The sequence below is a fragment of the Actinokineospora sp. PR83 genome (genome assembly GCF_021056305.1).
Classification (GTDB): Bacteria; Actinomycetota; Actinomycetes; order Mycobacteriales; family Pseudonocardiaceae; genus Actinokineospora; species Actinokineospora spheciospongiae.
In genome coordinates this window covers 1-55,448 of record NZ_JAJCXD010000078.1, presented here as the reverse complement: position 1 = coordinate 55,448, position 55,448 = coordinate 1, and the positions used below count along the sequence as shown (strand labels likewise).

Sequence of the window (55,448 nt, the reverse complement as noted above, 5' to 3'; positions counted from 1 at the left end):
AACGCCGTGTTCCCCACCGCCACCATCGTCGCCGCCAGCTCCAGCACCCCACCGTCGGTGTCCACCACCAACCGGCTCGGCCGCAGCGCCGCCAACTCCGCCACGATCGCCACGTCGTAGCGCCTGCGCCCGTGCGGCCACCGCATCCGGTTCACCCGCTCGTTCACCGCCGAGTCGAACCCCGCGCACAGCACGCTGGCGAACCACGCACCACCGGCCACCCGCCCCAGGTCGATCCGCCGCCGCGCCCCCACCCGCAACGCCGCCACCACCGCGTCCACCGCCGCGACCGGATCGGCGGGCATCCCCAGCGCCCGGGCCAGGTCGTTGCCGGTACCGGCGGGCACCACACCCAGCGGCACCCCGTGCCCGGCGCAGAACTGCACCGCCTGGTGCGCGGAACCATCCCCACCCAGCACCACCAACGCGTCGAGCCCCTCGTCCCGGGCGCGCACCATCAACGCCCGCGACCGCTCCACCGTGTCGGCCTCCACCACGGTCAACCGCGACGACACCGCGCGCAACCGCTCCGCCACCACCGGCGCCACCCGACCCGCCGCACCGTGCCCCGACGCCGGGTGCACCGCCAACGCCACCCGCAGACCCGCCACCGAACCCCCTCCGAGGACCCCGATGTCCACACCCGACCGGAACCCGGTCAGGTCACGTCGTCGAAGCCCCCACCTGGCTTGCCCGTCGGCTTCCCGCCCCGCAGCGGCGGCTTCGGCGGAACCTGCTGCCGCGTCGCCGGGTGCTGCTGCACCGGCTCCACCGGGTCCACCTCCAGCGGCGCCAACGCCTCCGCGGGCGTCGCCTCGTCGTCGGCCAGGTTCGCGTTCGGGTCCTCCGCGGCCTCCCGTCGCGCCTTGCGCCGGTCGTGCACCCGCGACAACTGCACCGCCACCTCGAACAACACCGTCATCGCCACACCCAGCGCGACCATCGAGATCGGGTCCGTGCCCGGCGTCGCGATCGCGGCGAAGACGAACAGCCCGAACACGATCCCCCGCCGCCACTTCGCCAGGTTCTCGTAGGACAGCACCCCGACCCGGTTCAGCATCACCACCAGCAGCGGCAGCTCGAAGCTCACCCCGAAGATCAGCAGCATCACCAGCACGAACGAGATGTAGTCGCTCGCGTTCAACGCCGTGATGAAGAACGACCCGCCGAAGGAGACCAGCACCTCCAGGCCCTGCGGGATCACGTAGAACGCCAACACCGCACCCGCGGCGAACAGCAGCGACGCGAAGATCACGAACACGGACGCGAACCGGCGCTCGTTCGCGTACAGACCGGGCGTGATGAACGCCCACACCTGGTACAGCCACCCCGGCGCGGTCACCACCATGCCCGCGGCGATGCCCACCTTGAAGTTCACCATGAACGCCTCGAACGGCTGCGTCTGCAGGAGCTGACACGTCCCGTTCGGCTCGAACCGCAGATTCGCGGGCAGCGCGCAGTAGGGCTGCTTGATGATGTCGCCCAGCGCGGGCACGGGTCCCAGCGGCGTGAAGAACCAGATGAAGCCGAACACCCCGCCGATGAGGATGATCAGGACGGCCAGGCCGAGCCGGTTGCGCAGCTCGTAGAGGTGGTCCTTCAACGTCATGGTGCCGTCGGGGTTGTGCCGGCGACTCTTGAGTTTCCTCTTCTCGCGGCGGCTTTCAGCCCGGCGGTGCGGATCGCGCGCCACCGTAGGGAACCGAACCTCTCAGTAGTCGATCAGACGGGAAGACCGGACCGGTTCAGCTGGCGTTCTTCTGCGCCTGGTCCTGAGCCGCCAGCTTGCGCTGCAACTCGTCGATCTCGGCCTTCATCTGCTCCGGGGACTTCTCCGGCGTCGACGGCGGCAACTGCGGCGCGGGCGCCTGCTGCACGGCGGGGGCGGCCTGCTCGGGCTTCACCTCCGCCTCGTCGTCGTTGCGCATCCCCTTGGTCTCGGCCTTGATGATGCGCATCGACTGGCCCAGCGAGCGAGCCATCTGCGGCATCTTCTTCGCACCGAAGAGAAGAATCACCACCACCGCGATGATGATGATCTCAGTGGCTCCGAGATTCATCGCTGTCCTCCTGTCTCGTCCCGCTTGGCCGATGGTACGCGCTCGGCGACGGCGATCCGCAAGGCCGCGGATCGCGCCCGCAACAACCCGGCCCGATCCCCGAACGCCGACCTGGCCGCCCCCGCCGCCGACCGGACCCGACCCGCCCCCCGCAGGAGACGGACCACGAACACGGTCACCAACCCCAACCCGACCAGGACGAGGGCAGCACTCGGCAGGTACGACACCCGCCAGAGCCTACCGGTACACCGGTAACCAACCGCACACCCTTGAGCATGCACAGCGGGGAAACTAGGTGGCCGCCAGGTGACGGTCCATCCGGGCTACCGCCTCCGCCGCCTGGCGGCGCAACCGCTCCGCCAACTCCACCGGCTGCTCCACCCGCACGTCACCACCGAGGCCCAGCAGCAGCCGCACCATCCACGAGGTGTCCGCGTACCGCATCGACACCCGCAACCGGCCGCCGTCGACCTCCTGCACGGCCTCCACCGGGTAGTACTCCGACACCCAGCGCGCGTCCGGCTCCAGCACCAGCGTCGCCGTGCGCTGGTCCGGCTCCGCCCGGAACAACCCCGAGGAGGTGTCCGTCGGCTCCGCGTACGGCGGCGGCGCCGCGGCCTCCTCCAGCACCACGGCCTCGTCGATCCGGTCCAGGCGGAACAACCGCACGTCCTCGGCGCGGCGGCACCACGCCTCCAGGTAGCCGCGGCCGTCGACGATCAGGATCCGCATCGGGTCCACCACCCGCTCGGTCATCTCGTCCTTCGACGCGGTGTAGTAGGTCATCCGCAGCGCCCGACCGGCACCCAGCGCCCGCTGCACCACCTCGCGCGCCTTCGCCGCCCCCGCGCCCTCGCGCACGCCCAGCCCCACCGCGACCCCCGCGGGCCGCGCCTGCCCGGCCGCCGCCTCGATCTTGGCCACCGCCCGCCGGATCGCGTCCGCGTCGGCCACCCCCGGGGTGTCCACCAGCGCCCGCAGCGCCACCAGCAGCGCCGTCGCCTCCGCCCCGGTCAACCGCAGCGGCCGGTTCATCCCGGCGTCGAAGGTGATCGTGACGGTGTCCTCGTCGAAGGAGATGTCGATCAGGTCACCGGGGCCGTACCCCGGCAGCCCGCACATCCACAGCAGCTCCAGGTCCTTGCGAAGCTGCTTCGCGGACACCCCGAAGTCCGCCGCCGCGTCGTCGATCCGGATGCCCGGCCGCGCCAGCAGGTAGGGCACCAGCGCCAGCAGCCGGGGAAGCCGGTCCTGCGCCCCGCTCACAGCCCACCCCCCGCGGCGGCGAGCAGCCGCTCCCGCACCGCCTTGGCCAGCACATCCGGTTCCAGCACCAGCACGTCCGCGCCGTACCCGGCGATCCAGCCCGCCGCCGTGTCCGGGAACGCCAGCTCCAGGTCCACCACGTCGCCCGGCACGCCGTCGACCTCGCGCCGCTCGACCACCTCGGCCCACCGCCGCACCCCGGCGCCCCGACCGTCGGCGACCCACAACCGCACCCCGGCCGGGGGCTGCGGCTCCCCGCCGGAACTGGCCACGAACTTCATCAGGTCGACGTCCTCGGGCCTGCTGACCTGCCCGGGCCTGCCGACCTTGCGCACCTCGCCCACCACCCGCGACAGCCGGAAGCAGCGGGGCGCCCCCCGGTCCCGGTCGTGGCCGACGACGTACCAGCGCCCCCGCCAGGACACGACGCCCCACGGTTCGAGCACCCGCTCCCGCAGCTCGGCGGGCGAGGGCCTGCGGTACTGGAAGGCCACCGCCTGCCCGGCCTGCACCGCCGCCAGCAGCGGGCCGAACGCGGGCTCGGTGGTGCGCACCTTCGACTCCACCATCGTCGGCGCGGCCTGGTCGACGTCCACCCCGGCGGCCCGCAGCTTGAGCAGGGCGCCGTGCGCGGCCCCGGTCAGCTCGGGCGAGTCCCACAACCGCACCGCGAGCGCCACCGCCGCCGCCTCGTCGGGGGCGAGGTCGATCTCCCCCAACTCGTAGTCGCGGCGGGCGATGCGGTACCCGTCGACGGGGTCGGCCACCTTGTTGCGGCCGATCTCCAGGGGGATGCCCAGCTCGCGCAGCTCGGTCTTGTCCCGCTCGAAGGTCCGGAAGAAGGCGTCGTCAGAGGGCGCGTCGGCGTATCCGGGGACGATCTTCCGGATCCGTTCCGCACTGAGGTACTGCCGCGTGGAGAGCAGGCACAGCACCAGGTTCACAAGTCGTTCGGCGCGTGCGACGGACACCAGCGCACCATAACGCCCACCCACCACCCGCTCGCACCCACCACGCCCGAACACGCGTGCGAACCCCCGCCAGTCACCCCAACGCGATGGCGGTCACACCCAGAGTGAGAAACCGCAGCTCGTGTCCTCCTTTCGTGGCGTCCTTTATCCGCCACTTCTCCGCTCTGTTGGGCGGGGACCACTGTTTTCGAGGATATCTTGATAGGAGATAGCTGATCTTTGAACTCGGTTGCGTGGAGGCCCACCGGGTGGCCGCGAGGGGGGAGCGGCCGTGAACCGGGGGGAAAGACACATGTGGGACCCGGCGAACGCCGCTATCGTTGATCGGGACGAGGGTGCTGATCGGCGGCACCCGGGTTTGGACAGGAACAGGCATGGCGACTGGCACCGTGAAGTGGTTCAACGCGGAAAAGGGCTTCGGCTTCATCTCCCAGGATGGTGGCGGGCCGGACGTGTTCGTCCACTTCAGCGCGATCCAGAGTTCCGGCTACCGCTCCCTGGAGGAGAACCAGCAGGTGGCGTTCGACATCACCCAGGGCCCCAAGGGTCCGCAGGCGGAGAACGTCGTCCCCTCCTGACCTGGTCCGACCAGGCAGGTCGCGCGTGAACGACTGAGGGGCCGCGTCACCCGACGCGGCCCCTCAGTCGTTCGAGCTGGTTCCTACAGCGAAGCGATCAGGCGCTCCACGCGCTCGTCCACAGCGCGGAACGGGTCCTTGCACAGCACGGTGCGCTGCGCCTGGTCGTTGAGCTTCAGGTGGACCCAGTCCACCGTGAAGTCGCGGCCCGCGTGCTGGGCGGCGGCGATGAAGTCGCCGCGGAGCTTGGCCCGGGTGGTCTGCGGCGGGGTGTCCTTGGCGAGTTCGATCTCGCTGTCGTCGGTCACCCTGGCCACCAGGTCCTTGCGCTGGAGCAGGTCGAAGATGCCCCGGCCGCGGCGGATGTCGTGGTAGGCGAGGTCGAGCTGGGCGACGCGGGGGCTCGACAGCTCCATGTCGTGCTTGGCCCGGTAGCGCTCGATCAGCCGGTGCTTGATGGCCCAGTCGACCTCGCGGTCGATCTTCGACAGGTCCTGGGCCTCGATCGCGTCGAGGACGCGGCCCCACATGTCGACCACGCGCTGCATCATCGGGTCCGGGGAGCGTCGGGCGACGTGCTCGACGGCCTTGGCGTGGTACTCGCGCTGGATGTCCAGGGCCGAGGCCTCGCGCCCGCCCGCCAGCCGGACCAGCCTGCGGCCGGTCAGGTCGTGGCTGATCTCGCGGATGGCCCGGATGGGGTTGTCCAGGCTGAAGTCGCGGAACTGGACCCCCTCCTCGATCATCTCCAGCACGAGGTGGGCGGTGCCGACCTTGAGCAGGGTGGTCGACTCGGACATGTTGGAGTCGCCCACGATGACGTGCAGGCGCCGGTACCGCTCGGCGTCGGCGTGCGGCTCGTCGCGGGTGTTGATGATGGGCCGGGAGCGGGTGGTGGCGCTGGAGACGCCCTCCCAGATGTGCTCGGCCCGCTGCGACAGGCAGTAGACGGCCCCGCGCGGGGTCTGGAGCACCTTGCCCGCCCCGGCGATGAGCTGCCTGGTGACCAGGAACGGCAGCAGCACGTCGGCGATGCGGGAGAACTCCCCGGCCCGGGTGACCAGGAAGTTCTCGTGGCAGCCGTAGGAGTTGCCCGCCGAGTCGGTGTTGTTCTTGAACAGGAAGATGTCGCCGCCGATGCCCTCGTCGGCCAGCCGCCGCTCGGCGTCGACGAGCAGGTCCTCCAGGATCCGCTCACCGGCCTTGTCGTGGGTGACCAGTTGGACGAGGTCGTCGCACTCCGCGGTCGCGTACTCGGGGTGCGACCCCACGTCGAGGTAGAGGCGTGATCCGTTGCGCAGGAAAACGTTCGAGGAACGCCCCCACGAAACCACCCGCCGGAACAGGTACCGCGCGACCTCGTCCGGCGACAGCCTGCGCTGCCCGTGGAACGTACAGGTCACGCCGAACTCGGTTTCGATGCCGAAGATCCGCCGCTGCATTCCCCCAGACTAGGCGCAAATCCCGACGCGGACCGTCTGCCGATCGGGGAGGTCCACAGCTTTGTTATCGAGCGCACCGTGACCGGCCGCTCACCCGGCCCCGCCCCACCCGGCGGGCGGTCACCGATTCGGGTTGAATCCACGATCATGTTCGGACGAGTGCGCAGGTCGGCCAGGAGCGTCGGCCGGGTCGACGAAGAGTTGATGTACCGCAGCGGGGCCCTGCCCAGGTCACCGCTGGACCCGGCCATGAAAACGCTGTCCACCTCGGCGAACAAGGGCAGGCTGTGGTTCGGCGTCGCGGCCCTGCTCGCGGTGCGCAAGGGCCCGACCCGGCGGGCGGCGCTGCGCGGGGTGGGCGCGATCACCATCGCCAGCCTGAGCGCGAACCTGGTGGCGAAGAACCTGTTCCCGCGCAGGCGCCCGGCGGCGGACATGCTGCCGGTGCACCGGCGGCTCACCAAGCGCCCGACCAGCTCGTCCTTCCCGTCCGGGCACTCCGCGTCGGCGGTGGCGTTCACCGCCGCCGTGGCCATGGAGGCACCCGCGGTGGCGCTGGCGCTGGCCCCGCTGGCGGCGGCGGTGGCGTACTCGCGGGTGCACACCGGGGTGCACTGGCCCACCGACGTGGCGGCCGGTTCGGCGATCGGCATCGGCGCGGCCTGGGCGACCCGGCACTGGTGGCCCAAGTCCGACCACGAGGGCCCCGCGCACACCGCCCACCACACCGAACTGGCCGCCCTGGACGCGGGCGAGGGCCTGTTGGTGCTGGTCAACCCCAACTCCGGCCCTGGCAACACCGACCCCGGCGACGACATCAAGCAGCTCTGGCCGAGGGCGACGGTGATCCACCCCTCCCCCGGCTCGGGCATCATCGAGCAGCTCACCGCCGAGGTCGAGGCCGCCGACGGCGCGGTCAAGGCCCTGGGCGTGGCGGGCGGCGACGGCACGGTGGCGGCGGTCGCGGCGGTGGCCGCGGACTTCCGACTGCCCCTGGTCCTGGTCCCCGCGGGCACCCTGAACCACTTCGCCCGCGACGTCGGCGTGGAGTCGGTGCAGGAGGCGGTGGAGTCCGCCGAGGAGGGCACCGGGGTGCAGATCGACCTGGCCGAGGTCCGCATCACCGACAACAGCGACGTCGAGCAGCGGTGGTTCGTCAACACCGCCAGCCTGGGCGGCTACCCGGAGATGGTGCGGATGCGCGAGCACCTGGCCGCCAAGAAGTGGGGCAAGTGGCCCGCGGGCGCGGTGGCCCTGGCCCGCACGCTGCGCACGGCCCAACCGATCCGGGTGGAGCTGAACGGCAGGCCGCAGTTCCTGTGGATGCTCTTCGTCGGCAACGGCACGTACTCCCCGAAGGGCTTCGCCCCGACGCAGCGGCCCGCGCTGGACACCGGCCTGCTGGACGTGCGCTACCTGCGCGCGGACCTGCCGTACTCCCGGGCCCGGTTCGTCCTGGCCACCCTGACCAGGACCCTCACCCGCAGCCACGTCTACCGCCAGCAGGACATGGCTGCCCTGGACGTGCAGCTCCTCGACGGCTACCGCCGCGTGGCCACCGACGGCGAGGTCGGCCCGCTGGGCAAGCGGTTCGAGTTCCGCTCCCGACCCCGCACGCTGTCGATCTACCGCAAGCCCTGACGGCACCGCGGGCTAGGACTGCGCCGCGCCTCGGGAGTGCTCGTCCCACCACGCGGCGAACAGCGGATTCGTGTCCGTGAGCTGGGCGTAAGCAGCCAGCAGCGCGGCCGGGGCGGCCTCGCCGAACGTGTTGTCGGCGTGCCACACCAGGACGATCTCCTGCCGCATGGGCGTGTTGCGCAAACCGCGGATGACCAGCCCTGTGCCCTCCCTGGCAACCGGCTTGGCCAAGGTCACCGCACCCGCCTGCACCAGCGCCCGGGTGGTGGTCGAGTCGGACAGCTCGTGGCGGATGCGCGGGGTGAAGCCGTGGGCGGTGCAGGCGCGGACGAACGCGGCCTGCTCCGGCCCCTCGGCCGCCGAGGGCAGCACCCACGCGTCCTGCGCCAGGTCGGCGAGGTCGATCTCCGGGGCGCCCGCCAGCGGGTGGGTCTCGGCGAGGGCGACGAACAGCGGGGCGCAGAACATCACGCGGCTGCGCAGCACCGGGGGCAGCGGGGTGCGGAAGCCCGGGTTGTCCTCCAGCACCGCCAGGTCCACCGTCCGGTCGACCACGCGGCGAATCAGCTCGGCGGGCTGGTTCTCGATGTCGATGGCGGCTTCCACGCCGTCGAGGCGGTCGGCGAGGGCGGTGGCGAACAGCGGCACGATGAGACCGGGTGGGCCGCCGACCCGGACCCGGCCCGCCGCCGCGGGGGCCAGGGTGCGGCTGCGGATGCCCGCCATCAGCTCGTCCACCTCGGCGAGCAGGACGCGGGCACCGGTCAGCACGTAGGCGCCGAGGTCGGTGGGGACCACACCGGTGGCGGTGCGGGCGAACAACAGGCCGCCCAGCCTGCGCTCCAGGCGCTGGAGCTGGGCGGTCAGCGCGGGCTGGGACACGCCGAGGCGCACCGCCGCCTTCGACAGGCTGCCCGCGTCGGCCACCGCGCGGATCACCCGCAGGTGGCGCAGTTCCAGCTCACTCATTCAGAAGTTATATGCCTTGACAGGGTGTGCGTGACAACTCAGGACCCATCCGTGGGAAGAACGGCACAATTTGTCGCACCCGGCGTGTGAAAACCGCGGCGGCGCCGTCTCCGGGTGAGGACTCCCCGACCGGAGCCGGGCCGGGCCCGGGTCAGGCGAGCAGGGCGGCGGTGGCCGCGGCGAGGCGGGCGCGGGCCTCGGGGTCGTAGGCCTGCTCGTGGGCCCTGGTGTCGGTGAACCGGTCGAAGTAGCGGCCCGTCACGGTCGCCAGGGCGGGGTCGACGACCAGGCGGGCGGTGGGGCGCAGGCCGTCCTCCAGGGTGGAGCGGGGGCTGATGCCCGCGTCGCGGACCATGGTGGTGTCCATCAGGGTCGCCGGGTGCAGGGCGTTGACCGTGACACCGGTGGGGCGCAGCCGCTCGGCCAGGTCGAACGTGGACATGATCATGGCCAGCTTCGCCCGGCGGTAGGCCAGCACGCCATCGTAGGAGCCGGTCATGGCCAGGTCGTCGAAGTCCAGTGGGGCCTGGCCGACGGAGGCGACGTTGACCACGCGCGCGGGGGCGGAGGCCACCAGCAGCGGGGTGAGCAGCGCGGTCAGCAGGTGCGGGGCCAGGTGGTTGACCGCGAAGCGCAGTTCGTGGCCCTGGGCGCTGGTCTCCCGCAGCGACGGGTCCGCGCCGAAGCCGACGGCGGCGTTGTTGACCAGCACGCCCAGGCGGGGCTCGGCGGCGGCGACCCGCTCCCCCAGCGCCCGGACGTCGTCGAGGTCGGCCAGGTCGGCGGGGTAGGTGCGCACCACCGCGTCCGGGGCGGCCTCGCGGAGGTCGGCCACCAGGGCGGCCAGCCGGTCGGGGTCGCGGCCGTGGAGCAGCAGGGTCGCGCCGCGCGGCGCAAGGTCCATGGCCAGGCCGCGGCCGAGTCCCGAGGTCGCCCCGGTGATCAGGACGACCTCGGTGAACGACTGCGGTGCGGTCACTCGGCCGGGTTCTCCGGCGGCAGTTCGACGTCCTCGATCGGCTTGGCCGGGGACTCGTCCTCGGCGGCCGGTTCGACGGGCAGCAGCGCGGTCAGCGCCGCCCCCTCGATCCGGCGGAAGGCGCGGCGCGGGCGGGTGCGGTCGAGGATCGCCACCTCAAGCTTCCCCGGCTGCGATTCGCCGCCGTTGCCCGCGCCCGCGGCCAGCGCGGTGAGGGCGATCCGGATGGCCGCGGCGAGGTCCTGGCCCTCGGCGTAGCCCTCCTTGAGGGAGGTGACGATCGGCTCGGTCAGCCCACCCATGACCAGGAACTGCGGCTCGTCGACGATGGAGCCGTCGTAGGTGAGCCGGTAGAGCTGGTCCTTGTCTGCGGTGACGCCGACCTCGGCCACGCACAGCTCGACCTCCATCGGCTTCACCTGCTCGGTGAAGACGGTGCCGAGGGTCTGCGCGTACACGTTGGCGAGTTGCCGGGCGGAGACGTCGCGCCGGTCGTAGGAGTAGCCCCACAGGTCGACGTGCCGGATGCCGCCGCGGCGCAGGCTCTCGTACTCGCTGTAGCGGCCCGCGCCCGCGAACCCGATGCGGTCGTAGATCTCGGAGACCTTGTGCAGCGTCGACGACGGGTTCTCGGCCACGAAGACCACCCCGTCGACGTACTTGAGCGCGATGACGCTGCGACCCCGGGCGATGCCCTTGCGGGCGTACTCCGAGCGGTCGCGCATCAGCTGCTCGGGCGAGGCGTACAACGGCATCGTCACGGGGCAGGCTCCTTCGTGCGGCTGGTGGTGCTGGTGCTGGTCATCGGGCTCAGCCGCGCGGCCGCTCGAAGCGGTCGCGGACCACGGCCTCGGCGACCGCGCCGATCTCGTCGTCGGTCAGGCGCACCGCGCCGTCCTCGGCGGTGATCGTCACGATGCTCGGGTAGATCCGCCGGGCGAGGTCGGGCCCGCCGGTGGCCGAGTCGTCGTCCGCGGCGTCCCACAGGGCCTCCACGGCCGTGCGGACGGCCGCGTCGCGGTCGCTGTCGGGGTTGTAGAGCTTCTTGAGCGCCGACTTGGCGTAGGTGGAGCCGGAGCCGATCGCGTAGAAGCCCGCGCGCTCCTCGTAGCGGCCGCCGGTGACGTCGAAGGAGACGATCCGCCCGCCCCGGGCCGGGTCCTCGGCCTCCACGTCGTAGCCGACGAACAGCGGCAGCACCGCCAGGCCCGCGAGGGCCGCGTCGAGGTTGCCGCGCACCATGCTGGCCAGCTTGTTCGCCTTGCCGTCCAGCGACAGCGAGACGCCCTCGATCTTCTCGTAGTGCTGGAGTTCGACGGCGTAGAGCCGGACCATCTCCACGGCCAGGCCCGCGGTGCCCGCGATGCCGACCGAGGAGTGGTCGTCGGTGATGAAGACCTTCTCGATGTCCCGCTGCGCGATGACGTTGCCCTGGGTGGCCCGCCGGTCGCCCGCGACCAGGACGCCACCGGCGAAGGTGACGGCCACGATCGTGGTGCCGTGCGGGACGTCCTGGCGGGGTTCGCCGCCGCGGATGTCCGCGGTGCGCCCGCGGCCGGTGCCCCCGGGCAGCAGCTCGGGGGCCTGGGCGCGCAGGAAGTCGGTGAACGACGAGGTTCCGGCCGACAGGTGGGCGGGCGACAGCGAGGAGCCGAGCCCGCTTCGGGACGAGGTGTGTTCCATGCCTTCTTTCGTTCCTGTCGCGGAGGTGGGGGGAGCCCGGACTGCCCGGACTACCTACTCGCCGCCCTTTTGCACGTACGCCCGGACGAAGTCCTCGGCGTTCTCCTCCAGGACGTCGTCGATCTCGTCGAGGATGGCGTCGGTGTCGTCACCGAGCTTCTCCCGGCGCTCCTGGCCGGCGGCGGTGGTGTCGTCGACACCCTCGTCGCCGTCCCCGCCGCCCTGCCGCTGCGTCTGCTCCTGGGACATGTCGCCTCCCGGTCGTGGCTGGCCTACCCCGAACCCTACCGATACCCACCGACATTCGTCGCGGTCCGCGCCGGGTCCGATTTCGGCTCCCGGCGAAATCCCGGGTGGTCAGCGCTTGGCCGCGCCGGTCAGCGCGTCGACGAGCTCCTCGGCGGTGTTCGCCGCGTCGAGCAGGGCCCCGACGTGCTGCTTCGTGCCGCGCAGCGGCTCCAGCGTGGGGATGCGCACCAGCGACTCGCGGCCGAGGTCGAAGATCACCGAGTCCCAGGACGCGGCGGCGATCGCGTTCGGGTAGCGCTCCAGGCAGCGGCCGCGGAAGTAGGCGCGGGTGTCCAGCGGCGGGGCGGTCACGGCCGCGCGCACCTCCTCCTCGCTGACCAGGCGCTTCATCGAGCCGCGGGCGACCAGCCGGTTGTAGAGGCCCTTGTCCAGCCGCACGTCGGAGTACTGCAGGTCGACCAGTTGCAGGCGCGGGGAGTTCCAGTTGAGGCCGTCGCGGGCGCGGAAGCCCTCCAGCAGCCGCAGCTTCGCGGTCCAGTCGAGCCGGTCGGCGGTCTCCATCGGGTCTCGGCGCAGCTCGTCGAGGACCTTGCCCCAGGTGTCGAGCACGTCGAGGGCGACGCGGTCCACGTCGGCGCGGTCGAGGTGCTCGGCGACCATCTCGTGGTAGGCGTGCTGGATGTCCAGGCCGGTGAACTTGCGGCCGTTGGCCAGGTCGACGGTGGCCTTGAGCGTGGGGTCGTGGCTGATCACGTGCACCGCGCGGACCGGGTCGGCCAGCTTGAGGTGGTCGAAGCGGACCCCGGTCTCGATCATGTCCAGCACCAGCGCGGCGGTGCCCACCTTGAGGTAGGTGGACGTCTCGGCCAGGTTGGCGTCGCCGATGATGACGTGCAGCCGCCGGTACTTGTCCGCGTCGGCGTGCGGCTCGTCGCGGGTGTTGATGATGCCGCGCTTGAGCGTGGTCTCCAGGCCGACCTCGACCTCGATGTAGTCGGCGCGCTGGGAGAGCTGGAAGCCCGCCTCGTCGCCGGAGGCGCCCAGGCCGACCCGGCCGGAGCCGCAGACGACCTGGCGGGAGGCGAAGAACGGGGTGAGCCCGGCGATCACCGAGGTGAACGGGGTGCTGCGGGCCATCAGGTAGTTCTCGTGGGTGCCGTAGCTGGCGCCCTTGTTGTCGATGTTGTTCTTGTAGAGCTGCAGCCGGGGCTGGCCGGGGACGCTGGCCGCGCGGATCGCGGCCTCCTCCATCACCCGCTCCCCCGCCTTGTCCCAGATGACCGCGTCGCGGGCGTTGGTGACCTCGGGCGCGGAGTACTCCGGGTGCGCGTGGTCGACGTAGAGCCGGGCGCCGTTGGTGAGGATGACGTTCGCCGCACCCAGGTCCTCCACGTCGGGGTCGGTGGGCGCCATGCCGGGGACCCCGAGGTCGAAGCCGCGGGCGTCCCGCAGCGGCGATTCCACCTCGTAGTCCCAGCGCGCGCGCCGGGCTCGGGGGATGTCCGCCGCCGCGGCGTAGGCCAGCACGACCTGGGTCGATGTCAACACCGGGTTCGCCGTGGGGTCGCCCGGCACGGAGATGCCGTACTCGACCTCGGTTCCCATGATCCGCCGCATGGGCCCAGCCTACGGGTCCGGACCGACACCACCGCCGTGAGCCGCGATGCAGTTCGCGCGGCCCGACCGGGTTCACCGCTCCCACCGGGTGTCGCTGCCGTCGGAGCCACCGGTGGCACCGTCGGCACCACCCGATCGGGCTATCGCGTCCACGCAGGCGAGCCCGGCACGGGACCGTGTCCACGTCCTCCCGGCTCGCCCGCCCTACCTGTGGCGCAGCAGGTGGCTACGCGGGCTCGCGGGAGAGGGCCTGGGCCGCGACCGGTGCGAGGCGGGTGATCGCGTCGCGCGCGGCCTTGGCCGTTCCCGCCTCCACGGTGACGGCGGTGAGCAGCCGCCCCCGGCTCAGGACGACCGTGCAGCTAACCCGGGCGGTGCCGCTGGCGCACCAGGTGAGCCTGCTGTCCGCGCCGGGCACGGTGGCGAGCTTCGGCCCCTCGTCGATGAGGTACCTGGTGCCCCGCACGGTGAAGGAGGTGCAGTCCAGGGCGGCCCTGGCGGCGTCGAGCGCCTCGGTGGCCTCGGCCTCGGTCGGGGTGTGCACGACGACCTGGCGCAGCGTGGAGCCCTTGCTGTAGCGCCAGCTCGTCTTCCCGCCCGCGTCGGCCCGCGCCCCGAGGTCGATGGCGCAGTCGGGCAGCGTGATCGCCACCGACGCGGTGGGGGCCTCGACCGGGGTGACGTTCTCCTCGGCCAGGTCCTGCGCGGTCAGGTAGACCGCCGTGACCGCCTCGGCGGGCGCGGGCCCGGGCGGGGTGGTCGTGGTCGGGGCGGGTGGGGTGGTCACCGGGGCCGCCGCGGCGGACTCGGTGGTCGGGTCCGCGTAGTAGGTGTAGAGGTCGTTCGGCCGGTTCGAGCACCCGGCCAGCAGGGTGGCGGGCAGGGCCGCGGCGCAGGCCGCGGCCAGCGCGTGCACACGACGCACAGTCGTCCTCTGGGGGGTTCGGCGGCGGGGAGTACCGGCAACTTACCGCCAGCGATCAACACCCACCCGATCGGGGGATTCAGTTCCAGGCGAGTGACGCCCGGGCAGCCCAGTACTCCCCCGGTTCCCCGGCGAGGTCGGGCAGCTCAGGGGCGGTCAGGTCGGCCGCGGCGAGGTTGGAGCGCAACTGGGCGGTGCTCGCGGGCCCGAGCAGGACGACGTCGGCCCACGGGTTGGCCAGCGCCGCGGCCAGCGCGACGGCGTCGGGGGTGGTCCCCGACCGCTCGGCGGCCTCGGCGACGGCGGCGGGCGGGTCGACGGCCAGCCTGCCGTTGGCCAGCGCCTCCTTCACCGTCACCTCGACGCCCGCGGCGTGGGCCTCGGCGAGGGCGGCGCCCGCGGAGGTCTCCAGCGGGTTCCAGGTGGACTGCACGGCGTCGAACAGCCGCACCCCGCCCCGCTCCAGCTCCAGGCCCCGCCGCACGGTGTCGGCCTGGGCCGGTCCGGAGGTGGAGAACCCGAGGCGCTGCCCGGAGCCCGCCAGCTCGGCCAGCGCGCCCAGCAGCGCGTCGTCGGTGAACAGTGGACTGTCCACGGTCAGCGAGTGCACCTGGTACAGCGCCACCCGGTCCCCCAGCAGGGCGCGGGTTTCGGCGAGCTGGGACCGGAAGCGGTCGAGGGTGTGCTCCTTGACCTCGTGCACCGGCGCGTCCACCCGCCAGTCGCCGACGTAGGCGTAGCCCCACTTCGACGTGGCGGCGACGTCCGCGTGCCCGCGGGCGGCCAGCCAGCCCGCGAGGAACTCCTCCGCGCGGCCGTAGGAGCGGGCGGTGTCGACCCGGCGGAGCCCGGCGGCGTACGCGGCGTCGAGCACGTCCCAGGTGGCGGCGCGCAGCTCCGCCACGCCCCGGGAGGCCGGGAGGGCGCCGTCGCGGCCGAGGTTGATGTAGGCGGGCCTGCCGAGGGCGGCCAGGCCGAGGGCGAGCCTGCTGAGCGTGGACACCCCCCGATTGTGCCCCGGACAGGCCGACAGGCCCCGCACGCGGTGCGCGGGGCCTGTCGGGAACGCCTGCTGCTACAGGTACTGACCGGTGTTGTTGGCGGTGTCGATCGCCCGCCCGGTCTCGGTGTTCTTGCCGGTGACCAGGGTCCGGATGTAGACGATGCGCTCGCCCTTCTTGCCGGAGATGCGCGCCCAGTCGTCGGGGTTGGTGGTGTTGGGCAGGTCCTCGTTCTCGGCGAACTCGTCGACGATCGCGTCCAGCAGGTGCTGCACGCGCAGACCGGGCTGCTGGGTCTCCAGCACGGACTTGATCGCGGACTTCTTCGCCCGGTCGACGATGTTCTGGATCATCGCCCCGGAGTTGAAGTCCCGGAAGTACAGGACCTCCTTGTCACCGTTGGCGTAGGTGACCTCCAGGAACCGGTTCTCGTCGGTCTCCTCGTACATCCGCTCGACGGTGTGCTGGATCATCGCGTCGATGCAGGTGGAGCGGGAGCCGCCGAACTCGGCCAGGTCGTCGGCGTGGATCGGCAGGTTGGCGGTGAGGTACTTGGAGAAGATGTCCTTCGCCGCCTCGGCGTCCGGCCGCTCGATCTTGATCTTCACGTCGAGCCTGCCGGGTCGCAGGATCGCCGGGTCGATCATGTCCTCGCGGTTGGAGGCGCCGATGACGATGACGTTCTCCAGGCCCTCGACGCCGTCGATCTCGCTGAGGAGCTGGGGGACGATGGTCGTCTCCACGTCCGAGGACACACCGGAGCCGCGGGTCCGGAAGATCGAGTCCATCTCGTCGAAGAACACGATCACCGGGGTGCCCTCGGAGGCCTTCTCCCGCGCGCGCTGGAAGATGAGCCGGATGTGGCGCTCGGTCTCGCCCACGAACTTGTTGAGCAGCTCGGGGCCCTTGATGTTGAGGAAGTAGGACTTGGCGTCCTTCGGGGCGCTGTCGCCCCTGGCCGCCGCGACCTTCTTGGCCAGCGAGTTCGCCACCGCCTTGGCGATGAGCGTCTTGCCGCACCCGGGGGGGCCGTAGAGCAGCACGCCCTTGGGCGGGCGCAGCTCGTACTCGGCGAAGAGGTCCTTGTGCAGGAAGGGCAGCTCCACGGCGTCGCGGATCTGCTCGATCTGCCGGAACAGGCCGCCGATGTCGTGGTAGTCCACGTCCGGGACCTCCTCCAGCACGAGGTCCTCGACCTCGGCCTTGGGGACCCGCTCGTAGGCGTACCCGGACTTGGCGTCGACCAGCAGGGAGTCGCCCGCCTTCAGCGGCGAGTCGGCCAGCGGGTCGGCCAGCCACACGACGCGCTCCTCGTCGGCGTGGCCGACCACGAGCGCGCGGGTGGGACCTTCCTCGTCGTCCGAGGTGAGCAGCTCCCGCAGTGTGGACACTTCACCGGTGCGCTCGAACCCGCCGCCCTCGACCACGGTGAGGGCTTCGTTGAGGCGCACCGACTGACCACGTCGGAGTGTCCCGGATTCGACCGCGGGCGAGACCGATACCCGCATCCGGCGCCCGGCGGTGAAGACGTCGACCGTGCCGTCCTCGAACTGCTCGAGGAACACGCCGTAGCCGCTGGGCGGCTGGGCGAGGCGGTCCACTTCTTCCCGCAGGGCCAGCAGTTGGCTTCGCGCCTCGCGCAGCGTGTCGACCAGCTTGGAGTTCCGCTCGGTGAGCTGACTCACCCGCTCGGAGGCCTCCGCCAGTCGCTGCTCGAGGAGCCGCGAATGCCGTGGGGATTCCGTCAGTTTCCGGCGCAGCAGAGCGACTTCCTCTTCGAGGAAACGGATCTGCGCTGCTTCCGACCCACCGGGGCGCTCGGCCCCCAGGTCAGGCGCGTCTCCGTGCTCACCATCGGCGTTCTCTGGCCGACTGCCGGGACGATCGTGCTGCATGTCGGCACCTCCTCCCGAACTCGTACCCCCACGGTACCGGCGATCACCGACAAGGACAGAGCATCCGGAGGTCGGAACTTGCGTGTCACCCCGTCGCAACACCCGCCGGACGGCCGACCGGATGCCGCCGCGCGGCCCCCGACCGCTACCGTGCGTCGGGGCACTAGGCCAACCGCGCGCGCTCGCCCGGGCACGCAGTGCGAGAGGCGACCCGGCCACGACTACCCAGGGGACGACCCGATGACCAACCCTCCGCAGCAGCCGGGACCGCACGGCGAACAGCCGGGCCAGTTCCCCTCCTCCGGTTCGTTCCCGCAGCAGCAACCGGGCCCGTACGGGCAACCGTCCGGCCCGTTCCCGCAGCAGCCGGGCCAGTTCGGGCAGTTCCCCGGGCAGGCACCCGCGCAGCCGGGGCAACCGGGGCAGCCCGGCGGGCCGCTCCCCCAGATCGATCCCACGACCGGTCAGCCCTACGGCTGGCAGCAGCCCCAGCAGGCGGGTTATCCCGGTGTTGGTGGCTACGCAACGCAATCGAACCCCTACGGCCTTCCGAGTGACGCTTTTTCACCCCGCCCGAAGCGCTCCGCACTGCCCTGGGTGCTCGGCATCGGCGGCATCGTTGTGATCGGCATCACAGTCACTCTGGTCCTCGTCCTGACCGGTGGGACGGACCTGACCACCCCGCGCGGCACCGCCGAGGCCGCGCTGGCCGCCACGGCGGACGCGGACCACGAGGCATACAACAAGCTCCTGTGCGACCCCGACGACGCCGTGGGCGCCACCGAGATCGGCCGGTTCGAGAAGCCGAGGATCGTCGGCGACGTCACCGAGGACGGCGACCGGGCGACGGTGAACTTCACGGTGGAGTACGAGGGCGAGCCCCGCAACGGCCGCGTCCGGATGGAGCGCAAGGCCGACGGCACCTGGTGCGTCGACCGGTTCTCCGCCGTCCGCTGAGCAGGGCCGTTCCCGCTCCGCCACCCGTCCGGGGCTCCCCCGCCCCTCCCCGGCCGCGGGCAAATACGATGTGGTTGCATCCCGAAACCCATTCGGGTGACTTCCGGAGGGAACGCGACGGCCCGCGGGCCCGTCCATCCGACACGGCCACACACCGTCGCCGCACGCGGCACGAGCACTACGAGTCAGGGGCGAGCATGACCTATCCTCCGCAGCAGCCGGGACCCTACGGCCAGCAGCCGGACCAACCCGGCGGTTGGGGATACGGCCAGCAACCGGGTGGGCAGGGCGGGTACGGCCAAGGCCAGGGCGGGTACGGCCAGCCGAACACCGGCGGCTTCGCCCAGCAGGACCCGTACGCCGCACCGGACCCGTACGCCCAGCAGACCGCCTACCAGGGCGTCGGCGGCTTCCCCGGCGGACCCGGCGGGCAGCCGCCGAAGAAGTCCAACACCGGGGTGGTCGTGGCCATCGTCGCCGCCGTGGTGGTGCTGCTCGGCGGCGCGGGCGTGGGCATCTTCTTCCTCACCCGCGACGACGACCCCGCCACCGCGCAACCGGGCACCAGCACCAGCGCGGGGCCGACGTCGGAGGACAACAGCCCGACATCGACCAGGAAGACCGCCACCTCCAAGACCGTCAAGCCCTCGGACACCTCCGGCCCCGCCGAGGTGGTCGAGGAGTACATGAGGGCCTACGAGTCCAAGTCCTTCTCCGCCGTGGTCGGCAAGGCCTGCGAGGCCTACAAGAAGAAGTACGGCACCGACACGACCTCGCTCGAGGACGAGCTCAAGCCGTACAAGATCGAGGCCACGCCGGGCGACGAGCCCACGGTGACCGGGAGCATCGCCTCCGGCGGCTTCAAGCTCAACCTCACGACCGACACCGGGACGACGTCCGAGGTGAAGATCGAGATCAAGATCGTCAAGGAGTCCGGGACCTGGAAGTTCTGCGGCGAGAAGACCTGACAGCTCGGCGGCGCGACGGGTGAGCAGCCCGTTCGCCGAGTTCAGGCGGGTCTCCGGCGCGGGTGCCGGATGATCCACGAAGCCCGCGGGCCCGCGTATCCTCCGGGTACGTCCGGCCCGGGGGCCTCCCCGGCACCTGTCGCGACACGTGGCGCAACCGGTGACCGTGACCGGTGACCAACGAGGAGTCTGGGTTCGATGACCTACCCACCGCAGCAGCCCGGGCCCTACGGCCAGGACCCGTATGGGCAGCAGAACAACCCGTACGGCCAGCAGCAACCGCAGCAGCCCTACGGCCAGCAGCAACCGGGCGGGTACGACCCCACCCAGCAGTACCCGCAGGGCGGCGGGTACGACCAGACCCAGCAGCAGTACGGCGCGCAGGACCCCTACGGCCAGCAGCAGCAGGACCCGTACGGGCAGCAGGGTCAGTACGGGCAGCAGCCCGGCCAGTACGGGCAGGACCCGTACGGCGGTCACGGCCCCGGCGGGCAGCCGCCGAAGAAGTCGAGCACCGGCAAGATCATCGCCATCGTCGCGGCCGTGGTCGTGGTGCTCGGGGGCATCGGCACCGGCATCTTCTTCCTCACCAGGGACGGCGACGACGGCAACGGCGGCACGGCGGCTCCCCCGGCCGCCAGCAGCACCGAGGCGCCCACGACGACGAAGAAGTCCACGCGGACCACCGCCTCGGAAGAGGAAACCACCACCAAGAAGAAGACGACCACCACCACCGCGGGCGGTGGCGGTGGTGGCGAGGCCGGTGGCGGCGGCGAGGACATCAAGGCCACCGGCGCGAAGTACGCCCAGGCGGTCAACGACGAGGACGAGGCGACCGCCAAGTCGCTGACCTGCGACGGCTCCCCCGGCATCATGTACACCAGCGTGGCCCCCAACGGCGGCAAGGTGACCGTGGTGGGCGAGCCCACCACCTTCGGCGACTCCGACGGCAAGGTCGACACCAAGGTGACGGTCGCCTCCAGCTCGCCGATCGACTTCCCGATCGTGCTGAAGAAGGGCGCGAAGGGCTGGTGCGTGTCGATCTGACGCGCTGACCACGGCACACGAGGAGGGGCGGACCGGATTCGGTCCGCCCCTCCCGCGTCTTCCGCCACCGCCCCCGGCCGCCTACCGTATGGACTACGCCGAACCGGGAGGGCCGGATGACCGAGCAGGCACCGCACCGCCGCGGCGTCGCCACCGCGGTGGTCGCCGGTGGGCTGCTGGCCGCGGTGGCCGTGGCCATCGCCTCCACCTCGGGTGAGGACGCCCCCGACTCCACCGGCGCGACGCGCACCCTCGCACCGACCGACGACCCGGCCCTGCGCGCCCTCACCGACCGGGCACTCGCGGCCATCAACGACCGCGACCCCGACGCCATGCGCGCCGTCAGCTGCGACCCGGCCAGGGTCGGCGCGTCCGACGGCGCCCCGCCGGACGCGCACGCGGACCTGGTGTCCTACCCGGCCGTCGACGGCTCCACCGCGGTCGCCCAGGTGGCGGTCACCGCCGGGGGCAAGACCTCGACGGTGCCGCTGACCCTGGAGCTGCGCTCCGGGACCTGGTGCGTCCGCTAGCCCTTGCTGGGCCTGCGCTGCGGCTTGGGGGCCACGACGCCGTCGGCGAGCTTGCGGCTGGTGATGAGGAACGCCGTGTGCCCGATCATCCGGTGCTCCGGGCGGACCGCCAGGCCCACCGAGTGCCACGGGCGGATCAGCGTCTCCCAGGCGTGCGGCTCGGTCCAGCAGGTCTGCTCGCGCAGCGCCTCGGTCACCCGCGAGAGCTGGGTCGTGGTGGCCACGTAGGTCACCAGGACCCCGCCCGGGATGAGGTGCTCGGCGACGGTGGGCAGCATGTCCCACGGGGCCAGCATGTCGAGGATGACCCGGTCGACCTCACCGGTGTGCGTGGCCAGGTCGCCCAGCTTGAGCTCCCAGTTCGGCGGGTGCTCGCCGTAGAACTGGACCACGTTGCGCTCGGCGTGCACGAGGTGGTCCTCGCGGATCTCGTAGGAGGTCACCGTGCCGGTCGGGCCGACCGCGCGCAGCAGCGAGCAGGTCAGCGCGCCGGACCCGGCGCCCGCCTCCAGCACCCGGGCGCCGGGGAAGATGTCGCCCTGCATCACGATCTGCGCGGCGTCCTTCGGGTAGATCACCTGGGCGCCGCGCGGCATGGACAGCACGTAGTCGCTCAGCAGCGGGCGCAGCGCCAGGTAGGAGGTGCCCGCCGCGGAGCTGACCACCGACCCCTCCGGCTGCCCGATCACGTCGTCGTGGGCCAGCGCCCCCCGGTGCGTGTGGTACTTCTCCCCCGCCTCCAGGACCAGGGTGTAGTGCCTGCCCTTGGGATCGGTGAGCTGAACCCGGTCCCCCACCTCGAACGGGCCACTGACCTTCCGCACCGCCACCACGCCTCACCTTCGCCAACACCTGAACGACAAGAGATGGTGGCAGACGCACCCGGGGCACCCGGGTACCGGTCCTCCGCAGCCGGTCGCGGGGCCGGTCTCAGGGGCGGTTCTCCAGGGCGGCGCGCAGGTCGTCGCGGTGCAGCACCCCGGAGGGGCGGCCGTCGTCGTCGACCACGACGAACTGCCAGGCCGCGGTGGTGTGCACGCGCTCGGCGATGTCCTCGCCGGGTTCGGAGGCGAGCAGGACCGACTCGGGGCGGATCGGCTGCGCGGCCTGCTCGGCCGGGCTGAACGGGGACACCTCGGCGAGCGCGCGGGCGGCGGTCTCGTCGAGCAGCCCGGCGGCCACGCCGTCGGCCCGGACCAGGACCACCCCGCGCCCGGCCGCGGCGGCCAGCGCGTCGGCCACCGGGCTCTCCGCGGGCAGTTGCAGGACCGGTCGCACCAGGTCGACCAGCCGCAGGCCCGGCGGCCACTCGCGGTGCTGCTCGGAGGCCAGCTCACCACCGGCCCCGGCGACGACGAACCACGCGGTCAGCAGGCACACGCCCAGCCGCAGCCACCGGTCCTGGCTCCCCTCGGCCAGGCCCCACAGCGCCCACAGCACCAGCAGCGCGGCGACGACCCAGCCGCCCAGCACGGCCGCCCTGGTCCCGGTGCCGCGGCGGCCGGTCAGCGCCCACACGCCCGCGCGCAGCATCCGCCCCCCGTCCAGCGGCAGGCCGGGCAGCAGGTTGAACACGGCCACGGCGGTGTTGGCGAAGGCGCACTCCAGCACCAGCAGCCACACCGGCCCCTCGGGGGGCATCACCAGCAGGCCGAGCCCGCAGGCGGCGGCCAGCAGGATCGACACCGCGGGTCCCGCCGCCGCGACCACGCCCTCGTGCGCGGGCCTGCGCGGCGTCCGGGAAATCTCGGACAGCCCGCCGAGCAGGAACAGCCGCAGCCTGCGGACCGGCAGCCCCAGGCGCAGCGCCACGACGCAGTGCCCCAGCTCGTGGGCCAGGACGGACACGCCGAGCAGGACGGCGAAGGCGGCGGCGAGCAGGATCGAGGTGAGCGCGGACGCCCCGGGCATCAGCGTGCGCACCAGCGGGGCGTAGAAGACGACGACGGCCAGCGAACCCAGCCACCACGAGGGCGCGAGCACCACCGGCACGCCGCTGTAGCGGAACAGCAGCAGACCACCATCGCGCTCGCGGGCGGTCGGGTGGGCGGCGCTGGACACCTGCCACAGCCTAGGGCCGCTGGTGTGGGGCGGCAGTGATCCACGGGAAGTCCCCCGATCAGGGTGGACCCCGTGACGCGAACGGGTGGCCGACCACCCGCCGCCCGACACCGGGCAGCGGCCACCACCGAGGGTGGCGGTGGCCGGAACTGTCGGTGGCCGTCGCTAGGGTTCACCCCATGGCAGTCGGCACGGAGAGCACCAGCGGCGCGAACGGCACCGACAGCACGAGCACGGGCGGCACGGCGACGGCCAGGCGCGCTCGACGCAGGCCCGCCCTGTCACCGTCCCGGGCGAGCGACTTCAAGCAGTGCCCGCTGCTCTACCGGTTCCGCGCGGTCGACCGGCTGCCCGAGCAGCCCACCAAGGCGCAGGTGCGCGGCACGGTGGTGCACGCGGTCCTGGAGCGCCTCTACGCCCTGCCCGCCGAGGACCGGCTCCCCGCCGCCGCCCACGACCTGCTCACCCCCACCTGGACCGACCTCCTCGCCGAACGCCCCGAACTCGCCACGATCTTCGACGACGCCGAGTCCGCCGAGGAGACGGCGGCCTGGCTCGCCACCGCCGACGGCCTGATCGATGGCTACTTCGAACTGGAGGACCCCCGCAGGCTCCAGCCCGACGCGTGCGAGCTGATGGTGGAGACCGAACTGGAGTCCGGCGTCCTGCTGCGCGGTTTCATCGACCGCGTGGACGTGGCCCCCACCGGCCAGATCCGGGTGGTCGACTACAAGACGGGCGCGGCGCCGAGGGAGATCGGCGAGGCCAAGGCCCTGTTCCAGATGAAGTTCTACGCCCTGGCCCTCTGGCGCCTGCGCGGCGTGGTCCCCAGCCGGTTGCAACTGATGTACCTGGCCGACCGCCAGAACCTCGCCTACGCCCCGGACGAGGCGGAGCTGTCCCGCTTCGAGCGCACCCTCGACGCCATCTGGGAGGCCATCCTCCGCGCGGGCAAGACCGGCGACTTCCGCCCCAACCAGAGCAAGCTCTGCGGCTGGTGCTCCTACCAGGCCGTCTGCCCCGCCTTCGGCGGCACCCCACCGCCCTACCCCGGCTGGCCCGAACCCGACCCCGGCGAGGAAACCCCCCTCGACCGAGCGGATTAGCCCCCGCCCGCAAAGCCGGTCGACCACCCACCCGACAACCAGCCACCCAGGACCTCACCGGCGCAGCAACAACCAGCCACCCCGAAAACCGCCAGCCCGGCTACGAAAATGCCCGGGTGGGTGGATGTGTTTGGGTGGGGGTGGCGATCATGTGCAAGCCTGCCTGGGCTGTGGGGCATCCCTTCAGCCCCACTCGGTCACACTGGGCACATGATCGCCATAGGGGCCCCACCCAAACACATCCACCCAGCCGGGCACCCCAGCGAAAGACCGGCTCTGAAAGCGGGCGCACCCAAACAGACGCACCCACCGAAGGCACGCCCCGACAGTCAGCAGACCGTCCACAGAAGAGTGATCAGAGCTGGCGGTAGACGTCTTCCAGCGTGATGCCGCGGCCGATCATCAGCACCTGCACCCGGTACAGGAGCTGCGACACCTCAAGGGCCAACTGCTCGTCCGACTCGTGCTCGGCGGCGATCCACACCTCGCCCGCCTCCTCCAGGACCTTCTTGCCCTGCGCGTGCACGCCCGCGTCCAGCGCGGCCACGGTGCCCGAGCCCTCCGGGCGGGTCCGCGCCCGGTCGAGGAGCTGGGCGAACAGTTCGTCGAAGGTCTTCACGGTCGAAGATCCTGCCATCACCGGCGGTCACCGGGCCTCACCGGGTGGCGGGCACCAGTGCCCGCAGGGCGTCGGCGTCGAAGCCGATCAGGGACTCGCGCAGCACGCGCCGCTCGCCGCCGGGGACGTCGACCTCGCACGGGACCACCACGGTGACGCAGCCCGCGGCGACGGCGGCGGCGGTGCCGGTGGGCGAGTCCTCCACCGCGACGCACTCGGCCGGGTCGACGCCGAGCAGGCGGGCGGCCTTGAGGTACGGGTCCGGCAAGGGCTTGTTGCGGCCGTCGACCTCGTCGCCGGTGACGGTGACGTCGAAGAACTCGCGGCCGATCACGTCGAGGGCGATCTCGGTCAGCGGGCGCTCGGTGGAGGTGACCAGCGCGGTCGGCAGGCCCGCGGCGCGGACGGCGCGCAGGGCCTCGGGGGCGCCGGGGCGGAAGCGCAGGTCGGTGGCGAACAGGTCGGCCATGCGGGCGTCGATCCAGCCCACCGCCTCGCGGATGTCGTCGGCGGACGGTTCGATCCCCGCCTGCGCGAACAGCAGGGCCATGGTCGTGGGGACGTTGCTGCCGATCATCGCGGTGCGGGTCTCGGCGGCGAGGGTGAAGCCGAGGCGCTCGGCGAACTCGTAGAGCGGGATGTCCCAGAGCTTCTCCGAGTCGAGCAGGGTGCCGTCCATGTCCCAGAGCACGGCGGCGGGCAGGGCGGGATCGACGCGCTGGCTCGGCATGCCCCCACCCTACGATCCGACAACGCCAGTACGTCCACCCCAGGAGACCATCCCGACACGAGCCACCCCGACACGCCGCCAGCCACTCCCGACCGGTGATCTCCCCCGATCGGGGGTGGGCCCATCGGGCAGAGCGCCGTTTCCCCCGCACCACCCGACACGCCCGGCCAGCCACTCCCGACCGGTGATCTCCCTCGATCGGGGGTGGGCCGTAGGCTGGGCCAGTGACCGATCCGGACCCGCACATGGCCGCCGACCGCGAGCCCAGCACCGAGCCCTTGGAACTCGTCGACCCCGTCATGGTGGCGGCGTTCGAGGGCTGGAACGACGCGGGCGACGCGGCGAGCACCGCCATCGAGCACCTGCAGCTGACCTGGGACGCCAGCCCCCTGCTCGAGTTGGACCCCGACGACTACTACGACTTCCAGGTGACCCGGCCCTCCGTCCGCATGGTGGACGGGGTGACCAGGCGGGTCGAGTGGCCCACCACCCGGCTGTCGGTGTGCCGCCCGCCCGGGTCCAACCGGGATGTGGTGCTGGTGCACGGCATCGAGCCGAACATGCGGTGGCGCTCGTTCTGCGCCGAACTGCTCCAGCACATCGAGGACCTGCGCATCACCACCGTGGTGACCCTGGGCGCCCTGCTCGCCGACACCCCGCACACCCGGCAGGTGCCAGTCACCGGCACCGCCTACGACGCCACCTCCGCCGCCCGCTTCGGCCTGGAGCGCTCCCGCTACGAGGGGCCGACCGGCATCGTCGGGGTGTTGCAGGACGCGTGCGTGCAGGCGGGGGTGCCCGCGATCTCCATCTGGGCGGCGGTGCCGCACTACGTGTCGCAGCCGCCCTCGCCCAAGGCGACGCTGGCGCTGCTGCACCGCGTGGAGGAGATCCTGGACGTGGAGGTGCCGCTCGGCGCGCTGCCCGAGCAGGCCGAGGAGTGGCAGGCCACCGTCAGCGAGATGGCCGAGGAGGACGAGGACGTGCGCAACTACGTCCGCGCCCTAGAAGAGCGCAGCGAGGCCGACGACACCCTGGGCGAGGCCAGCGGCGAGGTGATCGCCGCCGAGTTCGAGCGCTACCTGCGCAGGCGGCGGCCGGGGCCCGGCCGCGGCGGGTCGGGTCCGGGGCCGACCGGGGTCTGACCCCGGTGGGACCGGCCGAGGCGTGATCCCGGCGGCGCCTGCCGGGGTGTGACCCGGGCGGTTCCGCCCGCGGGCCGGTCGGGCCGCGCGGGCGGTTCCGCGGCTGGGCTCCCAGGCGCCGGGGGACGGCGTCCCGGGAGCGGTTCGGTCGGCCCCGACCGGTCCACCGGCCCGGTCCACCGCGAACCGGGCCGGTCAGCCCCGATCGGGCTGCGGGACCGTCAGAGCAGGACGCCCAGCAGCGAGTCGACGGCGGTGCGGACCTTGCCCGGGGCCGTCTGGTCGGAGCCGGGCTGGGCCGCCCAGGCGTCGACCGCGGCGATGACCGCGGGGGTGTCCAGGTCGTCGGACAGGTGGTCGCGGATGCGGGCGACCAGGTCGTCGGCGGGGGCGCCGCTCGGGGCCGACACCGCGGTGCGCCAGCGGTCGAGGCGGGCGAGGGCGGTGTCGAGGATGTCCTGGGTCCAGGAGCGGTCCTCGCGGTAGTGGCCCGCCAGCAGGCCGAGCCGGATCCCCATCGGGTCCACCCTGTCGGCGCGCAGCCGGGAGACGAAGACCAGGTTCCCCCGGGACTTCGACATCTTGAGGCCGTCCAGGCCGATCATCGCCGAGTGGCCGTAGTGCCGGGCGAAGGGGTGCTCGCCGGTCAGGGCCTCGGCGTGCGCGGCGCTGTACTCGTGGTGCGGGAAGATCAGGTCCGACCCGCCGCCCTGGAGGTCGAAGGTCATGCCCAGCCGGTTGAGGGCGATGACCGAGCACTCCACGTGCCAGCCGGGGCGGCCGGGGCCGAGGTCGCCGGGCCAGCTCGGTTCGCCGGGGCGGGCGCTGCGCCACAGCAGGGCGTCGAGCGGGTGGCGCTTGCCCTTGCGGTCCGGGTCGCCGCCGCGGGCGGCGAAGAAGCGGTCCATGGTCGGCTCGTCGTAGTTCGACTCGTAGCCGAAGCGGCCGGTGGCGGTGTGGTCGAAGTAGACGTCGGGGTACTCCTCGTCGTCCACCCGGTAGGCGGAGCCGTCGGCGAGCAGCTTGCCGACCGCCTCGACGATCTCCGGGATGGCCTCGACGGCGCCGACGAACTCGCGCGGCGGCAGCACCCGCAGCGCCTCCATGTCCTCGCGGAACAGCGCCGTCTCGCGCATCCCGAGCACGACCCAGTCGTCGGAGTCCCGCTCGGCCCGCTCCAGCAGCGGGTCGTCGATGTCGGTGACGTTCTGCACGTAGTGCACGTCGTGGCCGTTGTCGAGCCACTGCCGGTGAACCAGGTCGAAGGCGAGGTAGGTCGCCGCGTGCCCCAGGTGCGTGGCGTCGTACGGGGTGATCCCGCAGACGTACATGGTGGCCGTGCGGCCCGGGGTGGTCGGCCGGATCTGCCCCGACGAGGTGTCGAACAGGCGCAGCGGCCGTGGGGTTCCGTCCACCTTGGGCACCGGGTGGGATTGCCAGGTCTGCATGACCCCGACAGTAACGGCAGCTCCCGGACACGAGAGAGGTGTCGCACTGGGCGGACGGCGGTGGGCCATTCGGGTAGTAGGGCTGTAATGGCCGTCACAGCCCTGTCAGGCTAGTCGAGAATCCCTCAAGGTGGGCGGACACGGCCCACCGGACGGAATGAGGTGAGGTCGATGACCACTCCCGGCACGGACGACGGGACGACGGGCCGGTACCTGGTGCTGCTGGAGGACGACTCCGTGGCCGCCGGGACCCGGGAGCTGAACCGGATCGCCGGGATCGATGTGGCCGCCACCGCGGACGCCACCGGGTCGGGCGCGGACCTGCGGGGCGCGAGCGGGCTGGTGCTCGACCGGCTCGGCGTCGCGGTGGTCGACGCGGACCCCGACCAGGCGGAGGCACTGGCCCGGGCCGCCGCCGGATCGGGACCGATCGCCGGGCTGGAGCGGGAACGGCGGGTGCGCGCCATCACCGCCGAGGAGGTGCAGACCGCGGTCGCGGTGGACGAGAGCGTGTTCACCTGGGGGTTGCAGGCGGTGGGGGCGCAGCTGAGCACGGCGACCGGGGCGGGGATCAAGGTCGCGGTCCTCGACACCGGGTTCGACTTGGCGCACCCGGACTTCGCCGGTCGGCAGGTCACCGCCGAGTCGTTCGTGCCGGGGGAGAGCGCGCAGGACGGCCACGGGCACGGCACGCACTGCGTCGGCACCTCGTGCGGGCCGCGCGAACCCGGCGACGGCCCCGGCTACGGCATCGCCTCGGCGGCGGAGGTCTACGTGGGCAAGGTCCTCAGCGACGGGGGTTCCGGGTCCGACGGCGGCATCCTGTCCGGCATCGCCTGGGCGGTGGAGAACGGGTGCGCGGTGGTGTCGATGTCGCTGGGCGCGGCGACCCAGCCGGGGCAGCCGTTCTCCCGCACCTTCGAGCGGGTGGCGACCAGGGCGATGGCGCAGGGCACGCTGATCGTGGCGGCGGCGGGCAACGAGTCCGACCGGCGCACCGGCGCGATCGCCCCCGTCGGGCACCCGGCGAACTGCCCGTCGATCCTGGCGGTGGGCGCGGTCGACGCGGCCGAGGCGATCGCCTACTTCTCCTGCGGCACGGTGGACCGGATCGGCTCGGTCGACGTGGTCGGGCCCGGGGTGGACGTGCTGTCGTCGTGGCCGATGCCGCTGCGGCACAACCGGATCAGCGGCACCAGCATGGCGACCCCGCACGTGGCCGGGGTGGCGGCGCTGATCGCCCAGGCCACCGGCGCGCGGTCGTGGGCGCTGTGGGCCCGGCTGACCCAGTCGGCCATCCGGCAGCCGCTGCCCAGCACCGATGTCGGGGCGGGTCTGGTGCAGGCCCCGTGATCGACCCGGGTCCGTTACGGGTGCTGGTGACCGTGGACGACGACGGCATGGGTCGGCTGCCGGACCTGGTGGCCGACCTGCGCGCCGTGGGCCTGGCGGTGGACACGGTGCTGGAGCACGTCGGCGTGGTCACCGGGTCGATCGACCCGGCGGGCGTCGCGGGTGTGCGCGCGGTCCTCGGCGTGGAGGACATCGAGCTGGAACGGGCGGACTGGGGGTTCTAGCGCCCCTCGGCGAGGGCGGCGGCGAGCGCGGCGAAGTCGTCCTCGGTGCTGTGGGTCGTGGCGCCGACGCGGACGTGGGCGGCGCCGTGCCAGTGGATGATCGGCACCTCGACGCCGCGGGCGCTGAGTTCCCCGTAGTAGCGCGCGGCGTCGTCGAAGTCGGCGACCAGCCCGGAGGGGAGGGCGACGAGCCGCATGAGCGGGGCGTGGTGCGCGCTGACCTGACCGGGGGCACCGAGGGCGTCGGCGACGAGGCGGACGCCCCGGTCCAGCAACGCCGAACTGGCCGCGACCGCGTCCCAGCCGCCCACGGCACGCCAGTGGTCGAAGGCGGCGGGCAGCGCCATCCAACCGGAGTAGTCGCCGGTGCCCGCGTGGTCGAACCAGCGCGGGTACCCGGCCGGGTGGTCCCAGGACGGCACGAGCGGGCGGACCCGGTCGCGCCACGGCGGGGCGATCCACAGCCCGGCGCTGGTGCGCGGGGCGTAGGCCCACTTGTGCAGGTTGCCCGCCCAGAAGTCCACGCCGAGCAGGTCCGGGCGCTGGTCGAGGTGACCGGGCACGTGGGCGGCGTCGACGAACACCGGCACCCCGCGCTCCCGGCACACCTCCGCGACCCCGGCGACCGGCAGCACCAGCGCGGTCGGCGAGGTGATCGCGTCGACGACCACGAGCCGGGTGGCGGCGGTGAGACCACCCGCGAACGCGGCAACGACCTCGTCCGGCCCGGCGTCGGCGGGGAAGTGCACCACGCGCAGCCGGGCACCGACCCGGTCGGCGGCGGCCTGCGCGGCGATCGCCACGGCGCCGTAGCCGTGGTCGGAGAGCAGGATCTCGTCGCCCTCCCCCAGCGGCAGCGAGGCGAGCACGGTCGCGGCGGCCTCGGTGGCGTTGCGCACCAGCACCACGTCGGCGCCGAGGAACGCACTCGCCGCCTCCCGCGCCTCGGCGATCAGGGCGGGGGTGTCGACCCGGTGGAAGCGCATCGGGTTGGCGTCGGACGCGGCCCGGAACCGGGCCTGGGCCTCGCGGACCCCGACCGGCACGATGCCGAAGCCGCCGGGGTTGAAGTGGCGCACGGCCGGGTCGAGGGAGAAGGTCACCGCCCCATGCTGCCTGCCGGACCGGGCCCGGGGCCACCGCGTTTCCGGGCAGTGGACTCAGCAGGCGGCGGGCGGTGGGTCAGTGGCCCGGTGGGGCGGGGTCGGGGAGGTTCTGGTGGTCGCCCGCGCGGACGGCCTGGCGGATCTGGTCGATGTTCTCCCGGAGCAGGTCGGAGATCAGTTCGTCGGTGCGGGGGTCGGCGAGCATCTCCAGGACCACGCGCAGCACCGCCTCGGAGACCGCGCCGACGACCTCGTCGTGGAAGGGGAGGCGGCGGAGTTTGCCGACCTGGGGGTCCTCCTTCAGCTTCTCCAGGACCATCTGGCGGATCTCGGCCCGATTCTCCTCCAGTGCGCTGGCGATGTTGCGCGCGTAGTGGCCGGTGCGCAGCACGGAGACGACCTCCTCCAGCACGGCCACGGTGAGCGGCTTCTTCACCACGTCGATCAGGACGCCGCCGAAGCGGCCCATCGCCCGGTGGGCGAGTTCCTCGCCGACGGAGCGGTCGACCGGGCGCTGGAGCCTGGTCAGCAGGGTCACCACCCGCACGACGCGCAGCAGGCGGAAGGCGCGGACCAGGACGTGCGCCCAAGGGATCATGCCGATGACGTCGTACCAGTTGAGCAGGACGAACCGGCCGGAGAAGCCCGCCAGCCGCCACCGCCAGAGGAACTCGACGGCGAACACCGCGCAGAACGCCCAGTCGATCCGGACGATCAGTTCGCCGACGTGGGTGGGCGGGTTCCACAGCGCCCGGTAGACCAGCAGGGCGACCGAGACCACGGCGAGTCCGAGCATGACCCAGTCGTCGAGGGCGACCCGGTGCTTCTTCGCGGCGGCGGTGATGACCATGACATCACCCTTCCGGACCACGCGACACCCGGCCACTCGCCCTGCTCCGGGGGTCCGCGCGGGTACGCTGCCCGTGCCCGCGACGCGGGCGGGCCTCGGGCGTCTTCGCTCCGCGGGAGCACCCACCGACGGAGGGACGAGCATGGGCACAGCCGGGTTCGTGCACGAAGCGCTGGTCCACCGCGACGACGACGCCTACGTGGCGGCGACCGTGGACTTCCTGCGGGAGGGCGTGCGGGAGGGCGAGACCGCGGTGGCCCTGCTCGGCCCGCGCGGGACGGAACTGCTCGCCGACGCCCTCGACGGCACCGGGGTGCGGGTGGTCGACACCACGGACCTGGGCCGCAACCCGGCCCGCCTGATCCCGACCCTGCGCGACCTGCTGGAGACCGCGCGCGGCCCGCTGCGCTGCGTGGGCAACCCCGCCCGCGCCACCCACGACCCGGCCGCGGCCGCCGAGATCGCACTGCACGAAGCCCTGCTCAACCTGGCCTTCGACGACGCCATTGACTTCCGCCTGCGCTGCACCGTCGACGCGGACGCGCTGCCGGAGGCCGAGCACACCCACACCACCGTGCTGGACGGGGGCACCAGCAGGCCGGGCGCCGCCTACGACCCCGAGCACGGCTACGCGGTGTTCGCCCGCCCCCTGCCGGAGGTCGCCACCCCGCCGGACTTCGACGACGTGCACTTCACCCTGGACGACCTGCCCGAACTGCGCGACCTGGTGACGGTCCGCTCCTCGGCCTTCGGCCTGTCCCGCGACCGGGCCCTGGACCTGACCCTGGCCACCAACGAGATCGTCACCAACAGCATCGTGCACGGCGGCGACCGGGGCACTCTGCGCACCTGGCACGACGAGCACACCTTCACCTGCGAGGTCACCGACAGCGGCCACATCACCAACCCCCTGGTCGGCCGCGTCTCCCCCATCCCCGCCGTCCAGGGCGGCCGCGGCGTCTGGCTGGCCAACCGCCTCTGCGACCTGGTCAGCATCCGCTCCGCGCCGGGCACCGGCACCGTCGTCCGCCTCCAGGTCGACCGGTAGGCGGCTCCCGGAGCGCTAACCCAGCGGTGAGACCAGCAGCAGCCCCACGGCCAGCAGCGCCGTGACCATCACCGCCCGGAACAGCCCGCGCGACCGATCGCCCCGCCCCAGTACCACCGACGCGACGACCACGGCCACAGCCAGCCCCAACGCCCACAGCCCCGTACCCGACGGCCCCCCGCCGGGCCCGAATGCCAAGCACGCCATCGAGGCCAGCAGCAACACCACCGCGACCAGGGCGGAGCGCGGGCCGAACCGCTGCGGCAGACCGCGCACCCCGGTGACCGCGTCGTCAGCCAGGTCCGGCAGCACGTTCGCGAAGTGCGCCCCCGCCCCCAACAACGCGCCCGCGGCCACCAGCCACCACGCGGGCGTGACCTCCCCGCTGAGGACCACGAACACCGGCAACAGCCCGAACGAAACCGCGTAGGGCACCACGGACGCGACCGTCGACTTCAACCAGGCATCGTAGGACCAGGCGGAGGCGACGGCGAGCAGGTGCACCGAGCCGGGCAGCCAGCCGGTCGACAGCGACAGCGGGACGCACAGCGCCGCGGCGCAGAGAATCCCGACACCGACCGCGCGCCGCGACACCGCCCCGACCGCGAGCGGCTTGTCCGCGCGGCCGACGGTGCGGTCCCGGTCCGCGTCGAGGTAGTCGTTGAGCCAGCCCACCGACAACTGGCCGGTGAAGACCGCGGCGGCGACCAGGACCACACCCCACGCCGGGCGCCCGACGCTGATCGCGAGCCCGGCGGCGACCGCCGTGACCGCGAGCGTGGGTTCGGGGTGGCAGGCCCGCACGAGGGCCAGGGCAGTCGATGCGCGCACCGGGTCAGCCTCGCAGCGTTCGACGGCGCCGACCACCCGGCGCCCCGGTCCAGCGGGTGGGCCGTGGTCCAGCGGAACCGCTGCCGGTGTGCGAGCGTAGGTCTCGTGCCCCTCCGCCCGAAAGTCGAGCGGGACCGGTCCCCAGACCTCGGACGGAACAACCCGGAGCAGTACGACGCACTCGTCGACCAGTGGTGGCTGCCACGCGGCGAGTTCGCCATGCTGCACTGGCTCGCCGCCGCCAGGGCGGCGCTGGTCCCCCGCGCTCCCCACCCCGGCGCCGTGCTGGTCGACCTCGGCTGCGGTGCCGGGCTGCTCGCCCCGCACCTGGCGGGCAAGGGCTACCGCCACGTCGGGGTGGACCTGACCCGCAGCGCGCTGGCGCTGGCCGCCGACCACGGTGTCACCGCCGTGCGCGGTGACGTGGGCCGGGTGCCGCTGGCCGACGGGTGCGCCGACGTGGTGTGCGCGGGCGAGATCCTCGAACACGTCCCGGACCTGCCCGCCGCGGTCGGTGAGGCGTGCCGGGTGCTGCGCCCCGGCGGGCTGCTGGTGGTCGACACGATCGCCGACACCCGGTTGGCGCGGCTGGTGGCGGTGACGATCGCCGAACGGGTGCCCGGTGGGGCGCCGAAGGGCATCCACGACCCGGCGCTGTTCGTGGACCGGGCGCACCTGGTGCGGTTGTGCGCCGAGAACGGGGTTGACCTCGCGCTGCGGGGTATCCGCCCCTCGGCGCTCGACGTGGTGCGCCTGCTCGCCGGGCGCGGCGACGGCGTCCGGATGGTTCCGGTGCCGACGACATCCGTGCTGTTCCAAGGGATCGGCAGGAAGAGGAGCACATGACCGCAGGTACGACCGGCTCAGCGGCGGTGATCGCGGGCGGCGCGTGCGCGTTCCCGGCCAGGATGGACCAGGACGCGCTGTGGACGGACTTCTTCGCCCCCCGGCTGGGGAACTCCCGGGTGGCCGAGCGGCTGTACCGGGCAGCGGGGGTGCGGTACCGGCACGCGGTGGCCGACCCGGTGGTCGAGGACGTCTCGACCTGGTCGACGCAGCGGCGCATGGAGCGCTACATCGACGAGGCGCCGGGCCTGGGCAAGGAGGCGGTGAGCGCCGCCTTGGCCGACGCGGGCCTGTCGGCCGACGAGGTCGGCATGTTCGCGGTGGTGTCCTGCACCGGCTACACCACCCCGGGCCTGGACATCCGCCTCGCCGCCGACCTGGGGATGCCCGCGGACGTGCAGCGGCTGATGATCGGCCACATGGGCTGCTACGCGGCGCTGCCCGGCCTGGGCGCGGTGTCGGACTACGTCGTCGCCCGCCGCCGCCCCGCGGTGCTGCTGTGCCTGGAGCTGACCTCCCTGCACGCCCAGCCCACCACCGACGACCTGTCCCAGGTCATCACGCACGCCCTGTTCGCCGACGCCGCCGCGGCCGTGGTCCTGCGCCCCGGCGACGGCGGTCCGGGGAGCGGGCTGCGGATCGCCGACGTGGCCGCGCGCACCGACCCCGCCACCTCCGACCACATGCGCTGGGACATCACCGACCTGGGCTTCCGGATGGAGCTGTCCCCCGAGGTCCCCACCGTCCTGGCCCGCCACGTCGGCCCGCTGGTCGAGGACCTCCTGGGCCGCCACGGCCTGGCGGTGGACGACGTGGGCGCGTGGGCGGTGCACCCGGGTGGGCCCCGCATCCTCGACACGGTCGCCCGCGAGCTGGAGCTGCCCGCCGACGCCCTGGACGCCTCGCGCACCGTCCTGCGCGAGTGCGGCAACTGCTCGTCGGCGACGGTGCTGATCATCCTGGAGGAGCTGCGCCGCACCGGGAAGCTCGCCTCCGGTGGACCGGTGGTGGTGCTGGCGTTCGGCCCGGGCCTGACCCTCTACGCGGCGCTGCTGCGCGGCGGGACCTGACCGGCCGCGCTCAGGGGATGAGCGCGGCGATCGCCTTCTGCACCCGCTTGTCGGAGATGGACCCGGCGCTGCCCAGCGTCTGGGCGAAGTAGCTGACCCGCAGTTCCTCGATCATCCACTTCACCGCCCGCACCTCCTCGGTGTCGCGCGCCGCGGGGTGCCGCTGCTGGACGGCCTCGTGGTAGGCGTCCTCCAGGTCCTGCACGGTGTGCATCCACGCCGTGTCCCGGTCCGGGCGCTCGGGGAGCTTGTCCAGGCGGCGGTCGATGCCGCGCAGGTAGCGCTCCAGGTGCGGGAGGCGGGCGACGCCGGTGGCGGTGATGAAGCCGGGGAAGACCAGCCCGGCAAGCTGTTCGCGGATGTCGGCCAGCGGTTCGACGAAGATCGGGCCGCGGGTGGCCCCCAGGCGCCGCTCCACGTCGTTCCAGGCCTGCACGACCTTGCGGGCGGCGTCGAGGACCTCGACCACCGTGGCGTTGAGGTGGGTGCGGACGTGCTCGCGCAGGCGGGTGAAGGCCGCCTCGGTCCACGCCGGGCCGCCGGCCTGGGCGATGAGGTGGTCGGCCGCGGCGTCGACGCAGTCGGCCAGCAGGGCCGGGACGCCGCCGTGCGGGTTGTGCGACAGGGCGAGCTTGGCCTGGTTGGACAGGGAGCGGACCACGTGCTTGGTCGGGGAGGGGACGTTGAGCAGCACCAGCTTGCGGGTGCCTGCCCACATCGCCGCCCGCTGCTCGACCGCGGTGTCGAGCATCCGGACCGCGACCGTGGCGCCCTCGTCGACCAGGGCCGGGTAGGCGGTGACGACGAGGCCGTTCTGCTCGGTGCGGGCGACCTTGGGCAGGGTGCCGATGGTCCACGAGGTCAGGCCGCGGCGGGCGAGGTCGACCGTCGCGGCGGTCAGCGACTCGCGGAGCTGGGACTTGAGCTGCTGCTTCAGCGCGCCCAGGTCCTTGCCCGTGGCCAGGGTCCTGTCCCCGTCGACGACCTGGAAGGTGGTCTTGAGGTGGGCGGGGACGGCGTCGAGCTGCCAGGCGTCGCGCGGGATGAGGACACCGGTGAGGGCGCGCAGTTCGCGGCCGACGGCGTCGGGGAGGGATTCCTCGGTGGGCGCGAGCTTGCGCACCACCGCCTTGGCGAAGTCGGGCACCGGGACGAAGTTGCGGCGCAGCGGCTTGGGCAGCGACCGGATCAGCGCGGTCACGACCTCCTCGCGCAGCCCGGGCACCTGCACCGACAGCGCGTCGCCGTTGAGCTGGTTGAGCACCGCGATGGGCACCCTGGCGGTGACCCCGTCGTCGTCGCGGCCGGGTTCGAAGCGGTAGCTCAGCGGCAGGGTCAGGCCGTGCTGCTGCAACGCGTCGGGGAACGCGTCCTCGTCCACGTCGACGGTGTCGTTGACCAGCATGGACTTGGTGAAGGTCAGCAGGTCCGGGTGTTCGTGCCTGGTCTTCTTCCACCAGGAGTCGAAGTGCCGCCCGGACACGACCTCGGCCGGGACGCGCTCGTCGTAGAAGCGGAACAGGGTCTCGTCGTCGACGACGATGTCGCGGCGGCGGAAGCGGTGTTCGAGGTCCTCGACCTCCTCCAGCAGCTTGCGGTTGTCGCGGAAGAAGTGGTGGCGGGTCTGCCAGTCGCCTTCCACGAGCGCGTGCCGGATGAACAGGTCGCGCGACAGCTCCGGGTCGATGCGCCCGTACTGGACCTTGCGGGAGACCACGATCGGCAACCCGTAGAGGGTCACCCGCTCCATCGCCACGACGGAGCCCTGCTTGGCTTCCCAGTGCGGTTCGCTGTAGTTGCGGCGCAGCAGGTGCTCGGCGATCGGTTCGATCCACTCCGGTTCGATCCGGGCGGCGATGCGCCCCCACAGCCGCGAGGTCTCCACCAGCTCGGCCGCCATCACCCAGCGCGGCGGCTTCTTGAACAGCGCCGACCCGGGGAACACGGCGAACTTGGCGTTGCGGGCGCCGACGTACTCCTTGCCGGCCGGGTCGCGGAAACCGATGTGCGACAACAGGCCCGACAGCAGCGACATGTGCACGTTGCGCGGCTCGGCGGGCGTCTCGTTCGGGGTGATGCCCAGTTGCTTGGCGACCTGCCGGAGCTGGCTGTGGATGTCCTGCCACTCGCGGATGCGCAGGTAGTTGAGGAACTCGGCCTTGCACTCGCGGCGGAACCTGTTGCTGGACAGCTCTTTCTGCCGCTCGCGCAGGTGGTTCCACAGGTTGAGGTAGCTGATGAAGTCGGAGTCCGGGTCGGCGAAGCGGGCGTGCATCTGCGCGGCGGCCTGCTGCTTGTCCTGCGGTCGTTCGCGCGGGTCCTGGATGGACAGTGCGGCGGCGATGACCATGACCTCGGCCAGGCAGCCGTTCTTGTCGGCCTCGATGACCATGCGGGCCAGCCGGGGGTCGACGGGGAGCTGGGCGAGCTGGCGGCCCAGCGGGGTCAGCCGCTTGGCCGGGTCGGTCTGCGCCGGGTCGAGCGCGCCGAGTTCGTGCAGGAGCTGGGTGCCGTCGGCGATGTGGCGCTTGTCGGGGGGCTCGATGAACGGGAAGTCGGCCATCTCGCCGAGGTCGGCGGCGGCCATCTGGAGGATGACCGAGGCGAGGTTGGTGCGCAGGATCTCCGGGTCGGTGAACTCCGGGCGGGCGAGGAAGTCGTCCTCGCTGTAGAGCCGGATGCAGATGCCGTCGGAGGTCCGGCCGCAGCGGCCCTTGCGCTGGTTGGCCGAGGCCTGCGAGACCGCCTCGATGGGCAGCCGCTGCACCTTGAGCCGGTTGCTGTAGCGGGAGATGCGCGCGGTGCCCGGGTCGACGACGTACTTGATGCCGGGCACGGTCAGCGACGTCTCGGCGACGTTCGTGGCGAGCACGACCCGCCTGCCGGTGTGCGGCTGGAACACCCGGTGCTGCTCGGCCGACGACAGCCGCGCGTACAGCGGCAGGACCTCGGTGTTGCGCAGGTTCGCCGCGGTCAGGGCATCGGCCGTGTCGCGGATCTCGCGCTCACCGGACAGGAACACCAGCACGTCGCCCGGTCCCTCTGCCGACAGCTCCTGGACCGCCTCGACGATGCCCTGGGTCTGGTCGCGGTCCGGGTCGGCGTCGGGGTCCTCCGGGTCGACCAGCGGCCGGTAGCGGACCTCGACCGGGAAGGTGCGCCCGGAGACCTCGACGATCGGGGCGTCGTCGAAGTGCCGGGAGAACCGCTCCGGGTCGATGGTCGCGGAGGTGATGACGACCTTGAGGTCCGGGCGCCTGGGCAGCAGCCTGGCCAGGTAGCCGAGCAGGAAGTCGATGTTGAGGCTGCGCTCGTGCGCCTCGTCGATGATGATCGTGTCGTACTGGGCCAGCAGCCGGTCGTGCTGGATCTCGGCCAGCAGGATGCCGTCGGTCATGATCTTGACCAGGGTGCGGTCGCCGACCTGGTCGGTGAACCGGACCTTCCAGCCGACGGTCTCCCCCAGCGGCGTGCCGATCTCCTCGGCCACCCGCTCGGCCACCGTGCGCGCGGCGATCCGCCTCGGCTGGGTGTGCCCGATCAGCCCGGTGACCCCGCGGCCCAGCTCCAGGCACATCTTCGGGATCTGGGTGGTCTTGCCCGACCCGGTCTCCCCGGCGACGATCACCACCTGGTTGTCCCGGATCGCGGCGAGGATGTCCTCGCGGCGCTGGGTGACCGGCAGTTCCTCCGGGTACTTCAGCGGCGGCAGCGACGACCGCCGCAGCTCCACCCGCCGGACCGCGGCCTCGACCTCCTCGGCGACCCTGGCCAGGGTGGCCGCGCGGCGGGCGGGGTCGCGGGTCTTGCGCAGCCCGTCGAGCCTGCGCCCCAGCCTGCGCTGGTCGCGGAGCATCAGCTCGGGCAGGCGCGCGCGCAGGTCGGCCTGGTTCGGGGTGGTGTCGGCGCTCATTTGCTCCCAGCCTAGGCAACGCCGGGCGGCGTTCTCATCCGAGTTACCTCCACAGAACGTTCACACGCTCCGACGCCTTCCCGCACGGACCCCCCTTAGAGTCCGTGACATGGGGACAGGCACCGGAACGCGGCGGACAGTGCTGGTGGTCGAGGACGACCCCACGATCGCGGAGTCCATCGCGGCCCGGCTGCGCGCCGAGGGGTTCGACGTGGAGCTGGCCCACGACGGCCCGGCCGGGGTCGCCTCCGCCGCCGCGCACCGCCCGGACCTGCTGGTCCTGGACGTGATGCTGCCCGGGTTCGACGGGCTGGAGGTGTGCCGCCGGGTGCAGGCGGCGCGGCCGGTGCCGGTGCTGATGCTCACCGCCCGCGACGACGAGACCGACCTGCTGGTGGGCCTGGGCGTGGGCGCCGACGACTACATGACCAAGCCGTTCTCCCCGCGCGAGCTGACCGCCAGGGTGCACGCCCTGCTGCGCCGGGTGGAGCGCGCCGCCGCCCCGGCCGACCCGGTGCTGGTGGTGGGCGACCTGGAGGTGGACTCGGCGCAGCGGCGGGTGCGCCGCGGCGGTGTGGAGGCGCACCTGACCCCGATCGAGTTCGAGCTGCTGGCCTACCTGGCGGCCCGGCCGCGCGCGGTGCAGCCCAGGGAGCGGCTGCTGGCCGAGATCTGGGGCTGGGGCGAGGCGGCGGGCACCCGCACGGTCGACAGCCACGTCAAGGCGCTGCGCCGCAAGCTGGGCGCCGACCTGATCCGCACGGTCCACGGCGTGGGCTACGCGCTGGAGATCCCGACGAGCGAGGTGCCCGCGTGACCGCCCTGAACACCCTGGCCGACTGGCTGCCGCGCCCGCTGGACCCGGTGCGCTCGATCAAGCTCAAGATCGGCATCCTGCTGGTGGCCTCGGGCTGCGCCGCGTTCGCCTGGTTCTGGTGGAACATCGGCTGGCTGCCGCCGACCACCTCGATCACCGCGATCCTCGGCGCGGTGATCACCTCGCAGATCCTGGCCCACGGCATGACCAGGCCGCTGCGGGAGATGACCGCGGCGGCGCGGGCGATGGCCCGCGGGGACTACTCGCGCCGGGTCCGGGTGACCGCCCGCGACGAGGTGGGCGAGCTGGGCCGGGCGTTCAACCAGATGAGCACCGACCTGGCCGAGGCCGACCGCAGCCGCCGCGAGCTGATCGCCAACGTCTCCCACGAGCTGCGCACCCCGATCGCGGCGCTGCGCGCGGTGCTGGAGAACGTCGTCGACGGGGTCAGCGAGCCCGACCCGGCCACCATGCGCACCGCGCTGGCGCAGGCCGAGCGGTTGGGCAGGCTGGTGACCGAGCTGCTGGACCTGTCCCGCATCGACGCGGGTGTGCACGCCCTCGACCGCGAGGAGGTCGAGGTGGCGCCGCTGCTGGCCGAGGTCGTCGCCGAGGCGGAGGTCAACGCGGCGGCCACCGGGCGGGCGGTGGTGTTCCGCACCTCGGTCTCCCCCACCGCCGCGACCGTGCGCGCCGACCGCGAGCGCCTGCACCAGGTGCTGGTGAACCTGCTCGACAACGCGGTGCGGCACGGCCCGGCCGACGGCGAGGTGCGGGTGCTGGCCTCGGCCGGTCCCGCCGGGCTGCTGCTGGAGGTCGCCGACGACGGGCCGGGCATCGCCGAGGCCGAGCGGGACCTGGTGTTCCGCCGGTTCAGCCGGGGTGAGCGCGCCACCGGCGGCGGCACCGGCCTCGGCCTGGCCATCGCCCGCTGGGTGGTGGAGCTGCACGGCGGCAGCATCGCCGTGGTCGACGGCGACCGCGGCTGCCGCATCCGGGTCACCCTGCCCGCCTGAGCGGCACCCGCCCCGACGCCGCGCACCACCTCCTGATCACGACAGCACACCCCGGGCCGCGCCCACGGGTGCCGTGACCGACCCCTGAACACACCCTGGAGTCCCCGCATGTCCGGACCGACGCCCACCGACCCGTCCCCCACTGCTCCACCCGCTGCGACGGCCGCGGGGGCCCCGCCGACGCAGCCGCCGACCGCGCAGCCGGTGCTCACGCGGCCGTGGCCGCCGCCGGAGTCGTGGGCGGCCAAGCACTGGGTCCAGCGCTCGCCCGCCGCGTCGAGGACCGTCCTGTTCCTGGTGGCGGCGGTCGCCGCCGTCGGGGCGTCGGTGCTGCCGCTGGACCGGCCCGGGGTGGGGTGGACCGTGGCCGCTCTGGGGGTGGCCACGGCCCTCCTCATCGCGGGCGGGCGGGTCCGGGCCGACTGGCGGTGGCTGCTGCTGGGTGCGGCGCTGATGACCGTGCCGACCCTGCGGGCCGCGCACTGGCTGACCGCGCTGTGCGTGCTCGGCGCCTGCGTGGCCGTGGCGCTGTCGGTGACCGGTGGGCGGACCGTGCGCGAGCTGGTGTTCGGCGTGGTCGTGCTGTGGGCGGGCGCGGTGCGGGCCCTGCCCTGGGCGGGGGCCGGGCTGCGCCGCCTGCGCCGCGGCGGTTCCCGGGTGCGGGTGCTGCGCACGGTGGCGCTGGCCCTGCTGGTGCTGGTGGTGTTCGGGTCGCTGCTGGCCAGCGCCGACGCCGCGTTCGCCGACCTGTTCGAGGCGCTCATCCCGCAGCTTGACCTGGCCGCCGGGGTGCGGTGGGCGTGGGTGTTCGCGGTGCTGGGCCTGGTCGTGCTGGGCGGCTGCTACCTGCTCGACTTCCCCGCCGGACTGCCCGAGCCCACCCCGGGTCCGGCCGGGCGGCGGGCCGCGGTGGTGGAGTGGGCTGGGCCGGTGGGGGTGCTGGTGCTGCTGTTCACCGGGTTCGTCGCGGTGCAGCTACGGGTGCTCTTCGGCGGCGGCGAGCACGTGCTGCGCACCACCGGCCTGACCTACGCCGAATACGCCAGGAGCGGCTTCTGGCAACTGCTGGTCGTGACCGTGCTGACCCTGGCCGTGGTCGGGGTCGCCGCCCGGGTGGCGCCGCGCGAGACCGCCGCCGAGCGCGGGTGGCTGCGCGCACTGCTCGGCGGGTTGGTGGTGCTGACCCTGGTGATCGTCGCCTCCGCACTGGTGCGGATGTGGACCTACCAGCAGACCTACGGCTTCACCGTGCTGCGGTTGCAGGTCGAGGTGGTGGAGCTGTGGCTGGGGCTGGTGTGCCTGCTGGTGCTGGTGGCGGGAACACGGCTGCGGGCGGGCTGGCTGCCGGGCGCGGTGTTGGTTTCGGCGCTGCTGACGGTGTTCGGCGTCGGCCTGCTCGACCCGGAGCGGTTCGTCGCCGAGCGCAACGTGGCCCGCTACGCCGAGACCGGCAGCGTCGACCTGGCCTACCTGAGCAGGCTCTCCCCCGATGCTGTGCCCGCGCTGGCCGGGCTGCCCGAGTACGAGCGGGCCTGCGTGCTCAATGAGCACCGGGAGGCGCTGTCGGCCTCCTACGGCCCGGCCGAGACGGTGACCGGGTGGAACCTGGGCCGGGCGCGGGCGCGCGAGGTGCTGGCGGGTACCGATCCGGCGTCGTTCCCGCACTGCCGTCCGGCGCGGTGAGACCGGGGCTCCTACCGTTGGCGGCGTGAGCAGCGAGGTGGAGACGGTGGTCGTCGGGGCGGGGCTGGCCGGGCTGGCGGCGGCGGTGACGCTCACCAGGGCCGGGCGCGAGGTGGTCGTGCTGGAGGCGGGTGAGGCCCCGGGCGGGCGGGTGCGCACCGACTCGGTGGACGGGGTGCTGCTCGACCGCGGGTTCCAGGTGTTCAACGCCGCCTACCCGGCCGCCCGGGACCTGCTCGACGTCGAGGCCCTGGGGCTGCGGCCGTTCCTGCCAGGCGCCCTGGTCAGCGACGACGACGGGCTGCACCTGGTGGCCGACCCGCGGCGCGAACCCGCCCGGCTGGCCGCCACGCTGCGCGCCCCGATCGGCTCGCTGCCGCGCAAGGCGCTGCTGGGCGCCTACGCCGCCGCGGTGGCCGCCGCCCCCTCGGCCACCCTGCGCGGACGCGACGACCGGCCGTTCCGGCAGCGGCTGGCCGAGTACGGCATCACCGGCCCGGTGCTGGAGCGGTTCCTGCGGCCGTTCCTGGCCGGGGTGTTCCTCGACCCGGAGCTGACCGTGCCGACCCGGTTCGCCGAGTTCGTGCTGCGCAGCTTCGCCCGCGGCACCATCGGGGTGCCCGCGGCGGGGATGCGGGCCATCCCCGACCAGCTCGCCGCGCGGCTGCCCGCGGGCGCGGTCAAGTACAGCTTCCCGATCACCGAGGTGGTGCCCGGCCGGGTCACCGGCGACTTCGGCACGGTCACCGCCAAGCACGTCGTGGTCGCCACCGGCGGCCCCACCGCGCACCGGCTGCTCCCCGACCGGCTGCCCGAGGTCCGCACGCGCGGCTGCGTCACCCACTACCACCTGGCCGACGTGGCACCGGTCGCCGAGGCGGCGCTGGTGCTGGAGGCCGCCGGGCGCGGCCCGCTGACCAACAGCGTCGTGCTCACCAACGCCAACCCGGACTACGCCCCGGGCCGGGTGCTGGTGTCGTCCACGTCCGTCGGCGACGAGGACCCCGGCGAGGAGGCGGTGCGGGCGCACCTGGCCCGGCTCTACCACCGCGACACCTCCGCGTGGCGGCCGGTACGGTCTTACCGGATCCCCGAGGCGCTGCCGGTGTCCGGGAGCCCGCTGCGGCAACCGGTGTCCGTCGGCGACCGGCTGTACGTGTGCGGCGACCACCGGGACACGCCGTCGATCCAGGGCGCGCTGGTCTCCGGTCGGCGAACGGCGAAAGCGGTCCTGACCGCGAGCTGAGCAGCGCCCGCGCCGACACGCCCTGGCCGCCCCGGTGATCCGCTCCAGCCGAACTAGTGTTCTAATGCGCGTTCACCACGTGCCCTGAGAGGGAGTCGATCGTGTCCACCGAGACCGGTGTCGAGACCGTGACCACACCAGCCGAGCCCGCCCCGGCCACCACCCCCGCGACCAGCACCGCGGCCACCACCCCGGCGACCGCCGCCGCGGTCGTGCCCGCCACCCCGCAGGCCCCCGCGGCCGAGCCCGAGGACCAGTCCGACGACCGGGCCGAGGACGCGGCGCAGGACAAGCCCGCCGACAAGCCCGCCCCGGCGAGGAAGCCGAAGGTGGCCCGCGCCGCGAGCACCGCCAAGAAGACCCGCACCGTCGAGCTGACCCTCACCGTCACCGGCACCGCCGAGGGCGAGTGGCAGGCCGAGCTGACCCAGGGCGGCAAGCGGATGATGCAGGGCGTCAGCGTGGCCGCCGCCGCGGTGTCGCGCGCCGCCGCCGAACTGCACGAGGACATCTCCAAGGCCATCGAGACCGTGCTGGACGCCGCGCGCGAGCAGCACCGGGCTCGGATGGAGGAGCTGGAGGCGGAGCTGGCCAAGGTCAAGGCCGCGCTGTCGGACCTGCAGGACAGCTGAGGCCGCGGCCTTCCGGGCGGCGGCGGCCCAACCAACCGTCGAAGCCGCGGCAGGTCGTTGCGCTCATCACCGGGCCGGGAGGTCGCCGTGGCGCGCTGCGCCGGGCGCCCACCCGGCCCTGTGCTGTTCTGCGGACCGGGTGTTCTCCAGGACCGGGGTCAGCGGCCGTGGAAGGTGGCTTTGCCCGGGCCTTCGGTGAGGAAGGAGCGGACGGCGCCGCGCAGGTCCTCGGTGTCGAAGAGGGTGGCGGCGATGGCGGTGACGTGCTCGTTCGCCTCGGGGACCCCGCCCGCCTCGAAGTGGCGCAGGATTTCCTTGGTGGCCGCGTGCGCCTTGGTCGGGCCCTGGGCGAGGCGGTCGGTGTAGGCGAGGGCCGCCTCGGCGAAACCGGCGTCGGGGAGGACCCGGTTGACCACGTTCCAGCGCTCCAGCACCGCCGCCGGGTAGCGGTCGCCGGTCATGACGAACTCCTTGGCGCGGCCCACGCCCGCCCTGGCGGCGAGGCGCTGGGTGCCGCCCATGGTGGGGGTGAGGCCGATGACGTTCTCCACCAGGCCGAACGAGGCCCTCTCGGCGGCCAGCAGGACGTCGCAGGCGACCGCGATCTCGAACGCCCAGGTGAGGCAGAGGGCGTGGGCGGCGAAGACGGTGGGGCAGGGCAGGGCGGCGATCCGCTCGGGCAGGTCGAGCATGGTGTCGAACAGCCGCTGCGCGTCCTCGCGGGTGGCCTGGGCGTCGAACAGGGACACGTCCACACCGCCGCTGACGAGCTTGCCCTCGGCGCGGAAGAGCACCGCGCGGGGCTGGTCGGCCTCGACGCGGGTGAGGACGGCGGCGAACTCCTCTTGGAGGTCGGCGGTGTAGAGGTTCAGCGGTGGCGAGGCCACCGTGACCACGGCGACCGACCCGACGCGCTCCAGACCCACACCCACGACGCACTCCCAGCTCCGTTGCGATGGACCCGGCCCATTGTGCCGCCCGGGGGTTCACCGACCGGTGCGATCCGGGTCACCCGAACGGGCCTTCTAGAGTGGTAGGCCGCACGCGCGAGCACGGAGTGGGGACATGACAGCCGAAACGGTGGCCGACACGGTGGCAGGGGACGTTCAACCGGAGCAGGACCACCCCGGCATCGACCCGGAGCGGTTGGCGGCCTGCCTGGCCGTGCTGGCCGAGGTGAACGAACTGCCCACCGAGCACCCGGACGCGGTGGCGATCCGGCGGGCGACCGCCGGGGTGTTCAAGTCGGTGAAGCAGCGGCGCAAGTCGGCGCGGCGGGCGGCGGTGACCGAGAACGACCGGCGGATCACCGAGGCGACCGCCACCGGGTCGCCGCAGCGCATCGACGACGAGACCCAGGGCATCCCGCTGGTGTCGAACACCCCGGGGGCCACCGCCGGGACGCTGCTGCGCGCCCGCTCCTGCTACACCTGCAAGCGCCGCTACCACGAGGTCGACGCGTTCTACCACCAGCTCTGCCCGGAGTGCGCCGAGCTGAACCGCTCGCGCCGCGACGCCCGCACCGACCTCACCGGCAGGCGGGCGCTGCTGACCGGTGGCCGGGCGAAGATCGGCATGTACATCGCGCTGCGGCTGCTGCGCGACGGCGCGCACACCACCATCACCACCCGCTTCCCCAACGACGCCGTGCGCCGCTTCGCCGCGATGCCCGACGCAGGGGACTGGCTGCACCGGTTGCGGATCGTCGGGGTCGACCTGCGCGACCCGGCCCAGGTGGTCGACCTGGCCGACGCGGTGGCCGCGGCGGGACCGCTGGACGTCCTGATCAACAACGCCGCGCAGACCGTGCGCCGCTCCCCCGGTTCCTACGCGCTGCTGGCCGAGGCGGAGTCCGCGCCGCCGCCGGACGGCCCGCGGCCGGAGGTGATCAGCATGGGGCGCACCTCCGACGCGCACCCGGCGGCGCTGGCCGGGGCGGTCGGCTCCACCGACTGGCGCGCGATGGACGCGCACACCGTCACCGCGCTGGCGCTGACCGCCGGGTCCGCCACCCCCGACCGGATCGCGGCGAACACCGCGATCGACGCGGGCGGGCTGGTGCCGGACCTGCACGCGGTCAACAGCTGGACCCAGCGGGTGCACGAGGTCGACGCGATGGAGCTGCTGGAGGTGCAGCTCTGCAACCAGACAGCGCCGTTCATCCTCATCAGCAGGCTGCGCCCGTCGATGGCCGCGGCGGCGGCGCGGCGCAAGTACGTGGTGAACGTGTCCGCGATGGAGGGCCAGTTCTCCCGCGCCTACAAGGGACCCGGCCACCCGCACACCAACATGGCCAAGGCGGCGCTGAACATGCTGACCCGCACCAGCGCCCAGGAGATGCTGACCTCCGACGGCATCCTGATGACCGCGGTCGACACCGGCTGGATCACCGACGAACGCCCGCACCCGACGAAGATGCGCCTCGCCGACGAGGGCTTCCACGCCCCGCTGGACCTCGTCGACGGCGCCGCCAGGGTGTACGACCCGATCGTCCGCGGCGAACTCGGCGAGGACGTCTTCGGCTGCTTCCTCAAGGACTACGCACCCTCACCGTGGTGACCCGGTAGAGGACCGCAGAGGAGGGTGATCCGCCGTCGCCTGCCCGGGTGGCGTGAGAAGCGGTGGAGTGGGTATCCCACCCCCGCACCCGCAGCACAGCCGCGGGGTGATGGGGAGGCGGTTCGGCGATGCGGGGTTACGTGGTCGAGGGTGTGCTCTCGGCGGCGGGTGCCGCCGGTGCTCTGACCGTGGGCTTGCGCTCCGACACCACCTTCTGGACCGTGGTCGGTGCGCTGCTCGCCGCGGTGGCCCTGGCCTGCCTGGTCACCTCGGTGCGGATGAAGCTCACCGGCACCACCGACCCGCAGGTCCCCCGGTCGCGGCGGCTGCGGCGGCCGAGGGGCAGCGGGCTGGACGCCGTGCCGCCCGCCCCCACCGTCCGCCGCTTCGCCCGCCGCACCAGGCGCAACCCCGGCGACCGGATCAAACCGCCCGCCTAGCGGGGCAGCTTGACCACGGTCACGAAGAACTCATCGATCTTGCGGATGACCTCGATGAAGCGGTCGAAGTCCACCGGCTTGGTCACGTAGGCGTTCGCGTGCAGCTCGTAGCTGCGCAGTATGTCCTCTTCGGCCTCGGACGTGGTCAGCACGACCACCGGGATGAGGCGCAGCGCGGCGTCGGCCTTGATCTCGGCGAGGACCTGGCGGCCGTCGAACCGGGGCAGGTTGAGGTCGAGCAGGATCAGGTCCGGGCGCGGGGCACCCTCGTACTGGCCCTCCCTGCGCAGGAACTGCACGGCCTGCTCGCCGTCGCGCACCACGTGCAACTGGTTGCGGATCTTGTAGTGCTCGAAGGCCTCACGGGTCATCAGCACGTCGCCGTCGTCGTCCTCGACGAGCAGGACGTCGATGATCTTCATGGCGCTGGGCTCGGTCACGGGTTCTCGGCTTTCCCGGGGGCGTCCCCCGTGTGGTGTGCGGCCGCCAGCCTAGCCGGGTCCGGCTTGGGCAGGGTGAAGCGCAGTCGGGTGCCGCGGTCGACCTGCTCCACCCCGATGCGGCCGCCGTGGTGCTCGACGATCTTGCGGCACATGGCCAGGCCGATGCCGGTGCCGGGGTAGGCGTCCTTGGTGTGCAGGCGCTGGAAGATGACGAACACCCGCTCGGCGAACTCCGGCCGGATGCCGATGCCGTTGTCGGTCACCGTGAACAGGTACTCCTCGCCCGCGTCCCGGGCCTGCACCCGCACGTGCGGCGGGTCCTCGCCGCGGAACTTGATCGCGTTGCCGATGAGGTTGCGGAACACCCCGGTCAGCAGCGGCCCCTCCCCCAGCACGGTGGGCAGCGGCCCGACCTCGACTACCGCGCCCGACTCCTCGATCGCCGGACCCAGGTCGGCGACGGCCAGCGCGGCCACCGCCCCCAGGTCCACCGGCGCGGGCTCGCGGCCCTGCTGCCCCACGCGGCTGAACGCCAGCAGGTCGTTGACCTGCCCCTGCATCCGCCGGGCGCCGTCCGCGGCGAACCCGAGGTACTGGTCGGCCCGCTCGTCGAACTGGCCCCGGTACCGGCGTTCGAGGAGTTGGCAGAAACCGGCGACCTTGCGCAGCGGCTCCTGCAGGTCGTGCGAGGCGACGTAGGCGAACTGCTCCAGCTCGGAGTTCGACCGCTTGAGCTCCTCGGTGCGCAGGTCCAGTTCGGTGTTGACGGCCCGCTGCGCCGCGACCTCGGCGAGGATCCGCCGCCGCATGGAGTCCACGTCGCCGGACAACCCGGCGACCTCGCGCGGACCGCCCACTGGCAGCGGCCGGGCGAAGTCGTCGGCGGCGACCACCCGCCGCACGTCGGCCGCCAGCCTGGCGACCGGACCGGCCACCACCACCCGCACCCCCGCGGTGACCGCCGCGAACGCCGCCAGCAGCACGACCGCGACCAGCACGCACACGGCGACCAGCGACGACGACGCGTCCGACAGCGCCGCCCGCGCCGCCTCCCTGGCGGCGCCCAGCGTCCGCTGCAACCCGTCCACGGCGGCCCGCACCCGGTCGAACGCGGCCTTGCCCCCGGCCACCGCGGCGGCGTCGACGGACCCGCCCGACCCCAGCCGCGCCACCACCGGGTCGGCGTGGACCGCCCGCCACCGGCCCGCCTCGGCGACCACCCGGTCCAGCGCGGCCCGCGCCTCGGGCAACCCGGCGACGAGCCCGTGCAGCGCCGACACCGCCGCCTCGGCCCGACCGACCCCCGAGGTGAACGGCTCCAGGGAATCGGGGCGGGCGGTCAGGGCGTAGCCGCGCACACCGCTCTCCTGGTCGACCAGGGCGGTGTCGAGCCGCAGCGCCTCCCGCACCGCGGGGTCGACCCGGTCGGTCAGGTCCTCCCTGGCGCGGTCGAGGTCGGCGATCGCCCGCGCCCCGGCGGTGAACCCACCGGCGAACACCACCACCAGCACCAGCACCGCCACCCCGGCCCACCGGCGCAGCGACCACCGCGACGCCCGCTCAGCCCCCATGGTCGGGCGTGGGGTCCTGGTCGACCCGGCTGATCAGGAGCGCGGCCACGTCGTCGACCAGGTCGCCCTGGTTGAGCACCCTGGCGCGCTGGATCAGGTCCTCCAGCAGCGTGGCCCGCCACCCGGGGCCCGCGCTGGACAGCTCACCGACCAGCTCGGCCAGCCGCTCCACGCCCAACCGCTCGGACGTGTCGCCCATCCGGCCCTCGATCAGCCCGTCGGTGTAGAGCACCACCGACCACCGATCGCCCAGCTCCACCGTCGCCGAGGCCCACGCCGCCTTGGCCCGCACCCCCAGCGGCACCCCGATCGGCGCCGAGAGCAGACCGGGGCCGTCCGGGGTCAGCAGCACCGGCGGCGGGTGACCGGCCAGCCGCAGCTCGGCGGTGCGCCGGTCGGCGGCGATGGACAGCACGCACATGGTGGCGAACAGGCCGTCGAGGTGCCGCTCGTGCAGCAGGATGCGCTGCATGGTCGCCAGCACCTCGTCCAGCGGGCGGTCGGCCATGACCAGCGCGCGCCAGGCCACCCGCAGGTGCACCCCGAGCGCGGCCTCGTCCGGGCCGTGGCCGCAGACGTCGCCGATCATCACGTGCACGGTGCCGTCCTCGACCTGCACCACGTCGTAGAAGTCGCCGCCGAGTTGCATCCGCTGCCTGCCCGGCCGGTATTGCGGCACCACCTGCAACCGGTCGTCGGACAGCACCGGCGACGGCAGCAGCCCGCGTTCGAGCCGGGCCTTCTCCGAGGCGTAGACCCGTTCCTGGTGCAACTGCCGCTGGATCTCGTCGCTGCGCACCCGCTCCACCGCGTAGCGGATCACCCTGGTCAGCAGGTCGCCGTCGACCTGCCCCTTGACCAGGTAGTCCTGCGCGCCCGCGGCCACCGCGGCGATGCCCTGCTGCTCGTCGGCCAACCCGGTGAGGACCACCACGGCCACCTCACCGCCGTTGGCCTGCTCCAGTTGGCGCACCGCCTGCAACCCGCTCGCGTCGGGCAGGCCCAGGTCCAGCAGCACGCAGTCCTGGCCGTCGAGCAGCGCCACCGCCTCGCTGACGGTGTGCGCCCTGGTCAACCGGATCGGGGCGGCTGCTTCCTCCAGCAGGGCCTCGACCAGGAGGGCGTCACCCGCGTCGTCCTCAACCAGGAGCACCCGAACCAGGTCCTGGGTCGCCAGGACTGCATCCATTTCCACCTGCTCCACGGTGTTCGACGCACTGCGTCCGGGTATGTCGTGCGGCGATGTTACGGGAGCGGCCGTCACGTTCCAGGGACACGCCGGGACACGATCATCACAACACCCCCCGCCGGACTCCGGGGCCCCCGAGCGCGGCGGGGCCACGTCGTGTCGAAGGCAGGTTGTTCACCAGCACACCGTACTGATTGGGTGGGCGCACAGCCGGGTACCTCTCCTGAAAGAGAAGACGAAGGAGAACTCGCATGGCAGGCCTGTTGAACCGCATCAAGGCATTCCTCAGCGGCCCCAAGGGGCGGGCGATGATGGACAAGGCCAGGCAGGCGGCGCAGGACCCGCGCAACCAGCAGCGGGCCAAGGCAGCCGTCGCCAAGCTGCGCAACGGCCGTCGCCGCTGAGCACCCCATACCGAAAACCGCTGCCGGTCCTCGACCGGCAGCGGTTTTCGCTGTACAGGGGGCGGAACGCCTTACGGCTCCAGGATCCCGCGCACGTGCTCCAGGGTCGCGTCGAGCCCCTTCACCACCTCGTCACCACCGTGCGGGGAGTGCAGTTCGAGGTCGACGATCGACCGGTTCTGGTCCGGGGTCACCTGGAGCTTGCCGCGGTAGTCGCCGTGCTCCTCCGAACCCCACTCGATGCTGTTGTTGGTCCGGTCCACGCGGAACCACGCCTCGCCCTCGACCTCCTTGCCGTCGAGGTCGGCGCTGACCTGCACCGCGTCCGGGTTCTTCTGCCCGCCCACCGGCTTCGCCGAGTCCAAGCGGTCGAAGTACTCCGGCAGGTTCTTCACGTCGGACAGGTAGTTGAACACGCGGTCGGAACCGGCGTTGAGGGTGACGGACCTCTTGTAGGTGGGCATCAGCTCTCCTGTGCGTCGTTCGGGGTGGCTTCGTGGTGGGCTTCGCCGTGCGTGCGGCGCTCTTCCTTCATCGCCGCTTCCGCCAGGTGGCGCCGACCGCCGGTGAGGTCGTCGCGGACCTGGCGCTCGAGGGCGCGGAAGGCGTCGTAATAGACGTCCTCGTACTCCTCGACCACCTGGAAGGTCCACCGTCCTTCGAGGACGTTGCGACCGACCAGCTCGTGGCGCAGCCGTTCGGCCTGCTCGCGGTGCCCCGCCTTCTCCAGCAGGTCCACCGCCTCACCCAGGGCCAGGTCGGCCGAACCGGTCAACTGGTGGAAGGAGTACAGGTGACCGCGGGCGCGCTCGACGGTCTCCAGCGCCTCGGTGACCTTGCCGACCGCCTCGACGGTGGCCTCGTCCGGGGATGTTGTGCTCACTCCACTTGGATTACCCGGACCGGGGCCGTCCCACACCTGCCGATCACCACCCCGGTGACCGCCGTGCACCCCTCAGAGCCTGCGGTCCAGGTGGTCGCGGGCGCACACCAGGGCCGCGGTCGCCGACCGCGGGTCGCCGTCGCGCAGGAACGCCCTGGCGTCGGCGACGGCCTCGGCGGCGGGCAGCACGAGGCAGGTGTCGCCGGTGGCCGCGGTCCGCGCCAGCGCGCCGAGCAGCGCGTCGGCCACGTCCACCAGCGTCGGGGCGGCGACCGGCGGGGTGAGGGCGGTCAGCGCCGAGGCCACCGCCAGCCGCAGGTCGAGCCCCGGGGACGGGGAACCGGGGAAGGGAATCCTGTCAAGCTGCCGTGTCATAGGTCACTCCTAGGCTTTTTCGTGAGCCTGCCCCCTCGTCGGCGGGAATCCGAGTATTGGCGGGCGGGTCCACCCGAGTAGGTGACGTTTGCCCGTCCCGGTGCGGGGAAGCCGCCCCGGGGAACCCGACTCCTGGAGGAGCACCATGCGCGTGGTTGTGGTCGGCGGCGGGTACGTGGGCATGTACGCGGCCCGCCACCTGCAACGCGAACTCGGACCCGGCGAGGCGACCGTGACGGTCATCGACCCCGAGTCAGCCATGACCTACCAGCCGTTCCTGCCGGAAGCGGCCGCGGGCAACGTCGAACCCCGGCACGTGGTGGTGGCGCTGCGCGAGGTGCTGCGCGGCTGCCACGTCGTCGCCGGACGGGTCACCGACGTCGACCCGCTGGCCAAGACCGTCACCGCGGACCTGGCCGACGGCAGCACCGAGGAGGTCCCCTACGACTACCTGGTGCTCGCCCCCGGCTCGATCTCCAAGACGCTGCCGATCCCCGGCCTGGCCGAGCACGCCACCGGCTTCAAGAGCCTCGGCGAGGCCATCGGCCTGCGCAACCAGGTGCTGTCCACACTGGACGCCGCCAACGACTGCACCGACCCGGCCCGCAGGCGCGCCCTGCTGTCCTACGTCTTCGTCGGCGGCGGGTACGCCGGGGTGGAGGCCATGGCGGAGTTGCAGGACCTCGCCCGCTACGCCACCCGCTTCCACGACAACGTCGAGCCCTCCGACCTGAGCTGGACCCTGGTCGAGGCGATGGACCGGATCATGCCCGAGGTCAGCGCCGACCTGGGCGAGTACACCGTCGCCAAGCTGCGCGAACGCGACATCGCGGTCCGGACCGGCACCCAGCTCAAGTCGGTGGTCGACGGGCACGTGGTGCTCTCCGACGGCACCGAGTTCGACGCCGACACCGTCGTCTGGACCGCGGGCGTGGCACCGCACCCGCTGCTGCGCGGCAGCGGCCTGCCGCTGGACGAGAAGGGCCGGGTCCGCTGCGACGCCACGCTGCGGGTGCACGGGCACCCGGAGGTCTTCGCGGGCGGCGACAGCGCGGCGGTCCCGGACCTGGCGGCGAAGGAGCCGGGCGCGTTCTGCCCGCCGTCGGCCCAGCACGCCGTGCGGCAGGGGAAGCTGATGGGCGCCAACGTCCTCGCCGCCCTGCGCGACCAGCCGCTGCGGGAGTACCGGCACCGCAACGCGGGCTCGGTGGCCAGCCTGGGGCTCTACCGCGGGGTGGCGCAGGTCTACGGGGTGAAGCTGACCGGCCTGCCCGCCTGGCTCATGCACCGCTTCTACCACCTCGCCACCATGCCCACCGCGGGCCGCAAGGCGCGGATCGCGGCGGACTGGGTGCTGGCGGCGCTGTTCCCCCGGCAGGTCGCCTCACTCGGCGAGCTGCGCGAACCCCGCGCCGAGTTCGAGCTGGCGACCAGGGCGGCGCAGCAGGGCAGGCACGCCGCGCGCTGACCGCGGCAGGCCGGGTCGGACTTACCGCGGGAGGGCTAGCGCAGGTCGTCGGCGGCGGCGTGGCGGGGCGCAGGCAGCGGCGGGAGGTCGTGCAGGACGCGGGCGGCCTCGGTGAGGAGCACCCCGGCGGCGTCGACGTCCCCGGCGGCCAGCGCGGTGATCGCGGCGCGGACGGCGGCGACCTGGGGGGCGACCTGGCAGGTCTCGCCGCACGCGGCGGTCCAGGCCAGGCCGGTCACCAACGTCTGCGCGGTGGTCTCGGCGCTGTCGGTGCCCAGCCCGGACAGGGCGGTGTCGATCGCCGCGCGCAGGCGCCGACCCGGGCGCGCGGGCGCGGGTCGGGGCAACGGCGGTCGGCGCGTCGGGGTGCGGCTGGGCTCGACGGCCAGGTTGGGGCTGGTCGGGTTCAGCGGGAGGGGCGCACTTGTGGTGACCACGGGAGACCTCGGTTTCTCCGGGTAAGCGATTGCGGTAGCGGCGAGTACCACCGGTTCCTGGGATTCAAACACAAAATTCGGTGACATCCGCCGTGCGGAACACGTGTTCGATGTCTCGTGTACGGTGCCGGGCATGTCGTCGGGGATCCAGGGATCGCTGTGGGACAGCTCGGCCGAGCCGGAACTGGGCGACCTCACCCGGGCCCGCCGCGTGGACCTGGCGCACGGCGCCTGGGTCGACCTGCTGCCCGACTACCTCAGCGGCGCCGACACCCTGTACGAGCACCTGGCGGCCGAGGTCCCGTGGGTGGCCGAACGCCGCCAGATGTACGACGCGGTGGTCACCGTCCCCCGCCTGCTCAGCTTCTACAACGCTGACAAGCCGCTCCCCCACCCCGTTCTGGCCCGAGCGCGGACCGCCCTTAGCGATCACTACGGGGAGGCTTTCACCACTGCCGGTCTCTGCTTCTACCGGGATGGTCGCGACAGCGTGGCGTGGCACGGCGACACCATCGGCCGGGGCGCGCACAGCGACACGTTCGTCGCCATCCTCTCCGTCGGCGCCCCCAGGCCGCTGCTGCTGCGCCCACGGGATGGCGGCGAGACCCTCCGCTTTCCCGTCGGCCACGGGGACCTGCTGGTGATGGGCGGTTCCTGCCAGCGCACCTGGGAGCACGCCATCCCCAAGACGGCCCGCCCGGTGGGCCCGCGCATCAGCGTCCAATTCCGCCCGCACGACGTCCGCTGATTCTCCGACCGGGTCGGAGAACGCAAAAAAAAAGCCCTGGGGCTTGAGAATGGTTGTTCTCAAGCCCCAGGGCGTAATTTTAGTCCGGCGGCGTCCTACTCTCCCACACCCTCACGAGTGCAGTACCATCGGCGCTGGCAGGCTTAGCTTCCGGGTTCGGGATGGGACCGGGCGTTTCCCTGCCGCTATGACCGCCGTAACACTATGAAACTATCCAACCCCGCACCCCACTCCACAGGCATGATGCCGGTGGTGTGGGGGTGGTTGGTGTCTCAGACACCGCACAGTGGATGCGTAGCATTTTTGTAACAAGCCCTCGGCCTATTAGTACCAGTCAACTCCACCCGTTACCGGGCTTCCATCTCTGGCCTATCAACCCAGTGGTCTAGCTGGGGGCCTTAACCACTCA

General features: G+C 72.9%; 56 protein-coding genes and 2 rRNA genes (1 of these 58 running past the window's edge). 23 read left to right on the top strand and 35 right to left on the bottom strand.

Annotated elements, in window-relative coordinates; genetic code table 11:
- The 6 genes from L6E12_RS25340 to L6E12_RS25315 all read right to left on the bottom strand — a co-directional run.
- On the bottom strand, positions 1–602 hold the 5' portion of the coding sequence (locus L6E12_RS25340) for a diacylglycerol kinase family protein (protein WP_236230497.1). 280 nt of this gene lie to the left of the window's left edge; 602 of the gene's 882 nt are visible here — the first part of the coding sequence; the start codon lies at positions 600–602; the stop codon falls past the left edge of the window.
- A gap of 56 nt (positions 603–658) precedes the next feature.
- Positions 659–1,609, bottom strand: a complete 951-nt coding sequence (tatC, locus tag L6E12_RS25335) for a twin-arginine translocase subunit TatC (protein ID WP_236230422.1) — start codon at positions 1,607–1,609, stop codon at positions 659–661.
- A 136-nt stretch (positions 1,610–1,745) separates the two neighbouring features.
- Positions 1,746–2,060: a Sec-independent protein translocase subunit TatA gene (tatA, locus tag L6E12_RS25330; RefSeq protein WP_236230421.1), complete on the bottom strand. Its 315-nt coding sequence runs from the start codon at positions 2,058–2,060 to the stop codon at positions 1,746–1,748.
- A complete protein-coding gene (locus L6E12_RS25325) occupies positions 2,057–2,287 on the bottom strand; it encodes a bacteriophage holin (RefSeq protein ID WP_308075262.1) in 231 nt (76 codons plus the stop codon). The genes tatA and L6E12_RS25325 overlap by 4 nt, the downstream gene beginning before the upstream one ends.
- 64 nt (positions 2,288–2,351) lie before the next feature.
- On the bottom strand, positions 2,352–3,326 hold the full coding sequence (locus tag L6E12_RS25320) for a YafY family protein (protein WP_236230420.1): 975 nt from the start codon (positions 3,324–3,326) through the stop codon (positions 2,352–2,354).
- Positions 3,323–4,297, bottom strand: coding sequence for a YafY family protein (locus L6E12_RS25315; RefSeq protein WP_236230419.1), 975 nt, complete (start codon positions 4,295–4,297; stop codon positions 3,323–3,325). The genes L6E12_RS25320 and L6E12_RS25315 overlap by 4 nt, the downstream gene beginning before the upstream one ends.
- Before the next feature lie 374 nt (positions 4,298–4,671).
- Between L6E12_RS25315 and L6E12_RS25310 the strand changes: the two genes are divergently transcribed.
- The gene (locus L6E12_RS25310) at positions 4,672–4,875 is read left to right on the top strand and encodes a cold-shock protein (RefSeq protein WP_035290586.1); all 204 of its coding nucleotides are present in this window, start codon (positions 4,672–4,674) and stop codon (positions 4,873–4,875) included.
- Between the two features lie 83 nt (positions 4,876–4,958).
- Here L6E12_RS25310 and pafA read toward each other — a convergent pair whose 3' ends face one another.
- Complete coding sequence (gene pafA / locus L6E12_RS25305; RefSeq protein ID WP_035290589.1) at positions 4,959–6,317, bottom strand: Pup--protein ligase; 1,359 nt, start codon at positions 6,315–6,317, stop codon at positions 4,959–4,961.
- Positions 6,318–6,464: 147 nt separating this feature from the next.
- Between pafA and L6E12_RS25300 the strand changes: the two genes are divergently transcribed.
- The gene (locus tag L6E12_RS25300) at positions 6,465–7,958 is read left to right on the top strand and encodes a bifunctional phosphatase PAP2/diacylglycerol kinase family protein (protein WP_236230418.1); all 1,494 of its coding nucleotides are present in this window, start codon (positions 6,465–6,467) and stop codon (positions 7,956–7,958) included.
- A gap of 12 nt (positions 7,959–7,970) precedes the next feature.
- Here the strand turns inward: L6E12_RS25300 and L6E12_RS25295 are convergent, their stop codons facing one another.
- The 9 genes from L6E12_RS25295 to arc form a co-directional block, all read right to left on the bottom strand.
- Entirely contained in the window at positions 7,971–8,927 is a 957-nt protein-coding gene (locus tag L6E12_RS25295; protein WP_236230417.1) for a LysR family transcriptional regulator, read from the bottom strand.
- A gap of 151 nt (positions 8,928–9,078) precedes the next feature.
- Positions 9,079–9,906 carry an SDR family NAD(P)-dependent oxidoreductase gene (locus tag L6E12_RS25290; RefSeq protein ID WP_236230416.1) on the bottom strand — a complete coding sequence of 276 codons (828 nt, stop codon included), beginning with the start codon at positions 9,904–9,906 and terminating at the stop codon, positions 9,079–9,081.
- Positions 9,903–10,667: a proteasome subunit alpha gene (gene prcA / locus L6E12_RS25285; RefSeq protein WP_236230415.1), complete on the bottom strand. Its 765-nt coding sequence runs from the start codon at positions 10,665–10,667 to the stop codon at positions 9,903–9,905. The genes L6E12_RS25290 and prcA overlap by 4 nt, the downstream gene beginning before the upstream one ends.
- Before the next feature lie 49 nt (positions 10,668–10,716).
- Entirely contained in the window at positions 10,717–11,589 is an 873-nt protein-coding gene (gene prcB, locus L6E12_RS25280) for a proteasome subunit beta (protein WP_236230414.1), read from the bottom strand.
- Positions 11,590–11,643: 54 nt separating this feature from the next.
- A complete protein-coding gene (locus tag L6E12_RS25275) occupies positions 11,644–11,838 on the bottom strand; it encodes a ubiquitin-like protein Pup (RefSeq protein ID WP_035280388.1) in 195 nt (64 codons plus the stop codon).
- Positions 11,839–11,946: 108 nt separating this feature from the next.
- Entirely contained in the window at positions 11,947–13,455 is a 1,509-nt protein-coding gene (dop, locus tag L6E12_RS25270; protein WP_236230413.1) for a depupylase/deamidase Dop, read from the bottom strand.
- A gap of 226 nt (positions 13,456–13,681) precedes the next feature.
- Positions 13,682–14,380 (bottom strand): hypothetical protein, encoded by a 699-nt coding sequence (locus L6E12_RS25265; RefSeq protein ID WP_236230412.1) that lies wholly within the window; start codon positions 14,378–14,380, stop codon positions 13,682–13,684.
- 79 nt (positions 14,381–14,459) lie between these two features.
- Positions 14,460–15,383: an aldo/keto reductase gene (locus L6E12_RS25260; protein ID WP_236230411.1), complete on the bottom strand. Its 924-nt coding sequence runs from the start codon at positions 15,381–15,383 to the stop codon at positions 14,460–14,462.
- Positions 15,384–15,455: 72 nt separating this feature from the next.
- Positions 15,456–17,276 carry a proteasome ATPase gene (arc, locus tag L6E12_RS25255; protein WP_035280397.1) on the bottom strand — a complete coding sequence of 607 codons (1,821 nt, stop codon included), beginning with the start codon at positions 17,274–17,276 and terminating at the stop codon, positions 15,456–15,458.
- Positions 17,277–17,516: 240 nt separating this feature from the next.
- Here arc and L6E12_RS25250 point away from each other — a divergent pair, with 240 nt between their 5' ends.
- The 4 genes from L6E12_RS25250 to L6E12_RS35155 all read left to right on the top strand — a co-directional run bounded on the left by L6E12_RS25250 (position 17,517) and on the right by L6E12_RS35155 (position 20,778).
- Positions 17,517–18,233 (top strand): hypothetical protein, encoded by a 717-nt coding sequence (locus L6E12_RS25250; protein WP_236230410.1) that lies wholly within the window; start codon positions 17,517–17,519, stop codon positions 18,231–18,233.
- Positions 18,234–18,430: 197 nt separating this feature from the next.
- The gene (locus L6E12_RS25245) at positions 18,431–19,201 is read left to right on the top strand and encodes a hypothetical protein (protein WP_236230409.1); all 771 of its coding nucleotides are present in this window, start codon (positions 18,431–18,433) and stop codon (positions 19,199–19,201) included.
- Between the two features lie 198 nt (positions 19,202–19,399).
- Complete coding sequence (locus tag L6E12_RS25240) at positions 19,400–20,248, top strand: hypothetical protein (protein ID WP_236230408.1); 849 nt, start codon at positions 19,400–19,402, stop codon at positions 20,246–20,248.
- 116 nt (positions 20,249–20,364) lie between these two features.
- Positions 20,365–20,778, top strand: coding sequence for a hypothetical protein (locus tag L6E12_RS35155; protein WP_304523912.1), 414 nt, complete (start codon positions 20,365–20,367; stop codon positions 20,776–20,778).
- On the opposite strand, the gene L6E12_RS25230 is transcribed toward L6E12_RS35155, so the two are convergent.
- Positions 20,775–21,602 (bottom strand): tRNA (adenine-N1)-methyltransferase, encoded by an 828-nt coding sequence (locus tag L6E12_RS25230; protein WP_035280412.1) that lies wholly within the window; start codon positions 21,600–21,602, stop codon positions 20,775–20,777. The genes L6E12_RS35155 and L6E12_RS25230 overlap by 4 nt on opposite strands.
- A gap of 106 nt (positions 21,603–21,708) precedes the next feature.
- Positions 21,709–22,839 (bottom strand): site-2 protease family protein, encoded by a 1,131-nt coding sequence (locus tag L6E12_RS25225; protein ID WP_236230407.1) that lies wholly within the window; start codon positions 22,837–22,839, stop codon positions 21,709–21,711.
- 179 nt (positions 22,840–23,018) lie between these two features.
- Here L6E12_RS25225 and L6E12_RS25220 point away from each other — a divergent pair, with 179 nt between their 5' ends.
- On the top strand, positions 23,019–23,945 hold the full coding sequence (locus L6E12_RS25220; protein ID WP_236230406.1) for a RecB family exonuclease: 927 nt from the start codon (positions 23,019–23,021) through the stop codon (positions 23,943–23,945).
- A 355-nt stretch (positions 23,946–24,300) separates the two neighbouring features.
- Here L6E12_RS25220 and L6E12_RS25215 read toward each other — a convergent pair whose 3' ends face one another.
- Both L6E12_RS25215 and L6E12_RS25210 read right to left on the bottom strand, forming a co-directional pair.
- On the bottom strand, positions 24,301–24,564 hold the full coding sequence (locus tag L6E12_RS25215) for a phosphoribosyl-ATP diphosphatase (RefSeq protein WP_035281242.1): 264 nt from the start codon (positions 24,562–24,564) through the stop codon (positions 24,301–24,303).
- Positions 24,565–24,601: 37 nt separating this feature from the next.
- On the bottom strand, positions 24,602–25,294 hold the full coding sequence (locus tag L6E12_RS25210; RefSeq protein WP_236230405.1) for an HAD family phosphatase: 693 nt from the start codon (positions 25,292–25,294) through the stop codon (positions 24,602–24,604).
- A gap of 224 nt (positions 25,295–25,518) precedes the next feature.
- Here L6E12_RS25210 and L6E12_RS25205 point away from each other — a divergent pair, with 224 nt between their 5' ends.
- Complete coding sequence (locus tag L6E12_RS25205) at positions 25,519–26,439, top strand: PAC2 family protein (RefSeq protein WP_035281245.1); 921 nt, start codon at positions 25,519–25,521, stop codon at positions 26,437–26,439.
- A gap of 221 nt (positions 26,440–26,660) precedes the next feature.
- Here the strand turns inward: L6E12_RS25205 and mshC are convergent, their stop codons facing one another.
- On the bottom strand, positions 26,661–27,887 hold the full coding sequence (mshC, locus tag L6E12_RS25200) for a cysteine--1-D-myo-inosityl 2-amino-2-deoxy-alpha-D-glucopyranoside ligase (RefSeq protein ID WP_236230404.1): 1,227 nt from the start codon (positions 27,885–27,887) through the stop codon (positions 26,661–26,663).
- Between the two features lie 171 nt (positions 27,888–28,058).
- Between mshC and L6E12_RS25195 the strand changes: the two genes are divergently transcribed.
- The gene (locus tag L6E12_RS25195) at positions 28,059–29,240 is read left to right on the top strand and encodes a S8 family serine peptidase (RefSeq protein ID WP_236230403.1); all 1,182 of its coding nucleotides are present in this window, start codon (positions 28,059–28,061) and stop codon (positions 29,238–29,240) included.
- The gene (locus tag L6E12_RS25190) at positions 29,237–29,464 is read left to right on the top strand and encodes a hypothetical protein (protein WP_236230402.1); all 228 of its coding nucleotides are present in this window, start codon (positions 29,237–29,239) and stop codon (positions 29,462–29,464) included. The genes L6E12_RS25195 and L6E12_RS25190 overlap by 4 nt, the downstream gene beginning before the upstream one ends.
- Here L6E12_RS25190 and L6E12_RS25185 read toward each other — a convergent pair.
- Both L6E12_RS25185 and L6E12_RS25180 read right to left on the bottom strand, forming a co-directional pair.
- A complete protein-coding gene (locus L6E12_RS25185) occupies positions 29,461–30,567 on the bottom strand; it encodes an aminotransferase class V-fold PLP-dependent enzyme (RefSeq protein ID WP_236230401.1) in 1,107 nt (368 codons plus the stop codon). The genes L6E12_RS25190 and L6E12_RS25185 overlap by 4 nt on opposite strands.
- A 79-nt stretch (positions 30,568–30,646) precedes the next feature.
- The gene (locus L6E12_RS25180) at positions 30,647–31,420 is read right to left on the bottom strand and encodes an ion transporter (RefSeq protein WP_236230400.1); all 774 of its coding nucleotides are present in this window, start codon (positions 31,418–31,420) and stop codon (positions 30,647–30,649) included.
- 142 nt (positions 31,421–31,562) lie between these two features.
- Here L6E12_RS25180 and L6E12_RS25175 point away from each other — a divergent pair, with 142 nt between their 5' ends.
- Positions 31,563–32,468 carry a sensor histidine kinase gene (locus L6E12_RS25175; protein WP_236230399.1) on the top strand — a complete coding sequence of 302 codons (906 nt, stop codon included), beginning with the start codon at positions 31,563–31,565 and terminating at the stop codon, positions 32,466–32,468.
- A gap of 15 nt (positions 32,469–32,483) precedes the next feature.
- Here the strand turns inward: L6E12_RS25175 and L6E12_RS25170 are convergent, their stop codons facing one another.
- Positions 32,484–33,299 carry a UbiA family prenyltransferase gene (locus L6E12_RS25170; RefSeq protein WP_236230398.1) on the bottom strand — a complete coding sequence of 272 codons (816 nt, stop codon included), beginning with the start codon at positions 33,297–33,299 and terminating at the stop codon, positions 32,484–32,486.
- A gap of 105 nt (positions 33,300–33,404) precedes the next feature.
- Here L6E12_RS25170 and L6E12_RS25165 point away from each other — a divergent pair, with 105 nt between their 5' ends.
- Together L6E12_RS25165 and L6E12_RS25160 are read left to right on the top strand one after the other, a co-directional pair.
- The gene (locus L6E12_RS25165) at positions 33,405–34,145 is read left to right on the top strand and encodes a methyltransferase domain-containing protein (RefSeq protein WP_236230397.1); all 741 of its coding nucleotides are present in this window, start codon (positions 33,405–33,407) and stop codon (positions 34,143–34,145) included.
- A complete protein-coding gene (locus L6E12_RS25160) occupies positions 34,142–35,215 on the top strand; it encodes a type III polyketide synthase (RefSeq protein WP_374201945.1) in 1,074 nt (357 codons plus the stop codon). Before L6E12_RS25165 ends, L6E12_RS25160 begins: the two co-directional genes overlap by 4 nt.
- 10 nt (positions 35,216–35,225) lie before the next feature.
- Here the strand turns inward: L6E12_RS25160 and hrpA are convergent, their stop codons facing one another.
- The gene (gene hrpA, locus L6E12_RS25155; protein WP_236230396.1) at positions 35,226–39,128 is read right to left on the bottom strand and encodes an ATP-dependent RNA helicase HrpA; all 3,903 of its coding nucleotides are present in this window, start codon (positions 39,126–39,128) and stop codon (positions 35,226–35,228) included.
- A gap of 109 nt (positions 39,129–39,237) precedes the next feature.
- Between hrpA and L6E12_RS25150 the strand changes: the two genes are divergently transcribed.
- The 5 genes from L6E12_RS25150 (at position 39,238) to L6E12_RS35525 (ending at position 44,522) form a co-directional block, all read left to right on the top strand.
- A complete protein-coding gene (locus L6E12_RS25150; RefSeq protein ID WP_236230395.1) occupies positions 39,238–39,945 on the top strand; it encodes a response regulator transcription factor in 708 nt (235 codons plus the stop codon).
- A complete protein-coding gene (locus L6E12_RS25145; protein WP_035281272.1) occupies positions 39,942–40,961 on the top strand; it encodes an ATP-binding protein in 1,020 nt (339 codons plus the stop codon). Before L6E12_RS25150 ends, L6E12_RS25145 begins: the two co-directional genes overlap by 4 nt.
- Positions 40,962–41,069: 108 nt before the next feature.
- Positions 41,070–42,644, top strand: a complete 1,575-nt coding sequence (locus L6E12_RS25140) for a DUF4153 domain-containing protein (protein WP_236230394.1) — start codon at positions 41,070–41,072, stop codon at positions 42,642–42,644.
- 25 nt (positions 42,645–42,669) lie between these two features.
- Positions 42,670–43,890: an FAD-dependent oxidoreductase gene (locus L6E12_RS25135; RefSeq protein WP_236230393.1), complete on the top strand. Its 1,221-nt coding sequence runs from the start codon at positions 42,670–42,672 to the stop codon at positions 43,888–43,890.
- Positions 43,891–43,988: 98 nt separating this feature from the next.
- On the top strand, positions 43,989–44,522 hold the full coding sequence (locus L6E12_RS35525; protein WP_374201946.1) for a DUF6319 family protein: 534 nt from the start codon (positions 43,989–43,991) through the stop codon (positions 44,520–44,522).
- Positions 44,523–44,680: 158 nt separating this feature from the next.
- Here L6E12_RS35525 and L6E12_RS25125 read toward each other — a convergent pair whose 3' ends face one another.
- Positions 44,681–45,454, bottom strand: a complete 774-nt coding sequence (locus L6E12_RS25125) for an enoyl-CoA hydratase/isomerase family protein (protein WP_236230391.1) — start codon at positions 45,452–45,454, stop codon at positions 44,681–44,683.
- A 133-nt stretch (positions 45,455–45,587) separates the two neighbouring features.
- Here L6E12_RS25125 and L6E12_RS25120 point away from each other — a divergent pair, with 133 nt between their 5' ends.
- Positions 45,588–47,081, top strand: a complete 1,494-nt coding sequence (locus L6E12_RS25120; RefSeq protein WP_236230390.1) for an SDR family NAD(P)-dependent oxidoreductase — start codon at positions 45,588–45,590, stop codon at positions 47,079–47,081.
- Between the two features lie 128 nt (positions 47,082–47,209).
- The gene (locus L6E12_RS25115; RefSeq protein WP_236230389.1) at positions 47,210–47,521 is read left to right on the top strand and encodes a hypothetical protein; all 312 of its coding nucleotides are present in this window, start codon (positions 47,210–47,212) and stop codon (positions 47,519–47,521) included.
- On the opposite strand, the gene L6E12_RS25110 is transcribed toward L6E12_RS25115, so the two are convergent.
- From L6E12_RS25110 to L6E12_RS25100, 3 genes are read right to left on the bottom strand one after another with little or no spacing between them, the layout of a single operon-like run.
- The gene (locus L6E12_RS25110; RefSeq protein ID WP_236230494.1) at positions 47,518–47,943 is read right to left on the bottom strand and encodes a response regulator; all 426 of its coding nucleotides are present in this window, start codon (positions 47,941–47,943) and stop codon (positions 47,518–47,520) included. The genes L6E12_RS25115 and L6E12_RS25110 overlap by 4 nt on opposite strands.
- Positions 47,944–47,957: 14 nt before the next feature.
- On the bottom strand, positions 47,958–49,535 hold the full coding sequence (locus tag L6E12_RS25105; RefSeq protein ID WP_236230388.1) for an ATP-binding protein: 1,578 nt from the start codon (positions 49,533–49,535) through the stop codon (positions 47,958–47,960).
- Complete coding sequence (locus L6E12_RS25100; RefSeq protein ID WP_236230387.1) at positions 49,525–50,724, bottom strand: PP2C family protein-serine/threonine phosphatase; 1,200 nt, start codon at positions 50,722–50,724, stop codon at positions 49,525–49,527. The genes L6E12_RS25105 and L6E12_RS25100 overlap by 11 nt, the downstream gene beginning before the upstream one ends.
- Before the next feature lie 251 nt (positions 50,725–50,975).
- Between L6E12_RS25100 and L6E12_RS25095 the strand changes: the two genes are divergently transcribed.
- Complete coding sequence (locus L6E12_RS25095; RefSeq protein WP_181399926.1) at positions 50,976–51,128, top strand: hypothetical protein; 153 nt, start codon at positions 50,976–50,978, stop codon at positions 51,126–51,128.
- Positions 51,129–51,199: 71 nt separating this feature from the next.
- Here L6E12_RS25095 and L6E12_RS25090 read toward each other — a convergent pair whose 3' ends face one another.
- The 3 genes from L6E12_RS25090 to L6E12_RS25080 form a co-directional block, all read right to left on the bottom strand.
- Positions 51,200–51,592 (bottom strand): SRPBCC family protein, encoded by a 393-nt coding sequence (locus tag L6E12_RS25090; RefSeq protein WP_236230386.1) that lies wholly within the window; start codon positions 51,590–51,592, stop codon positions 51,200–51,202.
- Complete coding sequence (locus L6E12_RS25085; RefSeq protein ID WP_236230385.1) at positions 51,592–52,011, bottom strand: hypothetical protein; 420 nt, start codon at positions 52,009–52,011, stop codon at positions 51,592–51,594. The genes L6E12_RS25090 and L6E12_RS25085 overlap by 1 nt, the downstream gene beginning before the upstream one ends.
- A 72-nt stretch (positions 52,012–52,083) precedes the next feature.
- Positions 52,084–52,386 (bottom strand): hypothetical protein, encoded by a 303-nt coding sequence (locus L6E12_RS25080; RefSeq protein WP_236230384.1) that lies wholly within the window; start codon positions 52,384–52,386, stop codon positions 52,084–52,086.
- Positions 52,387–52,531: 145 nt separating this feature from the next.
- On the opposite strand from L6E12_RS25080, the gene L6E12_RS25075 reads away from it, so the two are divergent.
- Positions 52,532–53,854 carry an NAD(P)/FAD-dependent oxidoreductase gene (locus tag L6E12_RS25075; RefSeq protein ID WP_236230383.1) on the top strand — a complete coding sequence of 441 codons (1,323 nt, stop codon included), beginning with the start codon at positions 52,532–52,534 and terminating at the stop codon, positions 53,852–53,854.
- Positions 53,855–53,889: 35 nt separating this feature from the next.
- Here the strand turns inward: L6E12_RS25075 and L6E12_RS25070 are convergent, their stop codons facing one another.
- Entirely contained in the window at positions 53,890–54,291 is a 402-nt protein-coding gene (locus tag L6E12_RS25070; protein ID WP_236230382.1) for a hypothetical protein, read from the bottom strand.
- Positions 54,292–54,424: 133 nt separating this feature from the next.
- Here L6E12_RS25070 and L6E12_RS25065 point away from each other — a divergent pair, with 133 nt between their 5' ends.
- Entirely contained in the window at positions 54,425–55,039 is a 615-nt protein-coding gene (locus tag L6E12_RS25065; protein WP_236230381.1) for an alpha-ketoglutarate-dependent dioxygenase AlkB, read from the top strand.
- 82 nt (positions 55,040–55,121) lie between these two features.
- Here the strand turns inward: L6E12_RS25065 and rrf are convergent.
- Together rrf and L6E12_RS25055 are read right to left on the bottom strand one after the other, a co-directional pair.
- Positions 55,122–55,238 (bottom strand): 5S ribosomal RNA (gene rrf / locus L6E12_RS25060).
- Positions 55,239–55,343: 105 nt separating this feature from the next.
- Positions 55,344–55,448 (bottom strand): 23S ribosomal RNA (locus L6E12_RS25055); the annotation flags it as partial.

What these genes read in the sequence shown, in the direction of transcription:
- pafA (WP_035290589.1), bottom strand. Translation starts at nt 6,317, where the DNA reads ATGCAGCGGCGGATCTTCGGCATCGAAACCGAGTTCGGCGTGACCTGT.
- L6E12_RS25250 (WP_236230410.1), top strand. Translation starts at nt 17,517, where the DNA reads ATGACCAACCCTCCGCAGCAGCCGGGACCGCACGGCGAACAGCCGGGC.
- tatC (WP_236230422.1), bottom strand. Translation starts at nt 1,609, where the DNA reads ATGACGTTGAAGGACCACCTCTACGAGCTGCGCAACCGGCTCGGCCTG.
- L6E12_RS25110 (WP_236230494.1), bottom strand. Translation starts at nt 47,943, where the DNA reads ATGAAGATCATCGACGTCCTGCTCGTCGAGGACGACGACGGCGACGTG.
- L6E12_RS25175 (WP_236230399.1), top strand. Translation starts at nt 31,563, where the DNA reads ATGGGCACAGCCGGGTTCGTGCACGAAGCGCTGGTCCACCGCGACGAC.
- L6E12_RS25150 (WP_236230395.1), top strand. Translation starts at nt 39,238, where the DNA reads ATGGGGACAGGCACCGGAACGCGGCGGACAGTGCTGGTGGTCGAGGAC.
- L6E12_RS25090 (WP_236230386.1), bottom strand. Translation starts at nt 51,592, where the DNA reads ATGCCCACCTACAAGAGGTCCGTCACCCTCAACGCCGGTTCCGACCGC.
- L6E12_RS25095 (WP_181399926.1), top strand. Translation starts at nt 50,976, where the DNA reads ATGGCAGGCCTGTTGAACCGCATCAAGGCATTCCTCAGCGGCCCCAAG.
- L6E12_RS35155 (WP_304523912.1), top strand. Translation starts at nt 20,365, where the DNA reads ATGACCGAGCAGGCACCGCACCGCCGCGGCGTCGCCACCGCGGTGGTC.
- hrpA (WP_236230396.1), bottom strand. Translation starts at nt 39,128, where the DNA reads ATGAGCGCCGACACCACCCCGAACCAGGCCGACCTGCGCGCGCGCCTG.
- L6E12_RS25180 (WP_236230400.1), bottom strand. Translation starts at nt 31,420, where the DNA reads ATGGTCATCACCGCCGCCGCGAAGAAGCACCGGGTCGCCCTCGACGAC.
- mshC (WP_236230404.1), bottom strand. Translation starts at nt 27,887, where the DNA reads ATGCAGACCTGGCAATCCCACCCGGTGCCCAAGGTGGACGGAACCCCA.
- L6E12_RS25245 (WP_236230409.1), top strand. Translation starts at nt 18,431, where the DNA reads ATGACCTATCCTCCGCAGCAGCCGGGACCCTACGGCCAGCAGCCGGAC.
- L6E12_RS25275 (WP_035280388.1), bottom strand. Translation starts at nt 11,838, where the DNA reads ATGTCCCAGGAGCAGACGCAGCGGCAGGGCGGCGGGGACGGCGACGAG.
- L6E12_RS25310 (WP_035290586.1), top strand. Translation starts at nt 4,672, where the DNA reads ATGGCGACTGGCACCGTGAAGTGGTTCAACGCGGAAAAGGGCTTCGGC.
- L6E12_RS25195 (WP_236230403.1), top strand. Translation starts at nt 28,059, where the DNA reads ATGACCACTCCCGGCACGGACGACGGGACGACGGGCCGGTACCTGGTG.
- L6E12_RS25210 (WP_236230405.1), bottom strand. Translation starts at nt 25,294, where the DNA reads ATGCCGAGCCAGCGCGTCGATCCCGCCCTGCCCGCCGCCGTGCTCTGG.
- L6E12_RS25115 (WP_236230389.1), top strand. Translation starts at nt 47,210, where the DNA reads ATGCGGGGTTACGTGGTCGAGGGTGTGCTCTCGGCGGCGGGTGCCGCC.
- dop (WP_236230413.1), bottom strand. Translation starts at nt 13,455, where the DNA reads ATGCGGCGGATCATGGGAACCGAGGTCGAGTACGGCATCTCCGTGCCG.
- L6E12_RS25080 (WP_236230384.1), bottom strand. Translation starts at nt 52,386, where the DNA reads ATGACACGGCAGCTTGACAGGATTCCCTTCCCCGGTTCCCCGTCCCCG.
- L6E12_RS25140 (WP_236230394.1), top strand. Translation starts at nt 41,070, where the DNA reads ATGTCCGGACCGACGCCCACCGACCCGTCCCCCACTGCTCCACCCGCT.
- L6E12_RS25295 (WP_236230417.1), bottom strand. Translation starts at nt 8,927, where the DNA reads ATGAGTGAGCTGGAACTGCGCCACCTGCGGGTGATCCGCGCGGTGGCC.
- prcB (WP_236230414.1), bottom strand. Translation starts at nt 11,589, where the DNA reads ATGGAACACACCTCGTCCCGAAGCGGGCTCGGCTCCTCGCTGTCGCCC.
- L6E12_RS25220 (WP_236230406.1), top strand. Translation starts at nt 23,019, where the DNA reads ATGGCAGTCGGCACGGAGAGCACCAGCGGCGCGAACGGCACCGACAGC.
- L6E12_RS25100 (WP_236230387.1), bottom strand. Translation starts at nt 50,724, where the DNA reads ATGGATGCAGTCCTGGCGACCCAGGACCTGGTTCGGGTGCTCCTGGTT.
- L6E12_RS25075 (WP_236230383.1), top strand. Translation starts at nt 52,532, where the DNA reads ATGCGCGTGGTTGTGGTCGGCGGCGGGTACGTGGGCATGTACGCGGCC.
- L6E12_RS25065 (WP_236230381.1), top strand. Translation starts at nt 54,425, where the DNA reads ATGTCGTCGGGGATCCAGGGATCGCTGTGGGACAGCTCGGCCGAGCCG.
- tatA (WP_236230421.1), bottom strand. Translation starts at nt 2,060, where the DNA reads ATGAATCTCGGAGCCACTGAGATCATCATCATCGCGGTGGTGGTGATT.
- L6E12_RS25300 (WP_236230418.1), top strand. Translation starts at nt 6,465, where the DNA reads ATGTTCGGACGAGTGCGCAGGTCGGCCAGGAGCGTCGGCCGGGTCGAC.
- L6E12_RS25160 (WP_374201945.1), top strand. Translation starts at nt 34,142, where the DNA reads ATGACCGCAGGTACGACCGGCTCAGCGGCGGTGATCGCGGGCGGCGCG.
- L6E12_RS25240 (WP_236230408.1), top strand. Translation starts at nt 19,400, where the DNA reads ATGACCTACCCACCGCAGCAGCCCGGGCCCTACGGCCAGGACCCGTAT.
- L6E12_RS25105 (WP_236230388.1), bottom strand. Translation starts at nt 49,535, where the DNA reads ATGGGGGCTGAGCGGGCGTCGCGGTGGTCGCTGCGCCGGTGGGCCGGG.
- L6E12_RS25120 (WP_236230390.1), top strand. Translation starts at nt 45,588, where the DNA reads ATGACAGCCGAAACGGTGGCCGACACGGTGGCAGGGGACGTTCAACCG.
- arc (WP_035280397.1), bottom strand. Translation starts at nt 17,276, where the DNA reads ATGCAGCACGATCGTCCCGGCAGTCGGCCAGAGAACGCCGATGGTGAG.